The following is a 55,458-nucleotide window of genomic DNA, read 5'->3' as shown; positions in this document are numbered from 1 at the left end:
TTCACAACAGACGAATGTCTGTTATCAGGCGAGAGCAACGCAAATTGGGAGATTGCTGCATGTTGGGGTTTGGCCGACGATCAAAGCCTATGCCCTCACTCGATAGAAACTTGAAATGGTGGGTCATCGAAAGCGAGCGGTTCAATCTGGAGTCGAAGGTTTCATTCAGAGTCTTTGAAGCAGTGGTCGCACAGAGCGAAGAGGCGGCAATTGAGCACTTACGAATTTCTTACGAGAAATTGGACGAGACGCTCATGAATGCCGCTATTCGCGCAGGCAAAATCGAGGATGAATTTGAATGGGAGCCTGTCAGCACACATGTACGGCACTTATCGGTTTCATCGGTTGCGACCGAGGCGGAAGTCGCTGAACGCGACGAAATGCTTCTTGGTATGTTGAAAGAGCACCACTTCTTTTTGGACGAGCTCAAGGAAGACCCACAGATGGCTGTTGGTGGTGGAATCTACGAATTGCCTAAGGCCTAAGCAGACTTTGGTGCAAACGCAGCGAATTGGCGGTTTGTCCGCTCAGCAGACATCCGGGTTCACAGCGTTCCAACGAAAAAGTTGCGCCCCGATGTGACCCGGGGCGCCCTGTGCCTTAACCGACCACGTTGAAGCCCGGCCCATAGGGATAGCCGGTGATGTTTTCGTTGCCGTCCTCGGTGATCACCAGAATGTCGTGCTCGCGGTATCCACCGGCGCCTGGGGTACCCTCGGGGAGGGTCAGCATCGGCTCCATGCTGATCACCATTCCGGGTTCCAGAACCGTGTCGATATCCTCGCGCAGTTCCAGCCCCGCCTCGCGGCCATAGTAGTGCGACAGCACCCCGAAGGAATGGCCATAGCCAAAGGTGCGATATTTCAGCAGGTCCCGCTCGGCAAAGAATTCGTTTATCTTTTCCGTGACTTGCGCGCAGGACGTCCCGGGTTTCAGCAGGCTCATCCCGTATTCATGGGCGGCCACGTTTGCCTCCCAGATCTTCAGCGATGCCGGGTCGACCTCGCCCACGAACAGCGTGCGTTCGAGCGCGGTGTAGTAGCCCGAGATCATCGGAAAGGTGTTCAGCGACAGGATATCGCCGCGCTGCAACTGCCGCGCGGTGACGGGGTTGTGCGCGCCATCGGTGTTGATGCCCGACTGGAACCAGACCCAGGTGTCGCGGTACTCGGCATCGGGGAACCGTTTGGCGATCTCCAGCTCCATCGCATCGCGTCCCGCCATGGCGACGTCGATCTCTCGGGCGCCTTGTTTGATGGCGTCTTTTATCGCGTAACCGCCGACGTCCGCGACCTGCGCCCCTTGCCGGATCAGGGCAATTTCGGCCGGTGATTTGTGCATCCGCTGCAGCATGGTGGCCGGGGCAATGTCCAGCGTCGCGGCGGGGTGCAGGAAATCCTCCAGCAGATCGCGCTGCACCAGCGTCAGGTGATCGCCCTCATAGCCGATGACCTTGCCCTTGCCGATCACCGATTCAATGGCGCGCCAATAGTTGTTCCGCTGCCAATCCGTATAGGTGATGTTGTCGCCATGACAGCGCCGCCACGGCTGCGCCGCATCGATACCCGCGCTGATCGTGACACTTTCCTTGTCCGTGACAACAAGGCCATAGGGCCGCCCGAACGAACAATACAGAAAGCCCGAGTAATAGGCGATGTTGTGCATCGAGGTCAGCACGCAGGCCTGTACGCCTGCCGCCTCCATGCGTTCACGCAGGCCAGCAAGGCGCGCGTCATATTCGTCGGCGGCAAAGGGCAAAACCTTGTCGCCCTGGTGAAAACGGTACTGCTGGGGACGTTCCATGAAACCCTCCTGAGAAGCGCGGGCAGGGGACCCTTCCCCTACCGCGACGGCAAAGCAAGGTCCCGGCGTTCAGGACGGATCAGGGGCTTGTTTAGTGGCGACGCCATCGCCAGCCCGGCGGCACGATGCGCCTTTGATCGGGGTTTGGCAATAGGGTCAATCCAGCGGCCACCCGGCGCGGATCAGGGCCTGCGTGATGCGGGCCTGCGCGTCGGGGCGGCTGTCGTCGATGGCGTGATCGCGCAGGAACCACCATAGGTAGGCGGCAAAGTCCGGCCGCATGTCCGGGACGCTGTGCAGCGCCTGTTCCGCGCCAAGGGTGTGAACATTGGCCGCGATGTGGTGAAAGTCGATCTGCCCGAACAAAGCCGCCGGTTTTTCAAGCAGATAGCCCGCAAAGGCGACCGCCGAATTCTGCGTCACCACGTAATCGCACCCCGGCAAAACCCGGTCTGATCCCCCCATTCCGACGGTCAGGCGGGCAAAGCGGCGGGTCAGCGCCTCAAGCGCCTGCATCTCGTGCGCGGTGTAGGTTTCGCGCGGGTGCAGCGTGGCGTGGATGTGCCGGGTCTGGTCGTGCTCCAGCACCGCTTCGATCATCTGCAACGGCGTGCAGGATTGAAAGCCGCGCCTTTCCAGCAGCCGCCCCTGCAAGGCGATCAGCACATGCCCGTCCCTGCCGGGCGTCACCCCCGGAAAATGCCGGGCGCGCAGGTTGGCCAGCAGCCGCGCGGCCTTGTGTGGCTTGACGCCCCGGGGATCGAACCGCGCCTGCGCGACGGGCCAGTCCCAGCGCGCGGCGCTGCGCTCGATATGCCAAAAGGGGGCGAAATAAGTCCGGCGAAACGTCACCCCGCGCTCCGTCGGCGGGTCGGTCATCCGCACGATGGCATAGCCGGGGTGGCCTTTGGCGGCGCGCAGATCCTCGGGGGTATCGCCGTTCAGGCAGACCTCGAAACCCTGCGCCCGCAGCACCGCGCACAGCGTGGTGACAAAGCCGGGTTTTCCGGCCTGCACCCTGCGGCGCAGGTCGGGGTAAAGGTACAGCCGGGCGATCCGTGGCTCAGCCACCGGCCCGTCTCAGCCAGATCTTGTAATGCAGCCGCGCGCCGTCGGCTTGGGCCTGCGTCAGCTTGCGCAGCAGCAGGGCATAGGCGCGCTGCGGGTCGCGATGATCGGCCCAGTTTTCCCCCGCCGGATCATCACCCAGGATTTCCCAGCCGACATCGCGCGGAGGTTCGCGAAAGCGGGGCGCGACCGCCTCCATCAGCGACACGCCCTCGCCAAGTCCCAGCGCAAAGCGCGCCAGAACATCGGCCTGATCGGCCCGCAGCCACGGTGTCCCCGTGCCGGAATGCGCCGCCTCGCGCCAGGCAGACAGCTGCGCGGGCGTGGGCGGGTCATCCTCGGTCAGCAGGTCCACCGCGGCCATGGTCAGACACTCATGCAGACGTATTTCATTTCGAGGTAGTCCTCGATGCCGTGGTGCGATCCTTCGCGGCCCAGACCCGATTGCTTGACCCCGCCAAAGGGCGCGACCTCGGTCGAAATGATGCCGGTGTTGACGCCGACGATGCCGTATTCCAGCGCCTCGGCGACCTTGTACACGCGGCTCAGGTCCTTGGCGTAGAAATACGACGCCAGACCAAAGATGGTGTCATTGGCCATCTCGATCACCTCGTCCTCGTCCTTGAACTTGAACAGCGGGGCCAGCGGCCCGAATGTTTCGTCCTTGGAAAAGGCCATGTCCTGCGTCGCGCCGGTCACGATGGTCGGGGGCAGGAAATAGCCCGGCCCCTGGATCGGATCGCCGCCGCCCAGGATCACCTTGGCACCCTTGGACGTGGCGTCGGCCACATGTTCCTGCACCTTGACGATGGCGTCTGAATTGATCAGCGGGCCAAGGTCGGTTCCGGCCTCAAGCCCGTCACCCACCTTCATCTTTTCGACCCGCGCCTTCAGCTTTTCGGCAAAGGCGTCATAGACCCCGGCCTGCACATAGATGCGGTTGGCGCAGACGCAGGTCTGGCCGTTGTTGCGGAACTTGCACAGGATCGCGCCTTCGACGGCGGCATCCAGATCGGCGTCGTCGAACACGATGAACGGCGCATTGCCGCCCAGCTCCATGCTGCATTTCATCACCTGATCGGCGGCCTGTTTCAGCAGGATGCGGCCCACTTCGGTCGATCCCGTAAAGGTCAGCTTGCGCACCTTGGGGTTCTCGCAGAACTCCTTGCCCACGTCGGACGACCGGGACGAAGTGACCACGTTGAACACGCCAGCGGGGATACCGGCACGTTCCGCCAGCACACCCAGCGCAATGGCCGACAGCGGCGTTTCCGCGGCGGGACGGGCGACAAAGGCGCAGCCAGCGGCCAGCGCCGGCGCGGCCTTGCGGGTGATCATGGCGTTGGGAAAGTTCCAAGGCGTGATCGACGCGGCAACCCCGATAGGCTGTTTCAGCACCGTGATCCGCTTGTCGCGCTGATGGCCGGGGATGGTTTCGCCGTAAATCCGCTTGGCCTCTTCGCCAAAGAATTCCACGAAGGCGGCGCCATAGGCGATCTCGCCCTTGGCCTCGGCCAGCGGCTTGCCCTGTTCGGCGGTCATGATGGTGCCCAGATCGTCCTGGTTGGCCATCATCAGGTCGAACCACTTGCGCATCACGGCGGCGCGTTCCTTGCCGGTCCACTTGGCCCAGTCCTTTTGCGCGGTATAGGCGGCGTCGATGGCCCCCGCCACATCGGCGCGCGACAGGTTCGCGACCTGCGCGATCACATCGCCGCGCGCGGGGTTGGTCACGTCAAAGGTGCCGTCCCCGTCGATCCATTGGCCGTTCACATACGACCGGGTTTCCAGAAGGCTGGGATCCTTCAAGAGGCTTTTGAGATTTGTGGCCTGATCAGACATGTGATCCTCCTTGATGCGATTGTTCTCTTGGCAAGAGGCAGATCATTTGATGAAGTGATTGTATAGACCCAGACACAGGTTTTTCATGGAACTAGATGACGCCTATGCCAATGGTGCCCATATCGAGGGTGCCGAAAATTTCCCCCCAAGGTGGGAGGCAAAGGCCGATGCCTTTCGCAAACGACTGGCGGTCATGGGTAAGACCCGGCTGGGGTTGATGTACGGTCACGGAACCCGGCAGGCGCTGGATTTGTTCCTGCCGGACGGGGCGGCCAAGGGGTTGGTCGTCTTTGTGCACGGCGGCTATTGGTTGAAATTCGACCGCTCGTACTGGTCGCATCTGGCCGAAGGGGCGCTGGCGCATGGCTGGGCAGTGGCCATGCCGTCCTATGATCTGTGCCCGCGCGTGGGCGTTTCCGACATCACCCGGCAGGTGGCGCAGGCCATTTCCGTCATCGCGCACGAGCTGCCCGGGCCGATCCGGCTGGTCGGGCATTCGGCCGGGGGGCATCTGGTGGCGCGGATGGCCGAAGACGCCGTGCTGCCCGCCGATGTGCAGGCCCGTCTGGCGCATGTCATGCCGATCTCGCCCGTCGCGGACCTGCGGCCCTTGATGCAAACCTCGATGAACCGGGATCTGAAAATCGACATGGCCGAGGCGCAGGCCGAAAGCCCCGCCTTGCATCCCGCCCCAAACGTGCCTGTTACCGTCTGGGTCGGCGCCGACGAACGCCCTGCCTTTGTCGAGCAGGCCCGGGGTCTGGGTCAGGCGTGGTCCTGCGCCACCGTGGTCGAGCCGGGCAAACACCATTTCGACGTGATCGACGCGCTGGCCGATCCGGACAGCGAGATGATCGCGCGACTGCTAGGGTAGCGGCACCGGGGTCCGCGCATCGCTCCAGCCGTCGATCAGGCATTTGGCGCGGATATAGACGGTGGTCACGCCCTCGGGCAGCGTCACGCCGCCCAGCGCGCGGGTAAAGGGCTGCTCGGTCTCGTGCGGATGCGCCAGAACACGGGTGCCCAGCACCACGCCATCCTCGGTTTCGACCCGCCAGCCATCGGCGTAATGATCCCAGCCGGTATCGGGATGCAGCAGCGTTACCGCCAGCCGGGCCTGACCGCCTTGCAGGGTGACCTGCACATCGACAACCTCGGGCGGGTCGGCGCGGGCGACGCTGGCCGACAGGATGAGGATCAGGGCATATCTCATGGGAGCAGCCTATCAGGCCGCGCCTGCAGGCAAAATCACGTCTTTGTGCTGTCCGTCATTGCCAGCAAAACTTCGCGCGACTGCGAGGCGAATTCGCGCCTCAGGATCACCCCGGCGGTGAACAGCCCGGCCAAGATCAGCGCCGGGGCCCCGGCCAGCCATGCGACCGAGGCGATCCCGAAATAGACCGACCGCAGCCCACGATTATAGGCGCGCGCCGCGATGATGTTGATCTCGCCCGCCTTGGTGGCGCGGGGCAGAGCCACCGGGTCGCCCGGATCATTCGGCACCGCCGCCATCAGGACGCTGCAATAGCCGAACAGCCGATGCGACCAGACGAATTTCAAAAACGCATTCGCGGCGAAAAGCACCATCAGGAACAGCTTGATTTCCCAGACGATCAGCGGCGCATCGGTCTGGGTCAACTCTTCGGCGACGCCGCGCAGCCGTTCGGCATTGCCCAGCAGCGCCAGCGCCCCGCCAATCGCGATCATGCTGCCCGATGCGAAAAACGCCGTGCCCTGCCGCAACTGCGCGATGATCTGGCTGTCAAATATCCGTGGGTCGCGGTGCACGAACTGCACCATCCATTCCCGCCGGTACTGCGCCATCAGGCTAGAGGTCGAAGGCCGCACCTTGGGCGAATGTTCGATCAGATGCGTCGACCCCAGCCAAAGCACGGCTAAAAGCCCCACGGCGACATAGTCGAGCATGGAAAACAGGGCGAGGCGTTCGGCGATGTTCATGGCTCAGAACGGCTGCGCCACGACGACCCAAAGGATCGCGATGGTGCCAATCACGCTGACTTCGTTGAAGATGCGCAGGTACATGTCGGATTCGGTGAAAACCCCGCGCTGGGCGCGTTTGACCAGACGCCCGGTCCACAGGTAATGCGCGGCCAAAAGCACCACCAGCGTCACCTTGAGGTGCAGCCAGGTGGGCCATCCCAGCCACAGCCCGTACCATGTTCCGGTGATGATCGCGATGATCCCCAGACCAAAGGAAAACCGGTACAACCGATAGGTCAGGTCGCCCAAAGGCCCGTTTTCGCCCAGCTTTTCATGCTCGCGCTTCCAATAGATGATGGCGCGCGGCACCGCGAAAATCGAGGTCATCCACCCCATCACGCAAAGAATATGTATGATCTTGACCCATGACATGCTCGCACCTGACCCCGAAGGCAGGCAAAGTGCAAGGGACAGCGAAACCATGCGGCGATTTGGGACTCGCAAAAAGCCGCTTTTGGTTATATAAATTTACCAATTACCCGTTTTTGTGGTGGGTTGCACAAGGAGACGACCGATGCAAATGCCGGAACCCGATGCCCGCATCCTGGCGCGCAAAGCGCGCATCGTCGACCGTTTGCGCAGCGTCTTGCCCGCCGACGCGGTGATCGACGATATCGCCGAGACGCGCGCCTACGAATGTGACGCGCTGACCGCCTATCGCTGCCCGCCGCTGGTCGCCGTGCTGCCATCTTCGACGAAAGAGGTTTCCGATGTCTTGCGGATTTGCCACGAAGAGGGCGTTCCCGTCGTCCCGCGCGGCTCGGGGACATCGCTGGCGGGTGGCGCGCTGCCCACCGCTGACAGCGTGATTTTGGGCGTCGCCCGGATGAACGAGGTGCTGGAAACCGACTACGACAACCGCTTTATCCGCGTGCAGACCGGGCGCACCAACCTGTCGGTGACCGGCGCCGTGGAGGAGGAAGACTTTTTCTACGCGCCCGACCCCTCCAGCCAGTTGGCCTGCGCGATTGCGGGCAATATCGCGATGAATTCGGGCGGGGCGCATTGCCTGAAATATGGCGTGACCACCAACAACCTGCTGGGCGTGACCATGGTGCAGATGGACGGCACCGTCGTGGAAATCGGCGGCGCGCATCTGGATTCCGGCGGGCTTGACCTGCTGGGCGTGATCTGCGGCTCGGAAGGGCAATTGGGCGTGGTGACCGAGGCGACCCTGCGCATCCTGCGCAAGCCCGAAGGCGCGCGGCCCGTGCTGATCGGTTACGACAGCAACGAGGTCGCCGGGGCCTGCGTGTCCGACATCATCAAGGCGGGCGTCCTGCCCGTGGCGATCGAATTCATGGACGCGCCCTGCATCCGCGCCACCGAGGATTTCGCCAAGGCCGGCTATCCCGATTGCGAGGCCCTGCTGATCGTCGAGGTCGAAGGCAGCCCCGCCGAGATCGACGAACAACTGGCCAAGATCAAGGACATCGCCAACCGCCACAACCCGGTGGAACTGCGCGAGGCCAAGACCGCAGACGAGGCCGCGCGCATCTGGCTGGGCCGCAAATCCGCCTTTGGCGCCATGGGCAGCATCAACGATTATATGTGCCTGGACGGCACGATCCCGGTGTCGGAACTGCCCTACGTGCTGCGCCGGATCGGCGAAATGTCCAAACAGTTCGGGCTGGACGTGGCCAACGTGTTCCACGCGGGCGACGGAAACATGCACCCGCTGATCCTGTTCAATGCGAATGAGCCGGGGCAGTTGGAGCTGTGCGAGGAATTCGGGGCCGAGATCCTCAAGCTTTGCGTCGAGGTCGGCGGCTGCCTGACCGGCGAACACGGCGTCGGGATCGAAAAGCGCGACCTGATGGTCACGCAGTTCGACCCCGTCGACCTTGAGGCGCAGATGTCGGTGAAGGACGTGTTCGACCCTGCCTGGCTGTTGAACCCGGCCAAGGTGTTCCCGCTTGCGGCCTCGTCCACGCGGCGGGCGGCGCCCCTGGCGGCGGAATGATTGGGGGCCAGCCCCCAAACCCCCGGGATATTTGCAGCACAAAGAAACAAGAGGCATCCATGAGACCTGAGAGCGAAGCCGAGCTGGCCGAAATAATCGCCGGGGCCAGCGGTCCGTTGCATGTTCGGGGCGGCGGCACGCGGGCCATCGGCAGGCCGATGACGGGCGCGGTTCTGGAAACCACGGGGATGTCGGGGATCACCCTGTACGAGCCGGGGTCGCTGACCCTTGTGGCCCGGGCGGGCACGCCTTTGGCCGAGATCGAGGCGGCGCTGGAGGCCGAGGGGCAGAGGCTGGCCTTTGAGCCGATGGATCATCGCGGGCTTTTGGGCACCACGGGCACGCCGACGATTGGCGGTGTCGTGGCGGGCAATGTCAGTGGTCCGCGCCGTATCCAGGCCGGCGCTTGTCGCGATTTCCTGCTGGGCGTGCGCTTTGTCGACGGGGCCGGGCAGGTGATCAAGAATGGCGGCCGCGTGATGAAGAACGTCACCGGCTATGATCTGGTCAAGCTGATGGCCGGCAGTTGGGGAACCCTTGGCGTGCTGAGCGAGGTCAGCCTGAAGGTACTGCCCAAGCCGGAGGCGGCGGCCAGTCTGGAGATCGAGGGGCTGGGCGATGCCGAGGCGGTTGCCGTCATGGCGCGGGCGCTTGGCTCGCCCTTCGATATCAGCGGTGCGGCGCATGTTCCTGCCGGGCCGCAAGCGGCCGCCGTGACCCTGTTGCGCATCGAAGGGTTTGCCCGGTCCGTTGCCTACCGCGCCGAGCAGCTGTCGAAGATGTTCGATGGGTTGTCGCTGCGCATCGACAGTGATCCCGAACAGGTCGCCGCCGCCTGGCAAAAGGTGCGTGATGCCGCCCCGATCCAGGACGGCCCCGGCGATGTCTGGCGGATCAGTTGCAAGCCGTCCGAGGCGCCGCACCTTGCCGCGGGCCTTGGCAGCGCCGCGCTGATGTATGACTGGGGTGGTGGGCTGATCTGGGCGCGCCTGCCCGAGGGCACGGATGCGCGCGCCGGCCTTGGGGCCTTTGACGGCCATGCCACGCTGATCCGGGGCAGCAAGGACAGCCGCCGCGCCTTGCCGGTGTTCCATCCTGAACCGGCGCCGATTGCGGCCTTGTCAAAGGGGCTGCGGCAAAGGTTCGATCCTCAGGGCATCCTGAATCCGGGGCTGATGGCATGACCGAAATGCTGACCATTGGGGCCTTTGTGGCCAGTTTCATCTTTGGCCCCTTGATCTGCGCGCTGGCCCTGCGCCTGCCCGCAAGGCCGCAGTCCCTGTTGCTGCTGGGGGCGGGCGTTGTTGCAGCGGTCACCGCCGCGCTGCGCCTGCAACAGGGCAGCGCCATCCCGTCGCTGATCGCGCTGTGGCTGGCCTGGGTTCTGGCGGTCAGCATGGTTGCCCTGGCACTCAGCCGTCGTCTCTCCGCCCCGCGCGCAAGACGCTGGCTGATCGTGATCGCCCTTTTGACAACGACGCTCCCGTGGTTCGGATTGGCCACGGCCCGATTGATGGTTTGACATGCAGACGACATTCACCCCCGACCAGTTGAAAGACCCCGGTACCGCCCGCGCCAATGAAATCCTGCGGACCTGCGTGCACTGCGGGTTCTGCACCGCCACCTGTCCGACCTACCAGGTGCTGGGCGACGAATTGGACAGCCCGCGCGGCCGCATCTACCTGATCAAGGACATGCTGGAAAACGAACGCGTGCCCGACGAAAAGACCGTCAAGCACATCGACCGCTGTCTGTCCTGCCTTGCCTGCATGACAACCTGCCCGTCGGGTGTGCATTACATGCATCTTGTCGACCACGCCCGCGCCTATATCGAAAAGACCTATAAGCGGCCGCTGTCCGACCGCGCCCTGCGCTGGATTCTGGCCCGGATCATCCCGCATCCGACGCGTTTTCGCCTTGCCCTTCTGGGGGCCAGGATCGGGCGACCGCTGGCACGCTTCATGCCCGACCCGCGCCTGAAAGCGATGCTGGACATGGCTCCCAAAACCATCCCCCCGGTCAGCCGCAACGACGACCCGCAAAGCTTTGCCCCCAAGGCGCCGAAAAAGATGCGCGTCGCCCTGATGACCGGCTGTGCGCAAAAGGCGCTGAACACCGATATCAACGATGCCACCATCCGCCTGCTGACCCGCCTGGGCTGCGAGGTGGTCGTGGCCAAGGGTGCCGGGTGTTGCGGCGCGCTGACCCATCACATGGGCAAAGAGGATCAAAGCCACGCCAGCGCCGCCGCCAATATCAAGGCCTGGAAGGCCGAGATTGACAGCAGCGGCCTTGACGCCATCGTCATCAACACAAGCGGCTGCGGCACCACGGTCAAGGATTATGGGCACATGTTCCGCACCGATCCGCTGGCCGGTGATGCGGCGCAGATCGCGGGCCTTGCCATGGATGTCAGCGAACTGCTGATGAAACTGGACATCCCCGAAAGCCCGGCCAAGGGCCTGCGCGTCGCCTATCACGCCGCCTGTTCCCTGCAACACGGCCAGCAGATCAAGACCCACCCGAAAACCCTGCTCAAACGCGCGGGCTTTGAGGTGGTGGAACCCGCTGACAGCCACCTGTGCTGCGGCTCTGCCGGGACATACAACCTGCTTCAGCCCGAGATTTCCCAGCAGCTCAAGGCGCGCAAGGTCCGCACGCTTGAGGCCAAGCAGCCGCAGATCATCGCCGCTGGCAACATTGGCTGCATGATGCAGATCGGGTCGGGCACCGATGTGCCCATCGTCCACACCGTCGAACTGCTGGACTGGGCGACGGGCGGGCCGAAACCGCGTGCTCTGGGCGACGCTTTCGGGCAATAACGCGGACGCGTCAAAAACGGGCTTGCCCTATTTTCGCCGCACCCTGCATCTAGAGATCTAGGCAAAAGCGGTGGAACGGACACGTGCGCAGTATTTTGGTCATTCTTGCCCTTTTCTGGGGCGTCTCTGCCCATGCCCAGGGCCTTTTTTCCATGGAAAGTCGCCAGGACGGCCGCATGTGGGAGGCCGTCGGCAGGCTCGAAATTCCGGGCGATGCCTTTTGCACCGGCGCGCTGATCGCGCCGGACCTTGTGTTGACGGCGGCGCATTGCCTGTTCGACCCGGTCAGCGGCGCGCGGGTGGCCACCGATGACATCCAGTTTCTTGCCGGGTGGCGCAACGGCCGCGCGGCGACCTACCGCCGCATTCGGCAGGCCGTGCACCTGCCCGATTACAACTATTCCGGCGTGACCGACACCAACCGCGTGCGCAAGGATCTGGCCCTGCTGGAATTGCAGCACCCGATCCGCAACACCACGATCGAACCTTTCGAAACCGATGCCCGCCCGGACAAGGGCGACAGGGTCGGGGTCGTGTCCTACGCCCACAACCGGTCCGAGGCGCCTTCGCTACAGGATCTGTGCACCGTCATTTCGCGGCAAGAGGGGATCCTGATCCTGTCGTGCGAGGTCGATTTCGGTGCCTCGGGATCGCCGGTGTTCAGCTTTGGCGCGGATGGCAAGGCGCGGATCGTGTCGGTTGTGTCCGCCAAGGCCAAGGACCAGTCGAACGGCACGCCGATTTCGCTGGCCACCGCCTTGGAAGGCCCGTTGCAACAGTTGCGCGCCATGGTTCAGGGCGGTGCGGGGCTTAGTTCGGGCCTGGTGCGGCAATCGGCCGGGGATCGCAACGATACCGGTGCCAAGTTCATCAAGCCCTAGGGTGACACCCCCGTTAGGCGGGCCGCGCTGCGGACAAGTGGCGCGCGCGTCATGACCACCCCGGGCCTTGAAACCGAAAATTCCCTTCCCCATGTTTCAGGGACCGGGGTGCCGATGATCGGGCCCCGGCGCAACTCAGACGCCTGTCCCATGTGGGAAGGCGCCGCACTTTCGGTATCGCTCAGATGGAGGATTCCCATGCGACACTTTGATTTTGCCCCGCTGTACCGGGCAACCGTTGGTTTTGACCAGATCGCGGACATGATGGACCGCGTGCTTGCCAATGACGTCAGCCAACAGACCTATCCGCCCTACAACATCGAAAAGACCGCCGACGACGCCTATCGCATCTCGATCGCCGTGGCCGGTTTTTCCGATCAGGATCTGTCGGTCGAGGTCAAGGATCAGGCGCTTGTCGTTTCGGCCCGCAAGGCCGAAGAGGACGAGGCCAGGACCTACCTGCATCGCGGCATCGCGACCCGCGCCTTTGAACGGCGCTTTCAGCTGGCCGATCATGTCCGCGTCATGGGCGCCAGCCACGAGGACGGCATGCTGCACATCGATCTGCAACGGGAAATCCCCGAGGCGCTGAAGCCGCGCCAGATCGAAATCGCCAAACCGGCGGCCAAGATCGAAAAAGACGTGGTTGACGCTAAGGCAGTCAACTGACGCATCCCTGACCGGATGACAGGCCCCGGGGGTTTTGCCCCCGGGGTCATTTGCGTAGCGATGCACCGCCCGCGCAGCGGTGAAAGAGATTGACAAAGCCCGCCCGCAAACCATGCAATAGCGCATGGATTGGCGCTCGGTCACTTTTGATTGGAACCGCGCAAGGGCGTTCCTTGTCACCGCCGAAGAGGGCTCTCTTTCGGCGGCGGCGCGGGCTTTGGGCATGACCCAGCCGACACTGGGCCGGCAGGTCACCGCGCTCGAGGATGAACTGGGCGTCATGCTGTTTGAACGGGTCGGCCGCGGCCTTGTCCTGACCCGCGCCGGGTCACAGCTGATGGACCATGTCCGCGCCATGGGCGAAGCCGCCGCCGCCGTGTCGCTGGCCGCCTCGGGCCAGGCGCAAGAGATCGAAGGCAATGTCGCCATCACCGCTTCGGAAATCTATTCGTCGTGGTTGCTGCCGCCGATCCTGCGCCAACTGCGCGATCTGGCCCCCGGCATCACCGTGGAAATCGTCGCCTCGAACGCGATCCGCGATCTGAAACGGCGCGAAGCCGACATCGCCATTCGCAACACGCGCCCCGACCAGCCCGACCTGATCGGCAAGCTGGTGGCCGAGGATCACGGCGGTTTCTACGCCACGCCCGACCACCTGGCGCGCGCCAACCCGATCCGGACCAAGGACGACCTGGCAGGCGCGCAGATCATCGGCCTGGACGACAACGCCAATTTCATCGCGGCGCTGACCGGGCGCGGCATGCCGGTGACCAAGGCGAATTTCCCGGTGATCGCCAACACCCACCCGGTGCATTGGGAAATGGCGCGGGCCGGTCTGGGCCTTGGGGTGGGACCCTGCGGGCTGGGCGAATCCGATCCGGGCCTGCAAAGGGTGCTGCCCGAGGTCCGGTTCGATTACCCGGTCTGGCTGGTGGCGCACCGCGAATTGCGCACCAACCCCCGGGTCCGGATCGTCTGGGACCTGCTGGCCGAAACGCTGCCCGCCCTGATCACCCCCTGACGGCCCGCCCCGATCACCGGGGGCAGGCCCATGCGCCCGCGATCACAGGCGACCAATGCTCCAGAACAGCGTCTCGCCCGAGCTGTCGTCGACGCCGTCATTGTCGGTGCTGATCCATGTCGTGCCATCCTCAAAAATGGCCAACCCTTCGATCTTGTCGACCACATAGCCGCCAAAGCGCCGCAGGTCGGGGATCAGGTCGCGGACCTGCTGCTTGCTGACCACGGGCAGGGGGGCGCCAAGGGGGGCGGGCTGCATCTGGTCGCCGGGAATGCGGTACAGTGTCTTGGTCACAGCCGCGTCGCCGATCAGGTTGTCGCGTTCGATCACGTAAAAATCCCCGGCATGGGCGGTGATTTCCGACAGCCCGGTCCAGCCTGCGTCAGACTGCGCCTTGGGGTACAGCACGCCGCCCCATGTGCGGCTGGAGAGATCCAGGCTCAGCAGTTTGACGTGATCGGCCGGATCGTCGCCCCATTCGCGCTGCACCGCCATCCACAGGCGGTCCCCGACCCGCGTGATCCCTTCAAGGCCAAAGCGTGTTTCGACGGCGATCAGTGCATCGGGCAGGGGGATCTGTTCCAGAACCGCCCCGGCGGCATCGACATGATACAGCGCATGGGGAATGTCGCGGTCGCTGCGCCCTTCCGAGGCCAGCCAGAACCCACCCTGACCGTCCAGCGTGATGCCCTCAAGATCCAGCCCGGCATCGGTGCCGTGGATACGCAGCGCCTGAGTGATCCGCGCCGGGGTCTGCGTGGTGTCGATCCGAAGGATGCTGGGCTGTGCGCTGTAAACGCTGTCGGTCACCGCCCAGACGATCCCGTCCTTGTCGGCGACCATGCCCGAAATCGCACCCCAGCCGATCAACGGCTCTGCCCCCTGCGAGGTCAGCATGGGATAGGCCGCCGGGTCGTTTTGCCGTTCAAAGATCATCACATGGGCGCGCGCGCCGCCATCCTCGATCAGGTCGGTTTCATTGGCCGAAACCAAAAGGTTGCGTTCCGGAAGGGCGACAAACCCCTCGGGGCCGATCCCCGACGGCAGGATTTGCATCAGCACAGGGTTGGACAGGTCCGACACATCGTAAACCCCGATGGCCGAGCCGCGCTCGGACCCGACAAAGACCAGCGGAGTGCCGTCGAAACGGCCGGTTTCGATAGATTCCGGTTCCACCCCCTTCGCATCCGACCGCTTGTCGGGATAGTGGCCAACCTGCACCAAGGCCCGTTCGAAGCTGGCGCCGCTTTCGTGGATCACCGTGCCGTCCTTGGCAAAGATCGTCCAGCCGCGCGATCCGCCGTCCATGTCGCCTTCGTTGGCGGTGGCGAAATGGTCGTCGTCGATCCACTTGACCGCGTCCGGTTCGCGCAGCCGCCCGGGTTGGGCGTCGTCAAAGACCAGTGCGCCATCATCGCGGGCGTCGATCCCCGCCAGATCGACCGAGCCGGCGGGGAAATGACTGCGGACCTGGCCATCGGGCCCGACCACGACGATGTGGTTGTTCTCCTGCAAGGTCACGACCACCTCGCCCAGGGCGTTGATGTCGACGAACTCGGGCTCCGGGTCTTCGGGCGACACGCTGGCAAGGCCGGTCAGAGGCACCTGCATCAGCGCGCCGCAGTCCAGCGTGCCGCCCGGCAGCGGACCCATTACCAGGAAACCGGCGGGCAGTTGCCCGGTGCGGCCATCACCGTTGTCCTCGTCGCGCTCGTTCTCGATGGCGACGGCGATCTGGCTGCCGTCCGGGGCGATGGCCAGGCTGTCGGGCTGGCCGCCCAGATCGCAGCGCGCAGTGACCTGCCCCAGCGCAAGGTCGATCACAGCCAGATGCCCCGACGGCGCGGTGTAGCTGTCCGAGGTGTTCACCCCGACAAAGGCGGTCTGCCCCAGCACCGCGACCGAGGTCGGCTCACCCTCCAACGCGATATTGCCCAAGGGTTGCGGGTTGGCGGGGTCGCGGATGTCGATCCTCCCAAGGGCCTGCAGGGGGCTGTCGGTATAGACCAGCGTCATGCCGTCTGCGGTCGCGGCGATGATCTCGGCGCTGGTTTCGCGGGTCCGGTCCTGACCGGGCGCCATGTTCAGCGGCGTGGCAAAAGAGGCGATGCGGTTGAACGCCATCTCGGCGCTGGCGGAGCCTGCGGTCAGGGCAAGCGCGCTGGTCAGGCAAAGCAGTCGGTTCATGGGGATCCCCTGTCATGGTGGTTCCTTGCCGGATTGGCCACGCCGGGTGACAAGGGCATGACGGTTCCATGACAGCTGGATGAAACCGCCCTGTGTCAGGCGATTGATGGCGTTGGTCCCGTGGTTCGGGCGCCACTGACGGACACTACATCTTTCGGAGAAAAATACAGTCTCCCTCAGCTGCGGCCTTCGCGCAGCCAGGCCCCGACGATCAGCAGCGACGCCAGCAGCAGCACCAGCCAGGCCGGCAGCAGCGGCGATTGCCGCACATCCAGCGTTTCATAGGCCTCGCGCGGGGTGATCCCGATCCAGCCGCGCCCCGCGGCCGGGCGACCGGCCCGCACGGTTCGGATCTGTGGCACGCCGTCTTCCAGCCGGGGCGTTCCGCCGCGCAGCGTGTCGATCAGCGGCTCCAGCGCCTCGCTGCCCGCGATCGTCTGTTCGAATTCGCGCGGGGCGGCGGGGCCAAGTCCGATCACCGCGCTTTGGTCGCCCTTTTCCAGCCGGTACAACCCGATGTTCGGGCCTTCGTAAAGGGTCTCGAAGCGGCCCGGAGTGACCTCTTGCAGCGTCACCTCGTCGGTGGTGCCATCGGGGCGGGTGATGGTCACCGTGCCCACGTCGCTGCCCAGCGACCGGCGGATGATGCGCATGGTCTGACCGGTCGCCTCGGCCCACAGCGTTTCTTCCTCCAGTTCGGGTTCCTTCATCATCCAGTGCGCCAGCCGCCGCAGCAGTTCCAGCTGCGGCCCGCCGCCTTCGAACCCGCGCGACCACAGCCACGCCTGGTCCGAGGCCAGCAGCGCCACGCGCCCTTCGCCGACACGGTCCAGCACCAGCAGCGGCCGGTCGTCAGCGCCAGACATCACCACATCGCCTCGATCGGGTTCCACCTCGATCTGGCGCAGCCAGCGGCCCCAGGTTTCGGCCCCCAGCAGCCCGGCCGTCACGGGATGCTTTTCGCCAAGGTCGGTAACCTTGGGGCGAAACCCCTTCTGGAACACATGGGCGGTCGGCTCGGCCGGCAGCACCTCGGCCAGGGGCGAACGATAGATCGAGTCCGCACTGGCGAAATCCGGCCCCGCCGCCACCAGCACAGCCCCGCCATTCTGAACATAATTGCGGATGTTGTCGAAATAGACCGAGGGCAGGATGCCGCGCCGCTTGTAGCGGTCAAAGATGATCAGGTCGAAATCGTCGATCTTTTCCAGGAACAATTCGCGCGTCGGAAAGGCGATCAGCGACAGTTCGTTGACCGGCACACCGTCCTGCTTTTCCGGAGGCCGCAGGATGGTGAAATGCACCAGGTCCACGCTGGAATCCGACTTCAACAGGTTGCGCCAGGTGCGCCCGCCCGCATGGGGTTCGCCGCTGACCAGCAAGACGCGCAACCGGTCGCGTACACCGTTGATCTGCACCAGCGCCGTGTTGTTGCGGTCGGTCAATTCGCCCTGCGCCGTAGGCACGGTGAACTGGATCACGTTCAGCCCGCCATGCGGCAGAGTGATCGGCAACGACAGGTCTTCGCCAATCGGCACGCTGAAGCGTTGCGGTTCGGCCCCGTCGACCGAGATGAGCAGATCCGTCGCCCTATCCCCCGGTGCCGCGCCATCGTCATCGACCCGCAGGGTCAGCTGCACCTCTTCGCCCAGGATCGCAAAGGCCGGGGCATTGCGCACGATGAGCCGCCGGTCCCAGTCGGTTTCGCGCCCGGTCAGCAGCAGATGCATCGGTGCCGGCAGGTCGGGCGCGCGCTCCAGATCGTGCAGCCGCCCGTCGGACAGCAGGAACACCCCGGCGATCCGCCCGCGCGGTTCCTCGGCCAGCGCCGCCGACAGCGCGGTCATCAACTGCGTGCCCGCGTCGCCATCGCCATCGCCCACCGCAATGCGCCGCACTTCGGTATTGGCGCGGGCGTTCAACTGCGCCTCCAGCACATCGGCCGCGTCGCTTGTCACCCCGGCCCGTTCAGCCAGTTGTTGCGAGGCGCTTTGATCCACCAACATCAACACGATATCCGACAAGGGCGCGCGGTTCTCGATCTGGTAGGACGGTTGCGCCAGCGCCGCGACCACCACGGCCCCCGCCAACAGCCGCAAGGCCCAGCCCGACAACCCGCGCCACAGCGCCAACAAGGCCCCGCCCAGCGCCAGGGCAGCCAAAGCGGCGACTATCCACCACGGCAACAGCGGGTCGAATACAATTTGCCCGGTCATCGGTTACACCCGTTCATTGCCCCAACCTGTCCAGCAAGGCAGGCACATGCACCTGATCGCTTTTGTAGTTTCCGGTCAGCACATGCATGACCAGGTTCACACCGAACCGGTTGGCGATCTCGCGCTGCCGCTCACCGCCATAGCCCCGGCCCAGCGACAACAGCGGCGCGCCGCGTTCGTCGACGGCCCAGGCCGCGGCCCAGTCGTTGCCGCCGATCACCACCGGCGTCACGTTGTCGTTGAGGTTGCGGAACGGCATCCCGTCGATCAACTCGGCATCCGGCGGCGCCGCTTCGACCCAGACATCGCGGCCGACGTAACGCCCCGGGAAATCCTTCAGCAGGTAAAAAGTGCGCGTCAGAACGTGATCCTCGGGGATTGGCTCCAACGGTGGAATGTCCAGACCGCGCGCCAGTTCCTGCAGCTTGCGCCCGTTCGGCGTGTTGGCGCCAAAGCCCGCCACATCCGCATCACGCGTGTCAAACAGGATCATCCCGCCCGAGCGCAGATAGTCGTTCAGCCGGGTATAGGCAGCATCCGACGGTGTCGGCTGATCGGGGGTGATCGGCCAGTAAAGCAGCGGATAAAAGGCCAGTTCGTCGGTTTCCAGATCGACGCCCATCGGCGGGGCAGGTTCGATCGAGGTGCGGAAAAACAGCGTGTCGGACAGGCCCTGCAACCCGGCCTGCGCCAGGTCGTCCAGCCGCGCGTCGCCGGTCATCACATGGGCCAGCACCACATCGGCGGTCGCCGCCAGGGCGCGTTCGTCGTTTTGCGCGGTGTCTTGCGCGCTGGCATCCTGCGGGATCAGGAACAGCGCCGCCACCAGTATCGCCGCCCGGCTGGCGCGGGGTCCGCGCAGCCGCCCCGACAGACCCAGAGAGGCGATCACATCCGCCACCAACAGCGCAATGGCAAGCGCCAGAAGCCAGCCGGTCAAGGGCGTCTCGCGCGGGGTGCTCAGCCCCTGAATGGCGATGCGGTCCGGCCATGTGGCCGGTGTCAGGCTGGTTTCGGGCATGACCACGTTGCGGGCAAGGGCGCGGTCCTCGCCTTCATAGACGCCGGGGCGCAGGTCAGGGCCCAGTGGCGATGCGATCAGGTCCGTGCCCGCGACCCCGGGCAGGGTGCCCGCATCGCGCGGCACGCCAAAGGCATCCAGCACGCGGATCGGTTGCCAGACCGTTCCCTCCATCTCGGCCTTGTCCGGTGTGGCGGTGGTCGAGGATACCGCCAGCCGTTCCAGCATCTGCACGAACAGGCCCGACAGCGGCAGGCTGGACCATTCCGCATTGGCGGTGACATGGAACAGCACGATCTGTCCTTGCCCCACCGTCTTGCGCGTGACCAGCGGCGTTCCGTCGGTCAATTGGGCAATCACCCGTCCTGCCAGCGTCGGGTCAGGTTGCGCCATGACCTGACTGTTCACCGTCACATCATCTGGAATGGCCAGGCCGAAAAACGGGCTGTCCTCGCTGAACGGGGCCAGCGCCTTTGGCTCACCCCAGCTCATGGCGCCGCCGACGGTGCGGCCCCCGGCGCGCAGGCGCACCGGCATCAACGGGTCTTCGGCGTCGCGGCTGATGTCGCTGGCCGCCAGTCGCGGCCCGGCAAAGCGCAGCAGCATGCCGCCCTTTTCCAGCCATTCGATCACCGCGTCCTCTTCGGCGTTCGACAGCGTCGCCACGTCGGCCAGCACGATCACATCGGGATTGGCGGGCAGAACGTCACTCAGCGCCCCGTCCAGCAGGTCGGCGGTGGGGATCAGCGCCTTGTGCAGGTAATGCAGCGGCGACAGCAGTTCGAGCCCTTCGCGGTCTTCGCGGCCCGCGATCAGGGCTACCTCGCGGCGGCGCAGGCTGTCGTCGGGCTGGGTCACGGCGCCGGCGCTGCGCGCGCCCTCGATTTCAAAGCGCGTGATGCGGGCGCGCAGTTCAGCCGGGACCGACAGTTCTGTTTCGGCGCGCACCGCGTCGGCATCGAATGTCACGGGCGTGCGGATCAGAACCGCCGGGTTGCCCGCCGGGTCCAGCCCGTGGCCCGCCAGTGTCACCTGCACCTCGGGTCCGGGGCGCAACCGGTGCAGCACCATTTGCAGGTTGCCCTCGGCCAGTTGCGCGGGTTCCAGCGCGTACAGACTGCGCGGACTTTCAAAGACCGTCACCCGGCCGCGGGCCTCCAGCGCATCCAGCAGCGCCGCGCGCCCGTCGCGGGCCAGTCCGTCGCTCATCCACCAACTGTCAAACCCGTCTTCGGGCAGCATCTCAATGGCTTTGGCAATGCTCTCGTCGCTCGGCTCCCACGGTTCGGGCAGGATGCCGGTCAGCCGGGTACGCAGCACGTCCGCCGACAGGAACTGCACCGGCTGCGGATCGGTCAGCCGCATCAGCGCCACGGTGCGGTCGTCCCGCCCCGCCTTGGACAACAGCGTTTCCAGCGCGTCCATCCGCGCCCGCCAGTCCCCCGCCGAGGCCCAGCTTGCATCCATCACCACCAGCAACGGCCCGCTGCCCGCCGCCTCGCCCTCGTCCTCGGGGTTCAGCACCGGACCGGCCAGCCCGACGATCACCGCCGCCACCGCCAGCATCCGCAGCAGCAACAGCCACCAAGGCGTGCGATCGGTGACCTGTTCATCGTCCTTCAACCCCAGCAGCAGCACGACCCCGGGAAACATCCGCCGGATCGGCGCTGGCGGCACCGCGCGCAGGATCACCCAAAGGATCGGCAGCGCCAACAGCCCCAGCAACAACCACGGGGCGGTAAACCCAAGAACACCAAACAACGTCATCCGTGGCCCCCGTCCATGGCGCGATACAGCCACAGCAGCGCCGCCTGGGCGCTTTCATTCGTGTGATGGCACATGTATTGCCAGCCGGTCAGCCGCGCCAGTTGGGTCAGCCGCGCCTTGCGCTGCGCCAGCCGCTCCAGATAGCGCGCCCGCAACTCTCCGGCCTTCAAGGTCTCATAAGCGACCGAGCCGCCCATGCTCTCGAAAATCGTCCGTCCCTCAAAGGGGAAGGATTCTTCGCTGGGGTCCAGAACCTGCAACAGCACGCCGCGCACACCGCGATCCGCCGCCTTGGTCAGGGCCGCCTCGACCGCGTCGAGATCGCCGAGGAAATCCGAAACAAAGATCGCCCGCGAATGCGGAATGATGCCGCGCGCCTCGGGCTGCGCGTAATCCTCGGCGCCCTCTTCGCTGAACATCTGCGCCAGCCGCAAAACCTGCACATCGCCGCGCCGTGGCGGCAAGGCCCAGCCGGTCAGACCAACCCGTTCGCCGCCCCGGATCAACAGGATCGACGCCGCAAGCGTCACCAGCCGCGCGCGATCCGCCTTGGTCGGCATCTCCTTGCCGCTGGAAAACCGCATCGAGGCACCGGGATCGACCCAGACCTGCACGCTTTGCGCGATCTGCCATTCGCGTTCGCGCACATATTGGTCGTCACCCCGCCCCGACCGCCGCCAATCGATCTGGCGATACGAATCGCCGGGTCGCAACGGCCGGTACTGCCAGAAATCGTCGCCCATCCCGGCGCGCCTGCGCCCGTGTTCGCCCAGCAAAACCGTGCCGGCCAATTGCTCGGCACGCGCCAAGAGCGCCGGAAAGCGGCTGGCCTCTTCCTGTGCGCGCTGGCGCAGGGTGGTGACACCGGCTGTCACGCGGCGGCCTCGCTCCGCATCATGCCGCCGGCGATCTCGTCGATCAGCCTGCCAAGGTCCTCACCCCGTGCCCGCGCCGAAAAGGTCAGCGCCATGCGGTGCACCAGAACCGGGCGCGCCATGTCCAGCACATCCTCGGGCGAGGGCGCCAGCCGCCCCTGCAACAACGCCCGCGCCCGCACCGTCATCATCAACGCCTGCGCCGCACGCGGACCGGGGCCCCAGGCCACCATGTCACGCACCGCCTCGGGGGCGCTGGGATCGTCGGGGCGGAAGGTGCGCACCAGATCAAGGATCATCTCGACCACCGCGTCGCCCACCGGCATTCGCCGCAGCAACTGCTGCGCCGCGATCAGCGATGCACCGTCAAACACCTCGTGCGCTTCGGCCTCTTCGATCCCGGTCGTCGCCATCAGGATGTCGCGTTCCGTCGCGCGGTCGGGATAGGGCACGTCGATCTGCACCAAAAACCGGTCCAACTGCGCCTCGGGCAGCGGATAGGTGCCCTCTTGCTCGATCGGGTTCTGCGTCGCCAAGACGTGGAACGGCGCCTCCAGCTTGCGGGTCTCGCCCGCCACGGTGACAACCTTTTCCTGCATCGCCTGCAACAGCGCCGACTGCGTGCGCGGACTGGCGCGGTTGATTTCATCGGCCATCAACAACTGGCAGAAAATCGGCCCTTCGATGAATTTGAAGGCACGCGCCCCGTCTGCCCCGGTTTCCAGCACTTCGGACCCAAGAATATCGGCGGGCATCAGGTCGGGCGTGAACTGGATGCGGTTGCCGTACAGCCCCATGACGGTGCTCAGCGTTTCCACCAACCGCGTCTTGCCCAGCCCGGGAAGACCGATCAAAAGCGCATGACCGCCGCACAAAAGCGCCGACAGGGTCAGGTCAACCACCCGTTCCTGCCCGATAAATCGGCTGGTGATCGATCGCTTGGCCTCGGCCAGCTTGGCTTCGAGCGCCTCGATATCGGCGACCAGATCTTCGGCCTCTGCCATGTCATTTCTCCCGGTTGAGCTATATACTTGGGTACAAGTGTATCTCTTGGGAAGGAAATGGCAAAAGTTATGAGCGGACAAAATGTCGTGACCCCTTCGGCCGAGGGGCTTGCCGCCTCGGCCCGCGCCGCTGGCGGCAAGGGCCTGCCCCCTGTGCACAAGTGGAACCCGCCGTTCTGCGGTGACCTCGACATGCGCATCGCCCGCGATGGCACGTGGTTTTACCTTGGCACGCCGATTGGCCGGTTCGAACTGGTCCGCCTGTTTTCCTCCATTCTGCGCAAGGATGGCGACGATTTTTTCCTTGTCACCCCGGTCGAGAAGGTCGGCATCACCGTCGACGACGCGCCCTTTGTCGCCGTCGATTTCGAGGTTGCGGGCCAAGGCGCCGGGCAAAGCCTGACCTTTGAAACCCATGTCGGGGATTTTGCCACCGCAGGCCCCGATCATCCCATTCGCGTGGTGCGCGACCCCGAAACCGGCGAACCGTCGCCCTATGTCCTGATCCGCGCCAATCTGGAGGCGCTGATAGACCGCAAAAGCTTTTACCGGCTGGTCGAGCTTGGGTCGCATCACGACGGCTGGTTCGGATTGTGGTCGGGCGGCCAGTTTTTCCCGGTCATCCCGTCGGACGAACTGCCCTAGGGTGTGCTTTTCGCCTGGGGGCGGGGCTTTGGTCAGGGGCTCAGCGCCTGAAATTAACCGTTCCTGACAAACCCTTGCCAAAATCGCGGTCAGGACGGGCGCAGGGTTTGGAATATGGACCAAACGCCGCCCGAATCGTACCAAACCCCGGTTCGGCGCGGATTTCGCCGGATTTTGCCGGGCTGCAAGCTGTACCAAACACGCTTGGTTTTGTACCGTACCGCGCGCATTTTGGGCGGCGTGGGGCACCGAACGCCGCGTCGCCTCGCGTTCGCCTCTGTAAAGATCCGCGCCGTTTTGCGGTCAGTCGCCCAGCTTGGCGTGCACTTCGTCCAGGTCGATCTCGCCCACCGGCATCTTGTTCGACGGGTCGTCAAAGTCGTATTTGAACAGCGCGAAATCCCGGTGATAGATTTCCTTCATCAGGTGCATCGACAGGTCGTCAAAATAGTCCTCGACCGGGTGCAGCCGCTTGGGGCCGTGGCCCTCGGATTCGTTGAAGCGCGGGATGGTTTTCAGGTCGACCTTGTGCGGAGTCTCGACGCTGTCCAGCACCTGCTGCATGCCGTCATTGAACGACTCGGTCCAGAAGATTTTGTTGTATCTTCCGCCATTTACGATGAACGTGCTGACATGCCCCGACATCGCGGACCAGTGAATATCCGGCTCCATCGGGCGCCGCCAACGGATGGTGTCGCGGGTGAACAGCAGGAACCGGCGGAACGATTTGATCTGGTCGAATTCGTCCGTGCCATCCGGCCCGCCAACCTCGACCCCGTATTTCTGGATCAGCAGCGGCACAAGGTTGCCGCGATAGCGTTTGCCGTTGCGCTGGATGCCGCAGATCTTGTCAAAGAACGACGACAGGATGCGCGTGTAGGGATTCCGAACACAGGTAAACGTGTACGAAGTCCTTGTTTTTACATTGGCTTTTATCGCCGGCTGGCTTTCTTCCAGGGCCCATTTGTGCAGGCCCTCGGTGGCGTCATGGATGTCGCCGTCAAAGAATTCGCCATGGTCTGAAAAATACATGATCTGACCAATCGTCGAGCACGCGCATTTGGGCACGACGCGGTACACAACACTTTGGCTTTCAGTCATCCAAGTGCCCGGAAAACCCATACACAATCCTCTCAAACGCCTGCTTGCCGTCTATCTGGGGGCAAATTCCCTTCAAAAAAGCAAAGAAAGCAGGTTTATTCAACGCTGGTTCACCCTTATCACATAAACAATCCGGCAAAAGTAGGGCTGCTCGTTTCCTGTATGGCAAAAATTGCCTTCATCCTTCTGTGTCACAAGGACCCTGACGCCATCATTAAGCAGGCGCAGAGTTTGACAGCCGTGGGCGACTATATGTCGATCCACTTTGACGCGCGCGCGCCCGGCGCCGACTATCGCAAGATCCGCGCGGCGCTGGCCGACAACCCCAACGTGACCTTTGCGCGAAAGCGGATCAAATGCGGCTGGGGGGAATGGAGCCTGGTGCAGGCCACGCTGCACGCGGTCGAGGCGGCGGTGGAACGGTTCCCGCGCGCGACGCATTTCTACATGCTGTCTGGCGACTGCATGGCGATCAAATCCGCCGAATACGCGCATGAATTCCTGGACCGGCGCGACTGCGACTATGTTGAAAGTTTTGACTATTTCCAATCGGACTGGATCAAGACCGGCTGGAAGGAAGAGCGGCTGATCTATCGTCACTGGTTCAACGAACGCACCCAGAAACGCCGGTTCTATGCGATGTTCGAGGCCCAGCGCCGGTTGGGCCTGACCCGCAAGATCCCCGAGGACATCGAGGTGATGATCGGCAGCCAGTGGTGGTGCCTGCGCCGTCGCACCATCGAATGGATCCTCGACTTTGCCCGCCGACGGCGTGACGTGATGACCTTTTTCCGCAGCACATGGATCCCGGACGAGACGTTCTTTCAGACGCTGGTCCGCCATCTTGTCCCGGCGCATGAAATCGACAGCCGTACGCTGACCTTTCTGATGTTTTCGGACTACGGGATGCCGGTGACGCTGTACAACGATCACTATGACATGCTGCTGAGCCAGGATTTCCTGTTCGCCCGCAAGATCAGCCCCGGCGCGACCGAGCTGCGGCGGCGGTTGGGGGTGCTTTATGCCTCGGAGGGGGTGCGGTTCCAGATCTCGAACGAGGGGCGGTCGCTGTACAAGTTCCTGACCGAAAAGGGCCGGATCGGCAGGCGGTTTGCTCCGCGGTTCTGGGAAAAGGAAAGCAGCCTGGGACGCGAACGCGAGTTGCTGATCGTGGTCTGCAAGAAATGGCACGTGGCCAAGCGCCTGCTGGACCGCGTGCGGCAGATGACGAACATCCCCTGCATCGAATACCTGTTCAACGAAGAGGGCTGCCCGCTGCCAGACCTGGGCGGCATCCAGTCGACCATGGGCAAACGCCACCGCCATCGCCGCGCGCTGATGCGGATGCTGTACGACTACTATGACACCGACCGGTTGATCGTCTGCATGGATCCGGCGAACCTGGACCTGCTGGAGGATTTCGGTCGGGATCGGGCGCTGACGCGGATGCTGGAAATCGAGTGCCAGTTCAGCGACGACTACCTGATCGGTCACGCCAAGCGGGTCGGGCTGGCGGGGGAACGCACGCCGCGCGAAACGCTGGAGCGGCTGTTGCCGACGGTGCGCAACGACATGCTGTTCGAAAGCGATCAGATACGGGATGCCGAGTTCAGCAATTTCCTGCGCATCCGCGAGGCCGACACGCCCGAGGCAAACGCCCGCGCCCTGTCCGAGTTCTTGACCATTTCGGAAGACAAGGCGATGGAGATCGCCAAGACCGAATACCTTTACGCCGATTGAGGACTGCCATGGGCCATGTTTACGACGACCAGAACATCTTTGCGAAAATCCTGCGCGGGGAAATCCCCAATGCGACGGTGCTGGAGACCGAGCATGCCCTGGCATTTCGCGATATCCATCCGCAGGCCCCGACCCATGTGCTGGTGATCCCCAAGGGGCCCTATGTGTGTTTCGATCACTTTGCCCAGGAAGCGTCGGACGCCGAGATCGTGGATTATGTCCGCGCCGTGGGCGAGGTCTGCCGGATGGAAGGCGTGGCCGAGGATGGCTGGCGTCTGATCGCCAACGCCGGGATGAACGGCGTGCAAGAGGTGCCGCATCTTCACGTGCATGTGCTTGCCGGGCGCAACCTGGGCCGGATGCTGAGCAAGGGTTGATCCAAAGGGGCGCCTTGCGACGCGCTTGCCTGTCTCGTCGGCGGCCTTTGGCCTTCTCCTCGGGGATTGGGGGCGCTGCCCCCGTCGCTGGCGCGACTCCCCCGGGATATTTTTGCACAAAGAAGCGCCGGGTCAGCGGTTTTTGGTCAGGGCAAGGAAGACGTCCTGAAGGTCGGCCTGTTCGGTGCGCACGTCGCGGATGCGGATGTCGGCGGCGTGGACGGCGGCCAGGACCTCTTCGGCGCTGGTCTTTGCGGCGTGATAGCTGAGCGCGATGGTGCCATCGCTGCGTTGTTCGACCGTGATGCCGGGGCCGCTGGGCAAGTTGATCGGGGTCTTGTCGGGCTGGATCACCATGGTCTTGGCGTCGAGCTGGCCCAGCAGGTTGGCGGTGCTGTCGCGTGCGACGACGCTGCCGTGGTTGATGATGGCGATCTCGTCGCACATTTCCTCGGCCTCTTCGAGGTAGTGGGTGGTCAGGATGATCGTCATGCCGCGTTCGCGGTTGAGTTTGCGCACATTGTTCCACAGCATCTGGCGCAGTTCGATGTCGACCCCGGCGGTGGGTTCGTCGAGCACCAGGACCTGGGGGCTGTGAACGAGGGCCTTGGCCAGCAACAGGCGGCGGCGCATGCCGCCTGACAGGGTGCGGGCGTAGGCCTCGGCCTTGTCTGTCAGGCCGACCATTTCGAGGATTTCAGCGGTTTTGCGCTGCGCCTTGGGTACGCCGTAAAGCCCGGCCTGCACTTCGAGCGCGCCACGCGGAGTAAAGAACGGGTCGAGGTTGAGCTCCTGCGGCATGACGCCGATGGCGGCGCGGCTTTGGCGGGGGTTCTGGTCCTGATCCCAGCCCCAGATGTCGACCTGGCCAGCGGTTTTGGTCACCAGCCCGGCAAGGATGTTGATCATCGTGGATTTGCCCGCGCCATTGGGCCCGAGCAGCCCAAAGACCGAGCCGGCGGGCACGTCAAGGTCGATGCCTTTGAGCGCCTCTTTGCCGCCTTCATAGGTCTTTTTCAGGCCGGAAACCCGGATTGCGTCCTGTGTCATGCGTGCTCTTGCCCCTGCTTGGCTCTTGGCGCATAACGCTGGTAGTGCAAAGCCAGCCAAAAGGGAATGCGTTCCATGACCATCGAGGCGCCTGAAACCAGGATCGTTGACAGCCACCGGATCGCCTGTGACGGCGGCGAGGGCGCTTTGGGCCACCCGCGTGTCTGGTTGCAGATCCCCGAGACCACCGGTTTTGTCGAATGCCCCTATTGTGACGCGAAATTCGTGCACAAGGATTTCGAAGGCAACGTCTGAGCCTGCCTTTGGCGCCTGCTGATCCGGGCGCGGTTTCCGTGCGAAACGTGATTGCCCGTTACGGGATGCTGAAATCCGTGTCTGGCAACGGCTGGCGGATCATGGCAAACCATCCCCCGAACAGCACTTGGGGAGAGCGAGCATGGCGGGCAAATTTGGCAAGGGATGCCATCTGCATCTGATCGACGGATCGGCCTATATTTTCCGGGCTTTCCACGCGCTGCCGCCGCTGACCCGGAAATCTGACGGGTTGCCGATTGGTGCGGTCAGCGGCTTTTGCAACATGTTGCAGCGCTATATCGACGGCAACAACGGGTCGGACGCGCCCACCCATGTGGCGGTGATTTTCGACAAGGGCAGCCATACATTTCGCAATGACATGTACGATCAGTACAAGGCCAACCGCGAGGCTATGCCCGAGGACCTGCGCCCGCAGATCCCGCTGACTCGCGAGGCGACCAAGGCGTTTAACATCGCCTGCGAGGAACTCGAAGGGTTCGAGGCGGACGACATCATGGCGACGCTGGCACGCCAGGCACGCGAGGCAGGGGGGCGGGTGACGATCCTGTCGTCGGACAAGGACCTGATGCAGCTGGTCGGCGGCGGTGTCGAAATGCTGGACCCGATGAAGAACAAGCTGATCGACCGCGATGGCGTGCATGAAAAGTTTGGCGTTGGTCCGGAACGGGTGGTCGATGTGCAGGCGCTGGCCGGGGATTCCGTCGACAACGTGCCGGGCGCGCCGGGCATCGGTATCAAGACGGCGGCGCTGCTGATCAACGAATTCGGCTCGCTCGAGGAACTGCTGGACCGGGCCGAAGAGATCAAGCAGCCCAAGCGCCGGCAGACCCTGATCGAGCACCGCGCGCAGATCGAGCTTTCGAAAAGGCTGGTGCAGCTGGACGAACACATGGAGCTGCCGTTCACGCTGGACGATCTGGAAGTGCGCGAGCCGGTGCCAGAGGAGCTGCTGGATTTTCTGTCGCGGATGGAATTCCGCACCCTGACCAAACGCATCGCCGACAAGCTGGACGTCGAGGCCCCCGCCATTCCCGACACCACGCCCGAGGGCGCGAACCCGCCGGAACAGGCGCCTGACTGGCCGGCCATCGACCCGTCGAAATACGAATGCGTGTCGGACTCGGCGGCGTTGCAACGTTGGATCGACAAGGCGAACGATCGTGGCTGGATTGCCGTCGATACAGAGACGACGGGCCTGAACGACATGGCCTGCGATCTGGTCGGCATCTCGCTGTGCGTCGAGCCGGGCGAGGCCTGCTATATTCCTCTGATCCATCGGGCGACCGCCACCGACGATCTGTTCGGCAATGACGATCTGGCCGAGGGACAGATGCCGCTGAACGCGGTTCTGGATGCCTTGAAACCGATGCTTGAGGACCCGGCGGTTCTGAAGATCGGGCAGAACATGAAATTCGACGCCAAGATATTCTCGCGCTACGGGGTCGAAGTTGCGCCGATCGACGATACGATGCTGATGTCCTACGCGATGAACGCGGGTCTGCATGGGCATGGCATGGACACGCTGGCCGAACGCTATCTGTCGCACACGCCAATCCCGATCAAGGACCTGCTGGGGTCGGGCAAAAAGCAGATCACCTTTGACCGCGTGCCCATCGAGGACGCGGTCAAATACGCCGCCGAGGATGCGGATGTGACGCTGCGCCTGTGGAAGACCTTCAAACCGCAGCTGCACCGCGCCCGTGTGACCCGTGTCTACGAAGGGTTGGAACGGCCGCTGGTTCCGGTTCTCAAGCAGATGGAAATGGCCGGGGTCAAGGTGGACCGCGATGTGCTGTCGCGCATGTCCAACGCCTTTGCGCAAAAGATGGCGGGGCTCGAGGCGGAAATTCACGAGTTGGCGGGCGAAACCTTTAACGTCGGCAGCCCCAAACAGTTGGGCGAGATTCTGTTCGACAAGATGGGGCTTGAGGGCGGCAAAAAGGGCAAGACCGGGGCCTATGCCACCGGCGCCGATATCCTTGAGGATCTTGCCACCGAACACGATCTGCCCGCGCGTATTCTGGATTGGCGGCAGCTGTCGAAACTGAAATCGACCTACACTGACGCGCTGCAGGAACACATCAACAAGGACACCGGGCGGGTGCATACCTCGTACTCGATTGCAGGGGCGAACACCGGGCGTCTGGCGTCGAACGATCCGAACCTGCAGAACATTCCCGTCCGCTCAGAGGAAGGCCGCCGCATCCGCGAGGCCTTTATCGCGGATGAGGGCAAGGTGCTGGTGTCGCTGGACTATTCGCAGATCGAATTGCGCATCCTTGCGCATATGGCCGACATTCCCGCGCTGAAAGAGGCGTTCCGCGACGGCCACGACATTCACGCCATGACCGCATCCGAGATGTTCAACGTGCCGATGGAAGACATGACACCGGACATCCGGCGTCAGGCCAAGGCGATCAACTTTGGCGTGATCTACGGCATTTCGGGCTTTGGCCTTGCGCGCAACCTGCGCATCCCGCGGGTCGAGGCACAGGGCTTTATCGACCGGTATTTCGAACGCTTCCCGGGGATCAAGACCTATATGGATGACACGATCGCCTTTGCGACCGAGCACAAGCGGGTGGAAACCCTGTTTGGCCGGGTGATCCACACGCCCGAAATCGCCGCCAAGGGGCCGCGCGCGGGCTTTGCCAAACGCGCGGCGATCAATGCGCCGATCCAGGGCACGGCGGCGGACATCATCCGGCGCGCCATGGTGCGGATGCCCGATGCCATCGCCGGTCTGCCTGCGAAGATGCTGTTGCAGGTGCATGACGAATTGATCTTCGAGGTCGAAAAGGATGCGGCTGAGGATCTGATCAAGGCCGCGCGTACCGTCATGGAAGGGGCGGCGGAACCGGTGGTCAAACTGGACGTGCCGCTGATCGTGGACGCAGGCCAGGGCGCCAACTGGGCCGAAGCGCACTAATCCAGCGGGCCGCGCGGCGCCTGAACCAGACCATGGCCGCGATCCACCGGCGTCAGATGCGGTGCAAGCCCGTCGCGCGTGGCGCTGCGGATCAGGGCGTTGGACAACGATTGCGCGTTCACCGGCTGGCCGTCTGCCCGAAGGTGTTGGGTCAGCAGGGCGGCCACCCCCAGCGCATGGGCCAGGGCCATGGAGCTGCCATTCATGCTGCGCACCCCGTCGCTGGCATTGGCCGAGACAATGCCAACGCCGGGCGCAACCAGGGTGGGACCGGCGTTGCTGAAGGCGGCGGGAACCAATCCCTTGTCCCCCGGACCCACTGCGCCAATCGACACCACACCGCGCGCGGCGGCGGGGGCCGAGGGGCCGGTTTCAAATTCGGGCGATATGGTGCGCAGGCAGTCATTCCCGACGGCCCCCACCATCAGCGGGCGGGTCGCCGGGTCCAGCATCCGCAAAACCGATTCGAATATCCGCAGGTTGCCGCGATTGGCATGTACCGCCGCCAGCGTCGCCAGCGTCATGGGATAGCCTTCGGCTGTCAGTTGTTCGATATGCGCCGCGGTGTCAAAGCTGAGGGCAAAGCCGATGACATCCGCACCCTGGCTTTGGGCCCAAAGCACAGCCGCCAGAAACCTGTCCGATGTGCCGTGGCCCGTATCGGCCAGTGTTTTACCCACAAGCAGGGTGTCGGTGCCGCGCGCCACCCCGATGCGGATACCGCCCATGTCACGGCCCAAAATGGTGCCGGCAACATGGGTGCCGTGGCCATTGGCATCGTCGATCCCGAGGTCGGTGAAATCCTTGGCAATCAGGGACACCCCTTCCAGGCAGGGGTGTTGCGTAGCGACGCCCGTGTCCAGAATGGCGACCCGCGCGCCCTTGCCCGTCATGTGTGTCCGGTCGGCGCCAATCGCCCTTTGTCCCCATCCCGGCACCAGTTCATCGGCGCGCAGATCATCCAGCGGTTCCGGGGCCAGCAGACGGGTTGGCACAACCGGCGCCATGGCCAGCAAGGAAGGATCGTTCGACGCCTCGCGCAGTTGCCTTGGGTCGAGGTCCAGCATCGTGATGTCGGGCTGTCCGGCCTCGCCCGGCCGTGTGGGTTCGATCGCCGCGATGGTCGGCACCGAAGGTCTTTGCCAATTCCCTGATTTGTCACGCAGGACAATGAAACGGGTCATAAAAAGGCTCCAAGGAAATACCCTTGAAGCCCAAGGTAGCCCCGACTGCCGTCTTGCGGAAAGGGGGCTTGCGTGAATAGCGCGTGAAAAAGACCGCTAGATCAAACCCTTCTGGCGATAAAGCGCCTGCATGTTCGCCTCGGGGCGGGGGCCGATGTGGCTGATCACCTCGGCGGCGGACACGCAGCCCATGCGCCCCGCCGTTGCCATGTCCGCACCGGTTGCCAACCCGTACAGAAAGCCCGCGGCGAATTGATCGCCTGCGCCGGTGGCATCGACCGGAACCACCTTGTGAACCGGAATTTCCGTGCGAACGCCCTTGTGGATGATGGTCACGCCATCGCCCGACCGGGTGCAGACCACCAGAGGGCAGATCGCGGCAACGGCGGCAAGATCGGCCTCAAGATCGTCGTTCTGAAAGAGCGAGCGGATCTCGGCCTCGTTCCCGATGACATAGTCCATCTCGTGTTCGATCAGCGTCAGGAAATCGTCGCGGTGACGTTCGACACAGAAGGGATCGGAAATGGCGATCCCGGCCAGTCCGCCAGCGGCGCGGCAGGTGCGGGCGGCGCGCAGGAACGCCTCTTTGCCCTTGTCCTTGTCGAACAGATAGCCTTCGAGAAAGACAATCTCGCTTTGCGCGGTCACGTCTTCGGACACGTCCTCGGGGCCCAGTTCGGCGGAAATGCCAAGGTAGGTGTTCATCGACCGTTCGCCATCGGGCGAGACAAAGATCATGCTGCGCGAGGTCGGAAGCTCGCCACCCTTGACCGGCGGATTGACGAAATCAATGCCTTCCCTGGTCAAGGCGTCCGCATAGAAATGCCCCAGCGCATCGTCATGCACCCGCCCGATAAAGGCGCTGTCCAGCCCCAGTGCGCCGATCCCGGCGATGGTGTTCGCCACCGAACCGCCCGGCGTCTGAACCCGGCCTTCCATCGCGCCATACAGGGTTTCCCCGCGTTCCCGTTCGACCAGCTGCATGATGCCCTTTTCGATCCCCATGAGATCCAGAAAGGTATCTTCGGCGCGCGAAATCACATCGACAACGGCGTTGCCGATGCCCACGACCTTGTATTTCTTCATTCTGTCTTTTCCTCGAATTGGCACAGGTCGCTTATCAGGCAAGCCTTGCATTTCGGTTTGCGTGCGACGCAGGTGTAACGCCCGTGCAGGATCATCCAGTGATGCGCGTGCTGCTGGAAATCCACGGGGATGTTGTCTTCGATGGCGCGTTCGACGGCGACCACGTCCTTGCCGGGGCAGATGCCGCTGCGGTTGCCAAGGCGAAAGATATGGGTGTCGACCGCCTGCGCCGGATAGTGCCACCACATGTTCAGCACCACGTTGGCGGTCTTGCGGCCGACACCCGGCAGGCTTTCCAGCGCGGCGCGCGAACAGGGCACATCGCCGCCGTATTGCTCGACCAGGATGCGCGCAGTCTTGATCACGTTCTTCGCCTTCTGGCGGAACAGGCCGATGGTCTTGATATGCTCGATCAGCCCTTCTTCTCCAAGCGCCAGCATCTTTTCCGGCGTGTAGGCGATCTGGAACAGCTTTTCGGTTGCCTTGTTCACCCCCGCATCGGTCGCCTGCGCGGAAAGCGCCACGGCCACGACCAGCGTATAGGCGTTGACGTGGTTCAGCTCGCCCTTGGGTTCGGGTTCGGCCTGCTGAAAGCGGGTAAAGATCGCGCGGATCGTATGATAATCAAGCTGCTTTGCCATGATCGGCTTATGCCGTGCAGGGCGAGGATGCGCAATATTCGGGTCGTGCGACAGGGCGCAGCGCGGTAATCCTGTGACAAAGGAGAAGACGATGCCCGAAGACCAGTCCTATCACTACCACGTCATGCGCCGCGCGATCGAGGCGGTGGACCAGCTAGGCCCGCAGGCGACGCTGGATGATCTGGCGGGCGAAATCGGGATGAGCCCGGCACATTTTCAGCGGCTGTTCAGCAAGTGGGCCGGCGTGTCGCCCAAGCGCTATCAACAGTACCTGACGCTAAGCCATGCCAAAACCTTGCTGCAACAGCGGTTCACCACGCTGGAAACGGCGCATGAAACCGGGCTGTCGGGTGGTGGGCGTCTGCATGATCTGTTCCTGCGGTGGGAGGCGATGAGCCCCGGCGACTATGCCCGCGCGGGTGACGGTCTGGTGATCCATTGGGGCTGGTTCGACAGTCCCTTTGGCCCCGCTCTGGTCATGGGAACCGACAAGGGTATCTGCGGCATCGGCTTTTCCGCCGAAACCACGGCCGAGGCGGCAATGGAGGATCTGGTCAGCCGCTGGCCCAAGGCGCAGTATGTCGAAGCGCCCGACCGCCTCGCGCCCTGGGTGCAGGTGGCCTTTGGTATCAAGCAGGATGGCCCCCTGCCGCTGTACCTGATTGGCGCGCCCTTTCAGATCAAGGTCTGGGAGGCGCTGATGCAGATCCCGTCGGGGCATGTCACAACCTATTCCGAGATCGCGCAGGCGATCGAGCACCCCAAGGCCGTGCGCGCCGTGGGCACCGCGGTGGGGCGCAACCCGATCAGCTATCTGATCCCCTGCCACCGCGCCCTGCGCAAGTCCGGCGGATTGGGCGGCTATCACTGGGGGCTGCCGGTCAAACGCGCCATTCTGGCCTGGGAGGCCGCCCGCGAGGATGCTTGACCCGGCAATGGGCGGAGCCTTGCCGATTTCCCCGTGACAAGGGTGCCGGACAGGGCCATGTTATTGTATATCAGCAGCGACAGACCCCATGAATACGGGGCAATTAACCTGAAGAGGCACATACATATGATCCGGGCAAAATCCGCGATTCTTCTCGCCACCGTGGCAACCCTGGGCCTGAGCGCCTGTACCACTGGCCCCATGTTCGATGAAAACGATCCCAACCGTCAGGCCAAGCAGGGCGCGCTGATTGGCGCGGGTCTGGGTGCCATCACTGGCCGCCTGGCCGGGGGTGACGATGTTGGCGAACGCAACCGCGCCACCGTGGCCGGTGCTCTGGTTGGTGCCGCCGCCGGTGCCGCCATCGGCAACCAGCTGGACAAGCAAGAGGCCGAACTGCGCCAGCAGCTTGGGCCGGATACGACGATCCGCAACACCGGCGACCGCCTGATCGTGACGATGCCGCAGGATATCCTGTTCGCCACGGCCAGCGCCGAGCTGCGCCCGACGCTTGTCGCCGATCTGCGCGACGTCGGCGCCAGCCTTCTGGCCTATCCGAACACCACGGCTCAGGTCATCGGTCATACGGACAGCGACGGCGATGCCGCCTATAACCAGAACCTGTCGCAGCGCCGCGCGCAATCGGTGGCCAATGTCCTGATTTCCTCGGGCGTGCCGGGGGGCCGGATTTCGGTCATCGGTCGCGGCGAGGATCAGCCCATCGCGTCCAACCTGACGCCCGAAGGCAAGGCGCAGAACCGCCGGGTCGAGATCGTGATCCTGCCGAACTGACCTGCGCATTTGCGCACAAGACGTTACACAGCGCCGCGGCTTGCCGTGGCGCTGTTGCGTTGTAGGTATGGGTTACAACGCAAGAATGGAGCGCACAGATGAGCGGCATGACACTGCTGGGGATCAGCGGATCGCTGAGAAAAGCCTCGACCAATCGGTTGTTGCTGCAAGAGGCGGCGCGCCGCTTTGGCGAGGCGAAGTTTATCGAGGCGGACATCCGGTTTCCGCTGTTCGACGAAGACCTGCAAGACGCCGAAGGCATTCCCGAGCCGGTGCAGCGTCTGGCCGATCAGATCGCAAAGGCCGACGCGGTGATCGTGGCCAGCCCGGAATACAACAAAGGGATTTCCGGGGCTTTGAAAAACGCGCTGGACTGGGTCAGCCGGACCGAGGGCAATCCTTGGCGCGACAAGCCGGTTGCTGTTGTTTCGGCTGCGGCGGGCCGCGCGGGTGGCGAGCGGTCGCAAAACATGGCGCGCCTTGCGCTGACGCCGTTTCGTCCGCGTCTGTTGACCGGGCCCGAGGTGATGATTGCCCAGACCTCTCAGCAATGGGACGATCAGGGGCGTCTGACCAATGAATTCGGAATCAAGCTGCTGGATGAGTTGATGGCAGAGCTGCGCGCTGAGGCCGTGCGGATGCGCGGGTGATCAAGGGGCAGAGTGGGGGCCAGCCCCCACACCCCCGGAGTATTTTCGCCAAGAAGAAGCAAGGGTCAGGCGAGATTTGAGATCTCGATCAGGTTTCCGTCCGGGTCCCGGATGTATAGCGACAGGATCGGCCCGGTTGCGCCGGTGCGGAGGAGGGGGCCTTCCTCGATTGTGATGTCGTGATCGTTCAGGTGAGTTCGCCAGTCGGCGATTGGGGTGTCGGACAAAAAGCATAGATCGGCCGAACCGGGGCGCGGGGTGCGGGCCTTTGGGGTGAATTCGGCCCCGGCCTTGTGCAGGTTGATCTTTTGGGTGCCGAATTTCAGGGCCCAGCGGGTGCTGCCATCGGCGGGGGTGAAGGCCTGTGGTGTCATGCCCAGAACATCGCGGTAAAAGGCGCAGGTCACATCGACGTCGGTAACTGTCAGGACCAGATGGTCAAGGGACTGGACGGAGATCGGCATGCTTGGGATAACCCTGTCATCAGGAGATTGCCCATGCAGGATGCGCCCTTGGCCGAACATCGTCAAACCGATCTGATGGACCCGGCGCGCGCCCGCGCCTTTCAGGTGGCGCTGGGCAGTCAGCCGGATATTGAAGCGGGGGTGCCGCTGCCGCCGTTTTTTCACCAGCTCTATTTCTGGGATCCGCAACCGCCCGAGGGCCTGGGGCGCGATGGGCATCCCCGGGTTGGTCAGGGCCTGATCCCCGATATGGGTTTACCAAGGCGCATGTGGGCCGGTGGGGCGCTGACCTTTCATGCGCCGCTACGGGCGGGGGATCTGGCCGAAAAGGTCAGCGTTGTTGAGCGTGTCGAAAAGAAGGAAGGGCGAAGCGGGCCTTTGGGGTTTGTCACCCTGCGCCACCAGATTTTTCAGGCCGGGCATTTGTGCGTGACCGAGTTGCACGACCTGGTGTACCGCGAAGATCCCGATCCGGCCGCGCCGCGTCAGGTCCCGCCGCAGGCGCCGGTCGATGAGGTGTTTGCCGAGGAGGTCCGGTTCGATTCCACCCTGCTGTTCCGCTATTCGGCGCTGACCTTCAACGGTCACCGCATCCACTATGATCTGGATTATGCCCGGGATGTCGAAGGCTACGACGGGCTGGTGGTGCATGGCCCCCTGTTGGCGCAGCATTTGATGCTGATGGCGTCGCGCAAGGCGCCGCTGAAGGCGTTCCGGTTCCGGGCCACCGCGCCGCTGATGCATTTCGAAACCGCGACCCTGTGCCAAAAGGGGGCTGATTTATGGGTGCGCGGACCGGATGGGCGCCAATGCATGCAGGCCAGTATCGAGACATGAAAAAGGCCTCGCCGATCTGGCGAGGCCTCTGTTCCACGGATGAGAGAGACGCGGGGCTCAGCAGCCGGTGCCGTTGACCACCACCTTGACGGTGCGCAGCATCACGGCGAGGTCGGTCTTGAACGACAGCTTGCGCAGGTAGTCGGTGTCAAAGCCGGCGCGCTCGGCAAAGCTGGATTCGTTACGGACCGAGGTTTGCCAAAAGCCGGTGATGCCGGGGCGCAGCGCGTAATAGGCGGTGCCGGGGTACAGGTTTTGCTGGTTGACCATCATCGGACGCGGGCCGACAAGCGCCATGTCACCGCGCAGCACGTTCACAAGCTGCGGCAGCTCGTCCATCGAGGTTTTGCGGATGATGCGGCCGATGCGGGTGATCCGCGGGTCGTTCTTCAGTTTCTGATCGCGGTTCCATTCGGCGCGGGCCTCGGGGTTGGCGTTCAGATGTGCCTCGAGAAGGGCATCGGCGTTCGGCACCATCGAGCGCAGCTTCCACATGTAGAAGATGCGACCGTTCCGGCCGACGCGTTTCTGGAAATACAGCGGCGATGCGCCGTCGGTGGCGATCAGGGCCGCGATCGGCGCCAGGATCAGCAGGACGGGCAGGATGACAAGCAGAACCAGAACGACGTCCAGCGCGCGCTTGAAATGGTCACGATAGACAGTTGCACGCGGCTTCGCGAGAAGCGCTTCGTCAATCAGGGACTCGAACTTTGCCGTCGGCAGCGGCTGGCGAAGATGCAGTGTCAAGATGACCTCCTAAGTCATTCGTGACGGAGTGTGGCGACCACTGATCCTGACGTGAGGCAAGGAGATACCGTTCACCGGAACAGCGGTGTCAGACCTTTTTTGCCGTCATCAGGCTTTGTTCGATTACCCGAAAGCAGATCGGATAAAATTCAGCAGACTTACCGTTACTCCCAAGTGGAAGCACCAACCCCCAAGTGCCGTGTTTGCGCGAATTCAGACCAAATTGTGTTCTTATCGCTCGACCTCCACTTTATGCATGTGTCAGACCCCTACCGTCAACCAAGCGTTTCGCGCGCACGTTATAGTTGAAAAGCGTTGCGGCGCGGGGCTTTGGCGGGGGCGTTTTCGGCGCCCGCATCACCGGTGACGCGGCACAGTATTTTTTCCCCAAAAGCCGTGGCCAGGGCTGCCGAAAGTGGGTCGATTGCCGTTTTTCCTGGCCCAGACTTGTTTTTGAAGGTGCAACAATGCCCCGGCGGCCAATGAATTATTGTTTCGATTGGCAAGACAATTGCCCGCGATACTCCGGAAAGCCTGCGTTCTTGTCGTTGAATTTCTGGGTTTTGGGCGGGGGTGTTCCGCATCGTGGAAACAATCCCGCGACATGACGGGGTCCGAAAGGGGTCTTGTGGTCCGGTCCGATCGTCGACCGCTGGCCGCTGGCATGCAATGGGAAGTCGCTAAAATCAGACTCGAATGACAACAATTAACGGGCGAGTTAACGCCCTCACGAAATGTTACATGCCCGTCTATCGCGTGACAGAATGCGGCCGAATCAAGGCAAGCAGTTGCCACAATTTGGGCAAACTTCGCCCGAATCGCGCCTCATTTGGGGCAGGGCTCTCGGAAATGTGGCAGCGGGCTGCGGGGTGCAGAGTTGTAAGCGGCCTTGCCTGCGGATATGTCCAAGCAGTCTGATCCAAGCAGCAGGAAGGGCATGGCATGGCCAACCATCTTTATCAGGGCGATTTGCCCGACGATTTGCAGCTTGGGCCCGTCGTGGCGATCGATTGCGAGACCATGGGCCTTAACCCGCACCGCGACAGGCTGTGCCTGGTCCAGTTGTCGGGGGGCGACGGCAACGCTCATCTTGTCCAGATCGCCCGCGGGCAAGCCGAGGCGCCGAACCTGGCCCGCCTGTTGCGTGATCCCGACGTGCTGAAGCTGTTCCATTTCGGCCGCTTTGATATTGCCGCCATGTACCATGCCTTTGGTGCGCTGGCGCAGCCGGTCTATTGCACCAAGATCGCCAGCCGGTTGGTCCGCACCTTTACTGACCGTCACGGGTTGAAGGCGCTGACGCAGGAACTGATCGGTGTCGACATTTCCAAGCAGCAGCAAACCAGCGACTGGGGCGCGGCCGAGCTGACCAAGGCGCAGATGGACTATGCCGCGTCGGATGTGCTGCACCTGCACCGCCTGCGCGATGCCCTGGACGCCATGCTGGAGCGCGAAGGCCGCGCGGCGCTGGCCCAATCCTGTTTCGATTTCCTGCCGACGCGCGCCTTGCTTGACCTTGAAGGATGGCCCGACACGGACATCTTTGCCCATGCTTGACGCAAGGGGGGCATAAGACATGGTGCGCCGCATCGGCCTGTATTCCCGGGTGATCGCCTGGTTGAAGATCCTGCTGCCCTTGGCGGCGCTTGTGCTTTTGTCCACGTTGTTCCTGTTGTCTCGCAGCACGGAACAGGTGCTGGACATGCCTTTTGCCGAGGCCCTGCGCGGCGAGGGGATCGCGCGCGAACACGTCGGTGCGCCCTATTACGCCGGCACGACCGAAAGCGGCGACATGCTGACGATGACCGCGACATCCGCCGCCCCCGAAGGCGAAGGCCAGATCCGCGCCGAAGACCTGGCCGCCCGGTTGCGCAAGCCCGACGGCAGCGAAATTCTGTTGAACGCGGCCCATGCCACGGTGCGCGACAGTGACCAGACCGCCCTGATGGAAGGCGGCGTGCGCATCGAAAGTTCTTCGGGGTATGTGCTGAACACCCAGACCCTGAATTCCGCCATCAACCGGATCGAGGCGGAAAGCGGCGGCCCGGTACAGGGCGACGGGCCGCTGGGCACCATCGAGGCCGGAAAGATGCGGATCGAAACCTCGGATGAAGACGGCGGTGTGCAACTGCTTTTCACCGAGGGGGTAAAGCTGGTATATACGCCGAAAGATTGAAAGAGTGCTGCCTCATGATCCGTAGATTTCTAATCGCCCTTGCCGTCGCGGGCCTGCCCGCCCTGGCCGCGGCACAGGGCACCGACGTCAAGTTCGGCAGCCTCAAGCAGGACACCAGCGCCCCGGTCGAAGTCACCGCTGACGCGCTGGCCGTCAACCAGAACGCGGGAACGGCGCTGTATACCGGTAACGTGGTGATCATCCAGGGCGACATGCGCCTGGCGGCCCCGCGTGTGTTGGTCGTCTATTCCGAGGCGCAGGGCCGAATCGAACGGATGGAGGCCACTGGCGGCGTCACCCTGGTCAGCGGAGAAGAGGCCGCCGAGGCCGAGCGCGCCGATTACGATATCGAAGGCGGCACCGTCGTCATGTCCGGCAATGTGCTGCTGACCCAGGGCCAGAATGCGCTGACCTCGGAAAAGATGGTGGTCAACCTTGAAAGCGGCGCGGCGCAGATGTCGGGCCGTGTGAAAACCATTCTGCAGCCGGAGAAGGGGCAGTAATGTCCCGGCCTGAATTGACGGTAACCGAAGGGGCAAGCGGGCTTCAGGTAAACCACCTTCGCAAAAGCTATCGCAAGAAGGTGGTCATTCGTGACGTGACCATGCGGCTGGACCGCGGCGAGGTCGTCGCGCTTCTGGGGCCGAACGGGTCGGGCAAGACGACCTCGTTCTATGCCATCGCCGGATTGGTGAACCCTGATGCGGGACAGGTGCTGATCGACGGGCGCGATGCCACATACCTGCCGATGTACCGACGTGCGCGCCTGGGCATCGGCTATCTGCCGCAGGAAATGTCGATTTTTCGCGGTCTCAGCGTCGAAGACAACATCACGGCCGTTCTGGATATTGCAGAAGCCGACCGCCACCGGCGCCGCGAACGGCTGGAGGAACTGCTGGGCGAATTCTCGATCGAACATCTGCGCCGCGCGCCGGCGCTGGCGCTGTCGGGGGGCGAACGCCGCCGCGTGGAAATCGCCCGCTGCCTTGCCGCCGATCCGAAATACCTGCTGCTGGACGAACCCTTTGCCGGGGTCGATCCGATCAGCGTGGGGGACATCCGGCATCTTGTGGCCGACCTGAAAAAGCGCGGCATCGGGGTGCTCATCACCGATCACAACGTGCGTGAAACGCTGGAAATCGTGGACCGTGCCTATATCCTGCATGACGGTCAGGTCCTGATGTCCGGCACCCCCGAAGAAGTCGTGCGAAACGAAAACGTCAGGCGTGTTTACCTGGGCGACAGCTTTCGCATGGGGTGACGCCCCTTCGCAGCAAGTTGTTTGGGAATTGCGCGGGCTTTCTTCCCGGTTTCGATTGACAGCCGGGGGCATTCTCCTCTCAAATGAAGGTATGACACGCTGCGCCGAAGCATGGCTGACCGACGTAACCTTCACTTTTGGGGGGCGGCGTCAGCAAACCAAGGCAACAGCGTGTTTTCCCTGACCAGCAAGCCAGACCATGGGGCATCCGTGTCCTGTTCTGCTGCGCCTGCCGGTAAATAACTATAAAAGGACTGAACATGCGCTATCAGATTACGGGAAAGCATATCGACGTGGGCGAGGCCCTGCAGACCCACGTCAAGACTGAACTGGGCGTCGCTTTGGACAAGTATTCGCAGCGACCGACCGACGCAAACGTCATCTTTTCCAAAAGCGCTCATGAGTTCGTCTGCGAGGTCGTCGTTCACCTGTCGACAGGGTTGAACGCGTCGGCCAAGGCGCACGCGACGGAAATCTACGCCGCTTTTGACGACTGCGTTGAAAAGATGGACAAACAGCTGCGCCGCTACAAGCGCCGCCTGAAAGACCATCACAGGGATCGCACGGAACCCGTTGAACTTCTCGGGGCATCCTCTTATATCCTCGCATCCGATGTTGAATCGGACGCCGAAGAGCCGGAAACGCTGCAGCCGATCATCGTGGCCGAAATGGAAACCTCCATTCCGTCCCTGTCTGTCGGCGAGGCGGTGATGCAAATGGAACTGGCAGGGGCCCCCGTCCTTGTGTTCCGGAACGAAAAGAAGGATGGCCTGAACGTCGTGTATCGGCGCGAGGACGGAAACATCGGGTGGATTGATCCATAAGCCCGAAACCGACCGCGTTAATGGAACAGTAACGATGGTCAAGCATACGGGCAGAGCATGAAATTTTTGGACCTACTCAAACCCGAAGCCGTCAAGGTTGTCAGTGCCGTTTCCAGCAAGAAACGCCTGATCCATGACGTTGCTGATCTGGCTGCCGCCGCCCACGGGTTGGCGGCTGGCCCGACCGTCGAAGCCTTGATGGAGCGCGAGTCGCTTGGACCAACCGGCGTGGGGCATGGCGTGGCCTTGCCCCATGCACGCATTGCCGGGCTTGAATCGGTGGTCGGCACCTTCATCCTGCTGGAAAAGCCGATCGACTTCGAAGCGGTGGACCGCCAGCCGGTTGACCTGGTCTTTTCGCTGTTCGCCCCCGAAGAGGCGGGCGTTGAACACCTAAAGGCGCTGGCGCTGGTGTCCCGTTCGCTGCGCGACGGAAACCTGTGCGCGAAACTGCGGGCCAACCCCGACGCGGGCACGCTGTTCACGATCCTTACGGAATCCGAAGTGGTCAAAGCCGCCTGAATCAGGCTGGGCGGCGAAACACTGATTTGAAAAAGGCCCCGCCTGATCTGGCAGGGCCTTTTTCCGTTCAGGCCCAGTTGTCGAAACCGAACATGACGTAGTCGCGTTGATAGGCGTCGCGGGCCAGCGCCTCGATGGTGTCATCGTGGATTTCGGCCAGCGAAAAGGGCGCGGCGGTGGGCACGGACAGCGGATCGGCCGGGGCGCCGTGCCCGACCTGCATGGCCAGCGCGGGCAGATAGCCTGCCATTTCATCCTCGCGCACGATCATGTCGGGCAGGGTGAATTCTGCCATGCCCTGGATGCACTGCGCCTGCGTGGCCCAATGGCCATCGACCCGAACGGCGGTCTGCCCTTGCAGGTTCGCCTTGACCCATTCCAGCCAGGCGGTAAAGGCCACCCGATGGGCGTTGGCGTTATAACTGGCGTCCGGCTCGCCCTCTGGGATGGGCAGGTTGTGGGCGCGGCGCAGCGTCTTGCGGATACCGGCAAAGCTGCCCTTTTTCGTGGTCAGGATCTTGCTGCAAAAGGCCTCGTGCGCGCGGGCCAGGGGGTGACGCACCACGGTGAAGCTGCGGTGGCCAGGGCGCTCGCGCTTCCAGGCGCGCAGGCTGCCCTGGTTGAACTTGGTCACCAGCGCGTCTTCGTCCACACCATCAAGCGCGCAGAGCCATTGCGTCACCGCCGCTTCGGGGCCAGAGCGGATAGGCATGTACAAAAGCGGCGTCCGGGCCGCGGCAATATACGACGGCACCACGGGCCCGCGGCGCGGTTCGAAATTGGGCGTCCGGGCCAGGTTGAACCGGTCCAGCCGGGCCAGCGCCGTCGCCATCTGGTCAAAATTCTCGACCTTCTCGGAAAGCGGTTCGGGGTTCTGGCGCTTCAGCGCGGTGTTCAGGCTGTCCAGCTGGGACCGCGCGCCCAACCAGCGGGCAAGGCCGTTCATCACGTCAACGTCCTGCAGGTCTTCGTAAGCGACGTAAAAGGCAGTCTGCGCGGTGGTCTGCAGGGCCTTCATCAGCGTGACCTGAAAATCCTGCAGTGCCGCCAGGTGGGTTTCGAATTCCTGGGCGTCGAACTGAACGCGCGCGTCCTTGCGCCGCTTGACGTTGGTCAGTTTCCACTGGCCGGTGGCCTGCGCGATCTTCCAGCTGATATAGCTGTCGGCGGGATTGCGCGTCAGCACGATCTTGGCCACGCGCGGGTCGTCCAGCAGCGTCTGCAACACGCGCGGATCGTGGTCGTGAAAATAGCGGAACCCGCCGATGCCGCCCGGCGTGCGATGGCGGATTTCGTCCAGCAGGCGAAACGGCGCAGCATCGCGTTCGCTTTGGGTGACGCCAAGGATGTCGCCGGAATTGGGATAGCCGATGAAATGCGGGTTGAACGCCTCGCCATGGCAGGTGATGCCGTCAAAGGCGTTCAGGTTCGCCTCGAGGAAATTGGATCCGGTGCGCATTTCGGCAAACACGACGAAGCAGTCGAAACGGTCGGACATGAGGGCCTATTTCTTGATCAGGTAAGGTTTGCGAGACTGGTCGCGGATATGGCGGGGGATGGGATCGACCGGAAAATCGCCCATCAGGTAAGGATGCATGCCTTGGTTCTTGAGGTTCTGCAAGAACTGCCCAAAACCGGTCAGATCCTCCAGGCGCGGGGCCTCGGACAGGCGCCGCATGGATTTCTGGCCGATCTCGTCGATGATGACCTGAAGCGGCTCCATCGGGGCCTCGATGAACTCGGCCATGGTCCAGACGCGAACGCGGGCCTTGACGTCAGGGCTGCGCAGTTCGTCCAGCATCTTGCTTTCGATCTTTTGCAGCGTGGCGGCGCGCGCCCGAAGATCGGCGAAATTGGCGTTTGACTTGAACAGGGGAACGGCCCAGGCCCCCGAGATCACGCTGATCTGCGCATTGGGATCACGGGCCATGTGCCAGTTGATCTTGGGGTTGTCGGCGGGGCCGTATTGAAAACACTGCCGTTCCCCGCGCGTGTTCCACAGCAGGTTGCTGAGAAAGGCATGCGGGTTGGCATCGCGCAGCTTGGCGTTGTCGGACAGCGCGCCGTTGATCACGGTCTGGCCGCCTGCGAATTCCGCCCGGCCCGGGGCGAACAGATGGCCATGAACCTGCGCGCCGGTTGCCCGGCCAAGCCAGGGGGCGAAGTCCTGAAACAGTTCGGCAAAGCCTTGAAAGACCGAGTATTTGCCGGCCGTCTTGCCATTTTCCCAGCCGTAGTTGGGAAAGCGGCTTTGCATGTACAACCCAGGGCGGCCACGGGTGCGCCTTTCGACCGCCTTGGCAAAGATGCGGTCGATCTTGCCGGGGTTGGGTTCCTGCCGCGACAGGGCGCGGTCGGGATCGGTCAGAAAGGCCTGGTACAGCCGCTCTGCATGCGGCCAGATCTTGCGCGCGACAAAACAATCGGACCGCCGCAGCAGTTGCAGATGATCGTCGTAAAAGATGTGCGGTTTGCCCTGAAAGTCGAATTTCGACAGGGTCAGTGACCGGCTTTCGATGCTGGTGGAATACAGCCGCGCCAGCGTCTGAAAATAGCTTTCGTCAGGAATCCAGACGCGCCGGAAATAGGCGTCGTACTGCGCGCGCGCCGGGTCCTGCAGGATGGCGGACAGGGTCTGGCGCGTCAGGCACCACCACTGCGATCCCATGTGCGGAACGATATCGTCGGGGATGGCGCGTTTATAGCCCACCATCCGCTGCACTTCGACGAACTTGTCGAACAGATAGCGGTGCTTGCGCCAGGAAAACGGAAACCGCAGGGTGAACCGTTCTTCGTCTAGCCCGCCAACGGTCCAGGGAACATCGGCGGTTGTGGCGCTTTCGATGAAATCGGTGCGTGGGCGATCCGCCAGGTATTGCTGCAACTCGTGCACCGGGCGCAGCGGCAGGCAAGAGCCGGACGAAAGATAGACGTGCCGGACGTCGTCAAATTTCTCCAGCATCAGTTCGGACGCATCCTGCGATGCGGCGACCAGCCCCCAAGTGCCCCATTCGCAGCGGTGGCGTTTGGACAATAGGATCTGTGGTTCGCCCCGCAGCCTTTGGGCAAAGCGGTCATAGGTTGCTTTGGGCACCATCTTGTCGACGTGGATCACCACCGGACAGCCGCCGCGCGCCCAGTGCCGCGCCGTCTGTTCGGCCCGGTCAAGCGCCGTGTGGACCAGCATGACGATCCCGACGGTCATGCCCAGTTCCCCTTGGACATCAGGCCCAGGATCTCAAGCTGTCGCCAGTTGATGTATTTTTCGGACCACTTGCACCACAGTTCGGGATTGTCCTTGATGCCCTCGGCATAGGCCAGGTATTCGCGCGACGCGCCATAGTGCTGGCCACGGGTCAATTCCTCGGCGGCCTTTTCGGTGAAGGTGTCCAGGAACTTGGTGTGCAGCAACATGCCGCTGGCCTTTTCGCCGCCCCATTCGTCGTAGACCAGGTTCAGCCCGCGCGGCAAAAGATTGTGGGTCGAGCTGACATAGACATAGCCCCGGTCCCATTTCACCAAAGGGATCTTGTTCAGTGCCGGGGCCAGTTCCGGCGTGTCGGCGAAAAAGACCCGGGCGCGGGGGCCGCCCTGAATCCACAGGTTGCCGAACTGGGGGTTCTTTTTCAGCGTGTAATTTCCGGCATCGAACCAGGATGCGATTTCCAGTGGGTTCTGCCCGGGCATATAGGGTTGCTGGTCGATCCGGCCCTTTGGATACATGTCCAGCAACATGGCCGAGAAGGATTTGATCGACGAGGCATCCAGCCAGTCGGTCAGCGCGCGCAGCGGGCGGGTGTCGCAGAACGGATAAAGGAACAGCTCGTCCGGGTCGACGGTCAGGCACCAGTGGCCCTGACCGTATTTCATCAACAGCCAGTTGATCCAGTCGACCCCGAACCGCGACCGTTTGTATCCCGCCTGCGTGGTCCAGACCGACACATCGTCCTGTTGCGACAGATACCCAAGCGATCCATCGTCGCTGTCGTTGTCGACAAAGAAGAAATGGTTCACGCCCATGTCGCGGTAGTAGTTCAGGAAATAGGGCAGCCGCACGCCTTCGTTGCGCTGGGTGCAGAACAGCAGGATGTCTGACGATTTGATCCTGGCTGTGTTGTTGGTGACGGGATTCAGTTCGCGCCGCTTGCGAAAGGCGCGAATACGCCAGCGCTTGCGCTGAAGCCTAAGCCGATATGACCGCCATGCGCCCAACTGATTGCCCCTAAACTGGCCGTTGCAACGGCTCTGTACCACTCACCGGCTATCAGATCATCGTTAATACGGTCTTGAAATGCGCATCCCAGCTGGGCGGGCTCCATCCCTGCCCATCGCATTTTTCTGCCCCGTGCCCTGTTTGATCCGACCCAGCCAAACCCCTTATCTCTTGCGCCCAAAGATAACGATCCGAGGCGGGTGCGTAAACGGGAATATTTCCAAGCACTTCGCGATAGATCGGCAGGTCGTTGCACAGGGCGGGCACGCCAAGGGCGGCGGCTTCGATCGGGGGCAGGCCATAGCCCTCGGCGAGGCTGGGAAACAGCAGGCCCCTGGATCCCTGCAGCAGGCCAAAGACCTGCCCATCGTCCAGGCCGGGCAGTTCGTGCACGCGGGGTGGTTTCGCGTCCAGACGGGCCAGAACGGCGTCATTTTCCCAGCCACGATTACCGCAGATCAACAGGTGAGCGTCAGGGATGTCCTGCCACAGGTCCAGCAGCAGGGCATGGTTCTTGCGCGGCTCGATGGTGCCAAGGCAGACGAAATAGGGATGCCCGTCCCAAGCGCCGCTGGGCGGTGTCCCCGGCCTAGGCATGGGCACGCCAAGATGGGCCACAACCGTCTTTGGCATCAGGGGGGCGGCATGGCGCAACACGTCGGATTGTGTCTGCGCAGAATTGCAAAGGATCAGATCGGCGTGCCGCGTGGCGGTCTGTAGAAAAACCTTGAAGGATCGCGCGGTTTCCGGGCGTTGATACTCTGGGTGATCCAGGGGGATCGTGTCGTGGATCAGCACCGCGGTCCTGCTGTCGCGGATCAACCGCAGGGCGGACAGCACCCGTTCTGTCAAGTTTGAATGGCCGACATTCAGGTAATGCACCCCGGGCGGCAAATGCCGGCGCAGCATCCGCGACAGGCGGATCGGCAGGCACCGGTCAAGACAGATGCGCCGCAGATCGGATTCCGCCCGTGCGCGCATCGGATCCAGCCCGCGCTTGACCGAGGACAGGCGGTCCGCCGGGCCGAAATCGCCCGTCTCCAGTGTCTTGTGAAAAACCGCACAGCCGGCGCGATCCAGCAGGACATAGCCAAAGGCGCTTTTGACCAGCCCGAACAGGGGGGTGTCCAGCGTCAGCAGCTGGTCAAGATAGGCCTTTTCGACCCGGTCCACGCCAGTAAACGGGCGTCCGGCGCGGCGGGTCAGACGGGTCAGGTCCAACAGCCGCGCAGAGGGCGCGCTATTTGTCGTAATGTCCATTGCGGTGCCAGTTCCAGGCATCCCCGATCATCTGCGGCAGGGTCGAACGTTGCGGGCTCCAGCCCAGCTCGGCCTCGGCGCGGGTCGATCCGGACACCAGCTTGGTCGCGTCCCCGGCGCGGCGGGGGCCTTCGGTAAACGGCACTTCAAGGTTCGTGACGCTGCGCGATGCGTCGATGACCTGGCGCACGGAAAACCCCTTGCCGGTGCCCAGGTTGAAAACCCGGCTGCCATTGCCCTCCTGAAGCCATTTCAGCCCCAGGACATGCGCATCGACCAGATCGCAGACATGCACATAATCGCGGATGCAGGTGCCGTCGGGCGTGTCGTAATCCGTGCCGTGAATGGTCAGGCCGGGGCGCTTTCCGTCGATCGCTTCGAGCATGACGGGGATCAGGTGGGTTTCGGGGCGGTGGTGTTCACCGACCTCGCCATCCGGATCGCCGCCCGCCACGTTGAAATAGCGAAAGATCACATGCCGCAGGCCATGTGCCGCCTCAAAGTCGCGCAGGATGTTTTCGACCGCGCGCTTGGACGCGCCATAGGCGTTCAGCGGTTCCTGCGGAGTGGTTTCGTCCAGCACGACATTGTCGTGTTCGCCATAAGTGGCGCAGGTCGAGGAAAAGACAAAGTCCAGAACCCCGGCGGCAACGGCGGCCTCGATCAGGGTCAGCGACCCCTGGACGTTGTTGCGCCAGTACAGGCCGGGCTTGGCCATCGCTTCGCCGACCTGTGACAGGGCTGCGAAATGCATGACGGCAACCGGGCGGTAGGTGGCAAAGACATCGTCCAGGCGGGCGCGGTCGGTCAGATCGCCCCGCTCGAACGGGCCGAATTTGACGGCGTCTTCCCAGCCGGTGACCAGGTTGTCGTAGGTGACGGGGGTGAACCCGGCCTTGGCCAATGCCTTGCAGGCATGGCTGCCGATATAGCCCGCGCCGCCGGTGACCAGAACATGCGCCACGGGGGTTATTCCGCGGCTTTCCTGCTGGCCATGATTTCCTGAAGATAGGCCTCCAGGTCATCGCGCAGATCATCGCGGGCCAGGCCAAAGGCCACGGTGGCTTGCAAGAAGCCTGCCTTGGACCCGCAGTCAAAGCGCTGGCCACGGAAGCGGTAGCCATAGACACCGTCGCCCTCGGGCAGCAGTTCCTGCGCGATCGCGTCGGTCAGCTGGATTTCACCACCCGCGCCCGATTTCATCTTGTTCAGGTGCTTGAAGATGTTCGGCGACAGGATATAGCGCCCGATCACCGCAAGGTTCGACGGCGCCGTTCCGGCGGCGGGCTTTTCCACCATGTTCTTGACCGAAACCATGGTGCCCATGTCCTCTTTGACATCGAGGATGCCGTAGGACGATGTCTTTTCCTGCGGGACTTCCATCGCGGCAACCATGCTGCCACCGGTTTCCTCGTAGGCTTCGACCATCTGCTGCAAGCAGGGCTTTTCGGCGGCGATCACGTCGTCGGGCAGCATCACGGCAAAGGGTTCGTTGTGCACAAGGCGGCGCGCGCACCAGACCGCGTGGCCCAGGCCAAGCGCCCGGTGCTGGCGGATATAGGCAATCTCGCCCGAGTCCATGTTGGTGGTCTTGAGGATTTCCAGCAGGTCGTCCTTGCCCTTTTTACGCAGCTCCTGTTCCAGCTGCGGGGCATGGTCGAAATAGTCTTCGAGAGCGCCCTTGCCGCGCGAGGTCACAAAGATGAATTCCTTGATGCCGGCGGCGCGGGCTTCGTCGATGGCGTACTGGACAAGGGGGCGATCGACCAGGGTCATGATCTCTTTCGGGACCGACTTGGTGGCCGGAAGAAAACGGGTTCCCATGCCTGCAACCGGGAAAATCGCTTTCGTCACCTTCTTACGCATCACCTTGCTCCATAACGAATTGTATCAACTGCTGCGTTTATCGCATGAATGCTGCGCCAGCACTATAGCGCGTATCGGGAATTCAGGGGGGAAAAACGTGAGTTTTGCGCAATGGCGGCGCGCATGCATCACTTTGCGCCGTGGCCCTATCCGAATTCGCCGCGCACCGGCGCGACGCGCGCCGTTTCGGCGCGAACCCTTTTTGAAAACCGCCAATAGCGCATCAGGGGCATGTCGCGCCGGCTGCGGCCAAAGCGCCCGCCCAGCTGTTCCCAGACCCCGTCCGGTGAAAACCGGACACGGTGAAAGCGCGCTGTGGGTGAAAACAGCAACAGGCTGACGATCTGCCCGTCGCGCACCGCCCGGGCGGCGGCCTCGCGCAGGGTTCGCGCCTGCCAGATGCGCCCGGACAGCACCAGGCGCGGGGCGCCGGGGCGACCGGGGTAGGCAAGAAACGCCTGGTCCGTCGGGGCAATCGGCGCCAGGGTGGACACCGGACGCCCGGCGCCATCGCGGGCGCCGCGATCAAGGCTGCGCAGCAGCCGCCAGACATCGTCGGCGCCCAGCGGGCCACGCTGCATCATGCGCAAAAGCCGCAGGCGTTGTGCCCGGCGAAAGGCCTTCCACGCGGGTTTGAGTTGTTTGGCGGGCGCATGTTTGCGCAGGAACAGCATCTGGGATGCGCCGATCTGGGCCAGATCCCTTGGCGTACGGTCGGCGGCGCGCCGGTCGCTGGCCTCGAACCCGTGGTGAACCTGCGCCAGCGGAACGATCGCGGTGCGCAACCCGGCCTGCGCCAGCCGCATGTTCAGGTCGGTTTCATCCAGATAGAACCGAAAACCGGGGTCGAACCCGCCCATCTGGGCCAAAAGGTCGCGCCGGACCGCCATGTTCGTGCCTTCGGTCTTGATCGCCTTTCCGGCCTCGGGGGCAAAGACGACCGGATCCTGACCGGTCATGTCCAGGTCAAAGGCCTGGCCGGTGTCATCGACACCGCGGGCCTGCCACTGAAAGGAAATGCCGTTGCGCCCGATCACATAGCCCCCGGCGGCGGCCACGTCCGGTGCGGCGAAGGGCGCGGTCAAATGCTGCAGCCAAAGCGGTTCGGGCACCGCATCATCGTCGACAAAGGCAACGATGTCCCCCGCCGCCGCGGCAATCCCGGCGTTGCGTGCCGCCGAGATATTGGCCTGGTCAAAGCCGATGCGCCTGATCAGGGCCGCATCCTGCCTTGCGTCGGTTGCGGCAATCCCCTGCGGGCAGGCCACGACGACGATCTCGTAATTCGGATAGTCCAGTTGCCCCAGCCCGTTCAGGCAGCGCATCAGCGCCTGTGGCCGCCCACGGCTGACCACGATGACGCTGACGGCGGGGCTGTTCATGTCAGGCCTCTTTCAGATCCACCCCGGGGGCGTAGGCAATGAAGAACGGGTTGGCAAAACCACCCTTGCCGTAAACCAGCGGCGTGTGGTCGTCGAACCGGACAACCTGTCCACCTGCGCCGCTCAGAACGGCATGGCCGGCGGCGGTGTCCCATTCCATCGTGCGCCCGACGCGCGGGTAGATATCCGCCTCGCCCGTGGCCACCAGACAGAACTTGAGCGACGATCCCGCGCTTTTCATGTCCTTGACGGCATACTTGTTGATGTAATCGTCGGTCGCCTGATCGCGGTGCGATTTGCTGGCAACCACCATCAGCGCGTCGTTGTTCGGCTGCGACACCTTGATCGCCTTGGTTTCGCCGGGCTGGTCGGGATGGAAAGGGCCCATTTCCTCGACCGAGGCACCGGTGGTGTCGGTATAGAACATGCGGCCACGTGCCGGGGCATAGACCACGCCGCGCGTCGGCACGCCGTCTTCGACAAGTGCGATGTTCACGGTGAAATCGCCGCGCCGGTTGATGAATTCCTTGGTGCCGTCCAGCGGATCGACGATCAGGAAGGTCATGGCCGACACGTCATGGCTGTCGGCCTGTTCTTCGGTGACCAGCGCCACATCCGGGAAAGCGGCGCGCAAACCGGCCGAGATCAGGGCATCGGCGGCTTCGTCCGCTTCGGTCACGGGGCTGGCGTCGGACTTTACCTTTACCTCGAACTCGTCGGAATTGTAGATTTCCATGATCTTGTCGCCTGCCTCCAGGGCCAGACGACGCATGACCTTAACCAGTTCGGAATAGTTCAAGGCAACTCTCCTTTTTGCGCAAGCGATGCGGATTTATTGATTTGAAAACCTACCCGCCTTATGGTGCGATTTGAAAAGAACGGCAAGAAGCCGCAACCCCGCCCTCGCATCGGAGCAGTGAGCGCATGTTTCAAGTTACCAAACCGCGGTCGCGGCTGGGTTCTGCCGTCTACATCGCGGAGCTGATTTACCACAATTCGGTGCGGGCGGTGCGCAAGACCCATGGCAATGCCATCCTTGCCATCCTGATGAACATGCTGCAGACGGTCATTTTCGTGCTGGCCTTCTTTTTCATGTTCCAGATCCTGGGGTTGCGCGGTGCGGCGCTACGCGGCGACTTCATGATCTACATCATGACCGGCGTCTTCCTTTACATGACGCATTCGAAAACGCTGGGCGCGGTGGCGTCGTCGGAAGGGCCGGCAAGCCCGATGATGCAACACGCGCCGATGAACACCGCGATTGCGATCGCCTCGGCGATGCTGAGCACGCTTTACATCCAGTTGCTGTCGCTGATTGCCATCCTCTTTGTCTATGACGTGGCCTTCAATCCCTTTGTCATGCAGGAAATCCATGACCCGATCGGCTGTCTGGCCATGATCCTTCTGTCGTGGTTTTCCGGGGCGGCCATCGGGATGGTCTTTCTTGCGGCCAAGCCCTGGGCGCCGACACCGGTCAGCATCATTTCCACCGTCTATCAGCGGGCGAACATGATCGCCTCGGGCAAGATGTTCGTGGCCAATGCCATGCCCAGCTACATGCTGGTGATGTTCGACTGGAACCCGTTGTTCCACACCATCGACCAGGCCCGCGGCTATGCCTTTGTCGACTACAACCCGCGCAATTCGGATTGGGAATATGCGCTGTACCTGTCGCTGGTCCTGATCATGATCGGCCTGATGGGCGAATTCTATACCCGCAAACATGCCTCGGCATCCTGGAGCGCGCGGCGCTGAGGGTCAGGGATTCATCACTAGGGGCAGGGCGGCATCAAGGGTATCGTCAGGGAAACCTCGATGCCAAAGGAATGTCCCATGCGCCGACTGATCCACCTTCTTGCCGTCCTTGTCACGCTGGGGCTGGGGGCGCCGGCCCTAGCGCAGGAGTATCCCGCGCTGCATGACGTGACGGGCGTCGCATCGGATGATGTGCTGAACGTGCGCAGCGGGCCGGGCGCCGGGCACGAGATCGTCGGCACGCTTGGCCCCTACGACACCGGGGTCGAGGTGATCCGCCTGAACGAAACCGGCACTTGGGGATTCGTGAACACGGGCGAGCAATCGGGCTGGACCTCGATGCGCTTTCTTGCGGCGCGTCCCGGCGGCACCCTGCCGGACTGGCCTGCGCTGTCCTGCTTTGGCACCGAACCGTTCTGGAGCCTGACCATCAATCAGGGTCAAAGCGCCGTCATGAACAACATGGGGCAGCAACAGGGGTATTCGGTGGGCAACCTGGTCAAGGCAAGCGGAAGGCCCTGGCCCTATGCGCTGTTCGGGCAGGCCGGGCTCGAGAGCCTGAGCGCGGTGATCACGCCGGGCTATTGCGACGACGGCATGTCGGATCGGGAATTCGGGCTGACCATCGCGTTGATCCTGCAGGGCAACCAGCAGGCGTATTACAGCGGCTGCTGTGCGCTGGATGGTCGCTGATCCACCCTAGGTCACGACCCGCAGCGTCAGGTTGATCCGCCCGCCATCCCTGAGCAGCGAGGACGAGCCAAAGCGGATGCGATCCACCCCGTGATAGGCCAGCCGCGCCGCGCCGCCCATCACCACCACGTCGCCTGATTTCAGCCAGTGCGACGCGGTCGGGCCGCCGCGTTCGGGGTTGCCCATGCGGAACAACCCGTCGTCGCCCAGTGACACCGACAGGACCGGGTAGGTGAAATCGGCTTCGTCCTTGTCCTGGTGCAGGCCCATGCGCGCGCCTTCTTTGTACCAGTTCACCAGGCAGCATTCCGGCGGGCGCGGGCAAGCGGCCAGATCCTCCCAGATCGCCAGGACCGAGGCAGGGATCGGGGGCCATGCCAAGCCGTCGGGGTGCCGGGGCTCATAGCGATACCCGCGCCGGTCCGTGACCCAGCCAAACTGCCCCGCCGCTGACATCCGCACCGACATCGGCTGCCCGCGCGGCGTGACCGGCTGGACAAGCGGCGCGGCGCGCAGAACCTGCCGCAAATCGTCCACCATCGCCTCTTGGGCGGGGCGGTCCAGATAGCCGGGATGGATGTGAAACCCCTTTTGAACCAAAGTCTGCGGCAAAGGATTCCCCCTTGGTATGTGCAAAGTTGCGATTTTCCGTCCAATTGCGCGCTGTGCGGTGCTTGCAGGGCGCGGAACCCCTCCTTATATACCCTCCGAAGCCGCCCGAGGGGCAATCCCCAAGGGCCTCAGAAATGCGGGGCAGGATGCCGTAACGGGTCCGAACCTCGTGACATCGCCTTGACTTAGAAAAGGGATCGAAAATGGCCAAAGTAATCGGTATCGACCTCGGCACCACCAACTCTTGCGTTGCCATCATGGACGGCAGCGCCGCACGCGTCATCGAAAACTCCGAAGGCGCACGTAC

The 55,458-nt window shown here is 63.3% G+C and carries 55 protein-coding genes (1 of these 55 running past the window's edge); 27 read left to right on the top strand and 28 right to left on the bottom strand.

Annotated features, from left to right (window positions below; all coding sequences use genetic code 11):
• Positions 1-110: 110 nt before the first annotated feature.
• On the top strand, positions 111-485 hold the full coding sequence (locus tag QF118_RS02480; RefSeq protein WP_282301065.1) for a hypothetical protein: 375 nt from the start codon (positions 111-113) through the stop codon (positions 483-485).
• Between the two features lie 115 nt (positions 486-600).
• Here the strand turns inward: QF118_RS02480 and QF118_RS02475 are convergent, their stop codons facing one another.
• The 4 genes from QF118_RS02475 to QF118_RS02460 all read right to left on the bottom strand — a co-directional run bounded on the left by QF118_RS02475 (position 601) and on the right by QF118_RS02460 (position 4,713).
• Entirely contained in the window at positions 601-1,803 is a 1,203-nt protein-coding gene (locus QF118_RS02475; protein ID WP_282301064.1) for a M24 family metallopeptidase, read from the bottom strand.
• 156 nt (positions 1,804-1,959) lie between these two features.
• Positions 1,960-2,874 carry a hypothetical protein gene (locus tag QF118_RS02470; RefSeq protein ID WP_282301063.1) on the bottom strand — a complete coding sequence of 305 codons (915 nt, stop codon included), beginning with the start codon at positions 2,872-2,874 and terminating at the stop codon, positions 1,960-1,962.
• The gene (locus QF118_RS02465) at positions 2,867-3,235 is read right to left on the bottom strand and encodes a hypothetical protein (RefSeq protein WP_282301062.1); all 369 of its coding nucleotides are present in this window, start codon (positions 3,233-3,235) and stop codon (positions 2,867-2,869) included. The genes QF118_RS02470 and QF118_RS02465 overlap by 8 nt, the downstream gene beginning before the upstream one ends.
• A gap of 2 nt (positions 3,236-3,237) precedes the next feature.
• The gene (locus QF118_RS02460) at positions 3,238-4,713 is read right to left on the bottom strand and encodes an NAD-dependent succinate-semialdehyde dehydrogenase (RefSeq protein WP_282301061.1); all 1,476 of its coding nucleotides are present in this window, start codon (positions 4,711-4,713) and stop codon (positions 3,238-3,240) included.
• Between the two features lie 85 nt (positions 4,714-4,798).
• Here QF118_RS02460 and QF118_RS02455 point away from each other — a divergent pair, with 85 nt between their 5' ends.
• The gene (locus QF118_RS02455) at positions 4,799-5,587 is read left to right on the top strand and encodes a hormone-sensitive lipase (RefSeq protein ID WP_282301060.1); all 789 of its coding nucleotides are present in this window, start codon (positions 4,799-4,801) and stop codon (positions 5,585-5,587) included.
• Here QF118_RS02455 and QF118_RS02450 read toward each other — a convergent pair.
• Genes QF118_RS02450 through QF118_RS02440 form a run of 3 tightly spaced genes read right to left on the bottom strand, consistent with a single transcriptional unit; the run spans position 5,579 to position 7,086 of the window.
• On the bottom strand, positions 5,579-5,926 hold the full coding sequence (locus tag QF118_RS02450) for a hypothetical protein (RefSeq protein ID WP_282301059.1): 348 nt from the start codon (positions 5,924-5,926) through the stop codon (positions 5,579-5,581). The two genes, QF118_RS02455 and QF118_RS02450, sit on opposite strands and share 9 nt — an antisense overlap.
• Positions 5,927-5,961: 35 nt before the next feature.
• A complete protein-coding gene (locus QF118_RS02445; protein WP_282301057.1) occupies positions 5,962-6,672 on the bottom strand; it encodes a DUF599 domain-containing protein in 711 nt (236 codons plus the stop codon).
• Positions 6,673-6,675: 3 nt separating this feature from the next.
• On the bottom strand, positions 6,676-7,086 hold the full coding sequence (locus QF118_RS02440) for a CopD family protein (protein ID WP_282301056.1): 411 nt from the start codon (positions 7,084-7,086) through the stop codon (positions 6,676-6,678).
• 142 nt (positions 7,087-7,228) lie between these two features.
• Between QF118_RS02440 and QF118_RS02435 the strand changes: the two genes are divergently transcribed.
• From QF118_RS02435 to QF118_RS02405, 7 genes are all read left to right on the top strand, one after another.
• The gene (locus QF118_RS02435) at positions 7,229-8,677 is read left to right on the top strand and encodes an FAD-linked oxidase C-terminal domain-containing protein (protein WP_282301055.1); all 1,449 of its coding nucleotides are present in this window, start codon (positions 7,229-7,231) and stop codon (positions 8,675-8,677) included.
• Positions 8,678-8,736: 59 nt separating this feature from the next.
• Positions 8,737-9,861: an FAD-binding protein gene (locus QF118_RS02430; protein WP_282301054.1), complete on the top strand. Its 1,125-nt coding sequence runs from the start codon at positions 8,737-8,739 to the stop codon at positions 9,859-9,861.
• Positions 9,858-10,199: a hypothetical protein gene (locus tag QF118_RS02425; protein ID WP_282301053.1), complete on the top strand. Its 342-nt coding sequence runs from the start codon at positions 9,858-9,860 to the stop codon at positions 10,197-10,199. The genes QF118_RS02430 and QF118_RS02425 overlap by 4 nt, the downstream gene beginning before the upstream one ends.
• A 1-nt stretch (position 10,200) precedes the next feature.
• A complete protein-coding gene (gene glcF, locus QF118_RS02420) occupies positions 10,201-11,499 on the top strand; it encodes a glycolate oxidase subunit GlcF (protein WP_282301052.1) in 1,299 nt (432 codons plus the stop codon).
• 152 nt (positions 11,500-11,651) lie between these two features.
• Positions 11,652-12,380 (top strand): trypsin-like serine peptidase, encoded by a 729-nt coding sequence (locus QF118_RS02415; RefSeq protein ID WP_282301051.1) that lies wholly within the window; start codon positions 11,652-11,654, stop codon positions 12,378-12,380.
• Positions 12,381-12,578: 198 nt separating this feature from the next.
• Positions 12,579-13,049, top strand: coding sequence for an Hsp20 family protein (locus QF118_RS02410; RefSeq protein ID WP_282301050.1), 471 nt, complete (start codon positions 12,579-12,581; stop codon positions 13,047-13,049).
• Positions 13,050-13,173: 124 nt separating this feature from the next.
• Entirely contained in the window at positions 13,174-14,070 is an 897-nt protein-coding gene (locus QF118_RS02405) for a LysR family transcriptional regulator (protein ID WP_282301049.1), read from the top strand.
• A gap of 42 nt (positions 14,071-14,112) precedes the next feature.
• Here the strand turns inward: QF118_RS02405 and QF118_RS02400 are convergent, their stop codons facing one another.
• The 5 genes from QF118_RS02400 to QF118_RS02380 all read right to left on the bottom strand — a co-directional run bounded on the left by QF118_RS02400 (position 14,113) and on the right by QF118_RS02380 (position 23,140).
• Positions 14,113-16,257 (bottom strand): esterase-like activity of phytase family protein, encoded by a 2,145-nt coding sequence (locus QF118_RS02400; RefSeq protein WP_282301048.1) that lies wholly within the window; start codon positions 16,255-16,257, stop codon positions 14,113-14,115.
• Between the two features lie 176 nt (positions 16,258-16,433).
• The gene (locus QF118_RS02395) at positions 16,434-18,473 is read right to left on the bottom strand and encodes a glutamine amidotransferase (RefSeq protein WP_282301047.1); all 2,040 of its coding nucleotides are present in this window, start codon (positions 18,471-18,473) and stop codon (positions 16,434-16,436) included.
• Between the two features lie 13 nt (positions 18,474-18,486).
• Positions 18,487-21,261, bottom strand: coding sequence for a DUF4159 domain-containing protein (locus tag QF118_RS02390; protein ID WP_282301046.1), 2,775 nt, complete (start codon positions 21,259-21,261; stop codon positions 18,487-18,489).
• Complete coding sequence (locus tag QF118_RS02385; protein ID WP_282301045.1) at positions 21,258-22,136, bottom strand: DUF58 domain-containing protein; 879 nt, start codon at positions 22,134-22,136, stop codon at positions 21,258-21,260. The genes QF118_RS02390 and QF118_RS02385 overlap by 4 nt, the downstream gene beginning before the upstream one ends.
• The gene (locus tag QF118_RS02380; protein WP_282301044.1) at positions 22,133-23,140 is read right to left on the bottom strand and encodes an AAA family ATPase; all 1,008 of its coding nucleotides are present in this window, start codon (positions 23,138-23,140) and stop codon (positions 22,133-22,135) included. The genes QF118_RS02385 and QF118_RS02380 overlap by 4 nt, the downstream gene beginning before the upstream one ends.
• A 69-nt stretch (positions 23,141-23,209) precedes the next feature.
• Between QF118_RS02380 and QF118_RS02375 the strand changes: the two genes are divergently transcribed.
• Positions 23,210-23,785: a DUF1285 domain-containing protein gene (locus tag QF118_RS02375; RefSeq protein ID WP_282301043.1), complete on the top strand. Its 576-nt coding sequence runs from the start codon at positions 23,210-23,212 to the stop codon at positions 23,783-23,785.
• Positions 23,786-24,088: 303 nt separating this feature from the next.
• Here the strand turns inward: QF118_RS02375 and QF118_RS02370 are convergent, their stop codons facing one another.
• Positions 24,089-24,907, bottom strand: a complete 819-nt coding sequence (locus QF118_RS02370) for a sulfotransferase family protein (RefSeq protein ID WP_282301042.1) — start codon at positions 24,905-24,907, stop codon at positions 24,089-24,091.
• A gap of 141 nt (positions 24,908-25,048) precedes the next feature.
• Here QF118_RS02370 and QF118_RS02365 point away from each other — a divergent pair, with 141 nt between their 5' ends.
• Both QF118_RS02365 and QF118_RS02360 read left to right on the top strand, forming a co-directional pair.
• Complete coding sequence (locus tag QF118_RS02365; RefSeq protein ID WP_282301041.1) at positions 25,049-26,626, top strand: DUF5928 domain-containing protein; 1,578 nt, start codon at positions 25,049-25,051, stop codon at positions 26,624-26,626.
• Between the two features lie 8 nt (positions 26,627-26,634).
• Positions 26,635-27,003, top strand: coding sequence for a histidine triad nucleotide-binding protein (locus tag QF118_RS02360; RefSeq protein ID WP_282301040.1), 369 nt, complete (start codon positions 26,635-26,637; stop codon positions 27,001-27,003).
• Positions 27,004-27,135: 132 nt separating this feature from the next.
• Here the strand turns inward: QF118_RS02360 and QF118_RS02355 are convergent, their stop codons facing one another.
• The gene (locus QF118_RS02355) at positions 27,136-28,053 is read right to left on the bottom strand and encodes an ABC transporter ATP-binding protein (RefSeq protein WP_282301039.1); all 918 of its coding nucleotides are present in this window, start codon (positions 28,051-28,053) and stop codon (positions 27,136-27,138) included.
• A gap of 75 nt (positions 28,054-28,128) precedes the next feature.
• Here QF118_RS02355 and QF118_RS02350 point away from each other — a divergent pair, with 75 nt between their 5' ends.
• Both QF118_RS02350 and polA read left to right on the top strand, forming a co-directional pair.
• Positions 28,129-28,308 (top strand): zinc-finger domain-containing protein, encoded by a 180-nt coding sequence (locus tag QF118_RS02350; RefSeq protein ID WP_282301038.1) that lies wholly within the window; start codon positions 28,129-28,131, stop codon positions 28,306-28,308.
• A gap of 142 nt (positions 28,309-28,450) precedes the next feature.
• Positions 28,451-31,258 carry a DNA polymerase I gene (gene polA, locus QF118_RS02345; protein ID WP_282301037.1) on the top strand — a complete coding sequence of 936 codons (2,808 nt, stop codon included), beginning with the start codon at positions 28,451-28,453 and terminating at the stop codon, positions 31,256-31,258.
• Here polA and QF118_RS02340 read toward each other — a convergent pair.
• From QF118_RS02340 to nth, 3 genes are all read right to left on the bottom strand, one after another.
• Complete coding sequence (locus QF118_RS02340) at positions 31,255-32,442, bottom strand: S8 family serine peptidase (protein ID WP_282301036.1); 1,188 nt, start codon at positions 32,440-32,442, stop codon at positions 31,255-31,257. The two genes, polA and QF118_RS02340, sit on opposite strands and share 4 nt — an antisense overlap.
• Positions 32,443-32,538: 96 nt before the next feature.
• A complete protein-coding gene (locus tag QF118_RS02335) occupies positions 32,539-33,528 on the bottom strand; it encodes an adenosine kinase (RefSeq protein WP_282301035.1) in 990 nt (329 codons plus the stop codon).
• Positions 33,525-34,169 (bottom strand): endonuclease III, encoded by a 645-nt coding sequence (gene nth, locus QF118_RS02330; RefSeq protein ID WP_282301034.1) that lies wholly within the window; start codon positions 34,167-34,169, stop codon positions 33,525-33,527. Before nth ends, QF118_RS02335 begins: the two co-directional genes overlap by 4 nt.
• A 91-nt stretch (positions 34,170-34,260) precedes the next feature.
• On the opposite strand from nth, the gene QF118_RS02325 reads away from it, so the two are divergent.
• The 3 genes from QF118_RS02325 (at position 34,261) to QF118_RS02315 (ending at position 36,539) form a co-directional block, all read left to right on the top strand.
• Positions 34,261-35,097: a methylated-DNA--[protein]-cysteine S-methyltransferase gene (locus QF118_RS02325; RefSeq protein WP_282301033.1), complete on the top strand. Its 837-nt coding sequence runs from the start codon at positions 34,261-34,263 to the stop codon at positions 35,095-35,097.
• Between the two features lie 126 nt (positions 35,098-35,223).
• Positions 35,224-35,889 carry a YiaD family glycine zipper/OmpA-like lipoprotein gene (locus tag QF118_RS02320; protein WP_282301032.1) on the top strand — a complete coding sequence of 222 codons (666 nt, stop codon included), beginning with the start codon at positions 35,224-35,226 and terminating at the stop codon, positions 35,887-35,889.
• Between the two features lie 98 nt (positions 35,890-35,987).
• Positions 35,988-36,539: an NADPH-dependent FMN reductase gene (locus QF118_RS02315; RefSeq protein WP_282301031.1), complete on the top strand. Its 552-nt coding sequence runs from the start codon at positions 35,988-35,990 to the stop codon at positions 36,537-36,539.
• 65 nt (positions 36,540-36,604) lie between these two features.
• On the opposite strand, the gene QF118_RS02310 is transcribed toward QF118_RS02315, so the two are convergent.
• A complete protein-coding gene (locus QF118_RS02310; RefSeq protein WP_282301030.1) occupies positions 36,605-37,003 on the bottom strand; it encodes a VOC family protein in 399 nt (132 codons plus the stop codon).
• Between the two features lie 33 nt (positions 37,004-37,036).
• Between QF118_RS02310 and QF118_RS02305 the strand changes: the two genes are divergently transcribed.
• Positions 37,037-37,840, top strand: a complete 804-nt coding sequence (locus QF118_RS02305) for an HTD2 family dehydratase (protein ID WP_282301029.1) — start codon at positions 37,037-37,039, stop codon at positions 37,838-37,840.
• Between the two features lie 57 nt (positions 37,841-37,897).
• Here QF118_RS02305 and QF118_RS02300 read toward each other — a convergent pair whose 3' ends face one another.
• Complete coding sequence (locus QF118_RS02300) at positions 37,898-38,587, bottom strand: sugar transferase (RefSeq protein ID WP_282301028.1); 690 nt, start codon at positions 38,585-38,587, stop codon at positions 37,898-37,900.
• A 942-nt stretch (positions 38,588-39,529) separates the two neighbouring features.
• Between QF118_RS02300 and QF118_RS02295 the strand changes: the two genes are divergently transcribed.
• From QF118_RS02295 to QF118_RS02270, 6 genes are all read left to right on the top strand, one after another.
• Positions 39,530-40,144 carry a ribonuclease D gene (locus QF118_RS02295; protein WP_282301027.1) on the top strand — a complete coding sequence of 205 codons (615 nt, stop codon included), beginning with the start codon at positions 39,530-39,532 and terminating at the stop codon, positions 40,142-40,144.
• A 19-nt stretch (positions 40,145-40,163) separates the two neighbouring features.
• On the top strand, positions 40,164-40,763 hold the full coding sequence (gene lptC, locus QF118_RS02290; RefSeq protein WP_282301026.1) for an LPS export ABC transporter periplasmic protein LptC: 600 nt from the start codon (positions 40,164-40,166) through the stop codon (positions 40,761-40,763).
• Between the two features lie 14 nt (positions 40,764-40,777).
• Positions 40,778-41,266: a lipopolysaccharide transport periplasmic protein LptA gene (gene lptA / locus QF118_RS02285; RefSeq protein WP_282301025.1), complete on the top strand. Its 489-nt coding sequence runs from the start codon at positions 40,778-40,780 to the stop codon at positions 41,264-41,266.
• The gene (gene lptB, locus QF118_RS02280; protein WP_282301024.1) at positions 41,266-42,024 is read left to right on the top strand and encodes an LPS export ABC transporter ATP-binding protein; all 759 of its coding nucleotides are present in this window, start codon (positions 41,266-41,268) and stop codon (positions 42,022-42,024) included. The genes lptA and lptB overlap by 1 nt, the downstream gene beginning before the upstream one ends.
• A gap of 260 nt (positions 42,025-42,284) precedes the next feature.
• Complete coding sequence (hpf, locus tag QF118_RS02275) at positions 42,285-42,848, top strand: ribosome hibernation-promoting factor, HPF/YfiA family (protein WP_282301023.1); 564 nt, start codon at positions 42,285-42,287, stop codon at positions 42,846-42,848.
• 57 nt (positions 42,849-42,905) lie between these two features.
• Complete coding sequence (locus QF118_RS02270; RefSeq protein WP_282301022.1) at positions 42,906-43,370, top strand: PTS sugar transporter subunit IIA; 465 nt, start codon at positions 42,906-42,908, stop codon at positions 43,368-43,370.
• Positions 43,371-43,437: 67 nt separating this feature from the next.
• Here QF118_RS02270 and QF118_RS02265 read toward each other — a convergent pair whose 3' ends face one another.
• From QF118_RS02265 to cysQ, 8 genes are all read right to left on the bottom strand, one after another.
• Positions 43,438-44,868 (bottom strand): sulfotransferase family 2 domain-containing protein, encoded by a 1,431-nt coding sequence (locus QF118_RS02265; RefSeq protein WP_282301021.1) that lies wholly within the window; start codon positions 44,866-44,868, stop codon positions 43,438-43,440.
• Positions 44,869-44,874: 6 nt separating this feature from the next.
• Positions 44,875-46,575 carry a DUF5927 domain-containing protein gene (locus tag QF118_RS02260; protein WP_282301020.1) on the bottom strand — a complete coding sequence of 567 codons (1,701 nt, stop codon included), beginning with the start codon at positions 46,573-46,575 and terminating at the stop codon, positions 44,875-44,877.
• Positions 46,572-47,582: a glycosyltransferase family 2 protein gene (locus QF118_RS02255; protein ID WP_282301019.1), complete on the bottom strand. Its 1,011-nt coding sequence runs from the start codon at positions 47,580-47,582 to the stop codon at positions 46,572-46,574. Before QF118_RS02255 ends, QF118_RS02260 begins: the two co-directional genes overlap by 4 nt.
• Positions 47,583-47,634: 52 nt before the next feature.
• The gene (locus QF118_RS02250) at positions 47,635-48,843 is read right to left on the bottom strand and encodes a glycosyltransferase family 4 protein (RefSeq protein ID WP_282301018.1); all 1,209 of its coding nucleotides are present in this window, start codon (positions 48,841-48,843) and stop codon (positions 47,635-47,637) included.
• Positions 48,824-49,807: a UDP-glucose 4-epimerase GalE gene (gene galE / locus QF118_RS02245; RefSeq protein WP_282301017.1), complete on the bottom strand. Its 984-nt coding sequence runs from the start codon at positions 49,805-49,807 to the stop codon at positions 48,824-48,826. The genes QF118_RS02250 and galE overlap by 20 nt, the downstream gene beginning before the upstream one ends.
• 5 nt (positions 49,808-49,812) lie before the next feature.
• A complete protein-coding gene (gene galU, locus QF118_RS02240) occupies positions 49,813-50,709 on the bottom strand; it encodes a UTP--glucose-1-phosphate uridylyltransferase GalU (protein WP_282301015.1) in 897 nt (298 codons plus the stop codon).
• Between the two features lie 146 nt (positions 50,710-50,855).
• The gene (locus tag QF118_RS02235) at positions 50,856-52,091 is read right to left on the bottom strand and encodes a glycosyltransferase family 2 protein (protein WP_282301014.1); all 1,236 of its coding nucleotides are present in this window, start codon (positions 52,089-52,091) and stop codon (positions 50,856-50,858) included.
• A 1-nt stretch (position 52,092) separates the two neighbouring features.
• A complete protein-coding gene (cysQ, locus tag QF118_RS02230) occupies positions 52,093-52,890 on the bottom strand; it encodes a 3'(2'),5'-bisphosphate nucleotidase CysQ (protein ID WP_282301013.1) in 798 nt (265 codons plus the stop codon).
• Positions 52,891-53,015: 125 nt separating this feature from the next.
• Between cysQ and QF118_RS02225 the strand changes: the two genes are divergently transcribed.
• Both QF118_RS02225 and QF118_RS02220 read left to right on the top strand, forming a co-directional pair.
• A complete protein-coding gene (locus QF118_RS02225; RefSeq protein WP_282301012.1) occupies positions 53,016-53,846 on the top strand; it encodes an ABC transporter permease in 831 nt (276 codons plus the stop codon).
• Between the two features lie 78 nt (positions 53,847-53,924).
• The gene (locus QF118_RS02220) at positions 53,925-54,539 is read left to right on the top strand and encodes a COG3650 family protein (protein ID WP_282301011.1); all 615 of its coding nucleotides are present in this window, start codon (positions 53,925-53,927) and stop codon (positions 54,537-54,539) included.
• A gap of 6 nt (positions 54,540-54,545) precedes the next feature.
• Here the strand turns inward: QF118_RS02220 and QF118_RS02215 are convergent, their stop codons facing one another.
• On the bottom strand, positions 54,546-55,151 hold the full coding sequence (locus QF118_RS02215) for an alpha-ketoglutarate-dependent dioxygenase AlkB family protein (protein ID WP_282301010.1): 606 nt from the start codon (positions 55,149-55,151) through the stop codon (positions 54,546-54,548).
• Between the two features lie 203 nt (positions 55,152-55,354).
• Between QF118_RS02215 and dnaK the strand changes: the two genes are divergently transcribed.
• Positions 55,355-55,458 carry the beginning of a molecular chaperone DnaK gene (gene dnaK, locus QF118_RS02210; RefSeq protein ID WP_282301009.1) on the top strand. The gene runs 1,816 nt beyond the window's last position, so 104 of the gene's 1,920 nt are visible here — the first part of the coding sequence; its start codon is at positions 55,355-55,357; its stop codon lies beyond the right edge, outside the window.

Origin of the sequence: Tropicibacter oceani (assembly GCF_029958925.1) — a bacterium.
Taxonomy (GTDB): Bacteria; Pseudomonadota; Alphaproteobacteria; order Rhodobacterales; family Rhodobacteraceae; genus Pacificoceanicola; species Pacificoceanicola oceani.
The sequence above is the reverse complement of the archived record's forward strand: the minus strand, read 5'-3'. Positions and strand labels throughout refer to the sequence as shown.

What these genes read in the sequence shown, in the direction of transcription:
- nth (WP_282301034.1), bottom strand. Translation starts at nt 34,169, where the DNA reads ATGGCAAAGCAGCTTGATTATCATACGATCCGCGCGATCTTTACCCGC.
- QF118_RS02465 (WP_282301062.1), bottom strand. Translation starts at nt 3,235, where the DNA reads ATGGCCGCGGTGGACCTGCTGACCGAGGATGACCCGCCCACGCCCGCG.
- QF118_RS02225 (WP_282301012.1), top strand. Translation starts at nt 53,016, where the DNA reads ATGTTTCAAGTTACCAAACCGCGGTCGCGGCTGGGTTCTGCCGTCTAC.
- QF118_RS02455 (WP_282301060.1), top strand. Translation starts at nt 4,799, where the DNA reads ATGGAACTAGATGACGCCTATGCCAATGGTGCCCATATCGAGGGTGCC.
- QF118_RS02370 (WP_282301042.1), bottom strand. Translation starts at nt 24,907, where the DNA reads ATGGGTTTTCCGGGCACTTGGATGACTGAAAGCCAAAGTGTTGTGTAC.
- QF118_RS02425 (WP_282301053.1), top strand. Translation starts at nt 9,858, where the DNA reads ATGACCGAAATGCTGACCATTGGGGCCTTTGTGGCCAGTTTCATCTTT.
- QF118_RS02445 (WP_282301057.1), bottom strand. Translation starts at nt 6,672, where the DNA reads ATGAACATCGCCGAACGCCTCGCCCTGTTTTCCATGCTCGACTATGTC.
- QF118_RS02350 (WP_282301038.1), top strand. Translation starts at nt 28,129, where the DNA reads ATGACCATCGAGGCGCCTGAAACCAGGATCGTTGACAGCCACCGGATC.
- lptA (WP_282301025.1), top strand. Translation starts at nt 40,778, where the DNA reads ATGATCCGTAGATTTCTAATCGCCCTTGCCGTCGCGGGCCTGCCCGCC.
- QF118_RS02460 (WP_282301061.1), bottom strand. Translation starts at nt 4,713, where the DNA reads ATGTCTGATCAGGCCACAAATCTCAAAAGCCTCTTGAAGGATCCCAGC.
- QF118_RS02440 (WP_282301056.1), bottom strand. Translation starts at nt 7,086, where the DNA reads ATGTCATGGGTCAAGATCATACATATTCTTTGCGTGATGGGGTGGATG.
- polA (WP_282301037.1), top strand. Translation starts at nt 28,451, where the DNA reads ATGGCGGGCAAATTTGGCAAGGGATGCCATCTGCATCTGATCGACGGA.
- QF118_RS02405 (WP_282301049.1), top strand. Translation starts at nt 13,174, where the DNA reads ATGGATTGGCGCTCGGTCACTTTTGATTGGAACCGCGCAAGGGCGTTC.
- QF118_RS02325 (WP_282301033.1), top strand. Translation starts at nt 34,261, where the DNA reads ATGCCCGAAGACCAGTCCTATCACTACCACGTCATGCGCCGCGCGATC.
- QF118_RS02305 (WP_282301029.1), top strand. Translation starts at nt 37,037, where the DNA reads ATGCAGGATGCGCCCTTGGCCGAACATCGTCAAACCGATCTGATGGAC.
- QF118_RS02270 (WP_282301022.1), top strand. Translation starts at nt 42,906, where the DNA reads ATGAAATTTTTGGACCTACTCAAACCCGAAGCCGTCAAGGTTGTCAGT.
- glcF (WP_282301052.1), top strand. Translation starts at nt 10,201, where the DNA reads ATGCAGACGACATTCACCCCCGACCAGTTGAAAGACCCCGGTACCGCC.
- QF118_RS02235 (WP_282301014.1), bottom strand. Translation starts at nt 52,091, where the DNA reads ATGAACAGCCCCGCCGTCAGCGTCATCGTGGTCAGCCGTGGGCGGCCA.
- QF118_RS02340 (WP_282301036.1), bottom strand. Translation starts at nt 32,442, where the DNA reads ATGACCCGTTTCATTGTCCTGCGTGACAAATCAGGGAATTGGCAAAGA.
- QF118_RS02265 (WP_282301021.1), bottom strand. Translation starts at nt 44,868, where the DNA reads ATGTCCGACCGTTTCGACTGCTTCGTCGTGTTTGCCGAAATGCGCACC.
- QF118_RS02380 (WP_282301044.1), bottom strand. Translation starts at nt 23,140, where the DNA reads ATGGCAGAGGCCGAAGATCTGGTCGCCGATATCGAGGCGCTCGAAGCC.
- QF118_RS02415 (WP_282301051.1), top strand. Translation starts at nt 11,652, where the DNA reads ATGGAAAGTCGCCAGGACGGCCGCATGTGGGAGGCCGTCGGCAGGCTC.
- galU (WP_282301015.1), bottom strand. Translation starts at nt 50,709, where the DNA reads ATGCGTAAGAAGGTGACGAAAGCGATTTTCCCGGTTGCAGGCATGGGA.
- QF118_RS02360 (WP_282301040.1), top strand. Translation starts at nt 26,635, where the DNA reads ATGGGCCATGTTTACGACGACCAGAACATCTTTGCGAAAATCCTGCGC.
- QF118_RS02295 (WP_282301027.1), top strand. Translation starts at nt 39,530, where the DNA reads ATGGCCAACCATCTTTATCAGGGCGATTTGCCCGACGATTTGCAGCTT.
- QF118_RS02250 (WP_282301018.1), bottom strand. Translation starts at nt 48,843, where the DNA reads ATGGACATTACGACAAATAGCGCGCCCTCTGCGCGGCTGTTGGACCTG.
- QF118_RS02260 (WP_282301020.1), bottom strand. Translation starts at nt 46,575, where the DNA reads ATGACCGTCGGGATCGTCATGCTGGTCCACACGGCGCTTGACCGGGCC.
- lptB (WP_282301024.1), top strand. Translation starts at nt 41,266, where the DNA reads ATGTCCCGGCCTGAATTGACGGTAACCGAAGGGGCAAGCGGGCTTCAG.
- QF118_RS02315 (WP_282301031.1), top strand. Translation starts at nt 35,988, where the DNA reads ATGAGCGGCATGACACTGCTGGGGATCAGCGGATCGCTGAGAAAAGCC.
- QF118_RS02365 (WP_282301041.1), top strand. Translation starts at nt 25,049, where the DNA reads ATGGCAAAAATTGCCTTCATCCTTCTGTGTCACAAGGACCCTGACGCC.
- QF118_RS02320 (WP_282301032.1), top strand. Translation starts at nt 35,224, where the DNA reads ATGATCCGGGCAAAATCCGCGATTCTTCTCGCCACCGTGGCAACCCTG.
- QF118_RS02355 (WP_282301039.1), bottom strand. Translation starts at nt 28,053, where the DNA reads ATGACACAGGACGCAATCCGGGTTTCCGGCCTGAAAAAGACCTATGAA.
- QF118_RS02220 (WP_282301011.1), top strand. Translation starts at nt 53,925, where the DNA reads ATGCGCCGACTGATCCACCTTCTTGCCGTCCTTGTCACGCTGGGGCTG.
- QF118_RS02410 (WP_282301050.1), top strand. Translation starts at nt 12,579, where the DNA reads ATGCGACACTTTGATTTTGCCCCGCTGTACCGGGCAACCGTTGGTTTT.
- lptC (WP_282301026.1), top strand. Translation starts at nt 40,164, where the DNA reads ATGGTGCGCCGCATCGGCCTGTATTCCCGGGTGATCGCCTGGTTGAAG.
- QF118_RS02430 (WP_282301054.1), top strand. Translation starts at nt 8,737, where the DNA reads ATGAGACCTGAGAGCGAAGCCGAGCTGGCCGAAATAATCGCCGGGGCC.
- QF118_RS02310 (WP_282301030.1), bottom strand. Translation starts at nt 37,003, where the DNA reads ATGCCGATCTCCGTCCAGTCCCTTGACCATCTGGTCCTGACAGTTACC.
- QF118_RS02450 (WP_282301059.1), bottom strand. Translation starts at nt 5,926, where the DNA reads ATGAGATATGCCCTGATCCTCATCCTGTCGGCCAGCGTCGCCCGCGCC.
- QF118_RS02400 (WP_282301048.1), bottom strand. Translation starts at nt 16,257, where the DNA reads ATGAACCGACTGCTTTGCCTGACCAGCGCGCTTGCCCTGACCGCAGGC.
- QF118_RS02395 (WP_282301047.1), bottom strand. Translation starts at nt 18,473, where the DNA reads ATGACCGGGCAAATTGTATTCGACCCGCTGTTGCCGTGGTGGATAGTC.
- QF118_RS02375 (WP_282301043.1), top strand. Translation starts at nt 23,210, where the DNA reads ATGAGCGGACAAAATGTCGTGACCCCTTCGGCCGAGGGGCTTGCCGCC.
- QF118_RS02435 (WP_282301055.1), top strand. Translation starts at nt 7,229, where the DNA reads ATGCAAATGCCGGAACCCGATGCCCGCATCCTGGCGCGCAAAGCGCGC.
- hpf (WP_282301023.1), top strand. Translation starts at nt 42,285, where the DNA reads ATGCGCTATCAGATTACGGGAAAGCATATCGACGTGGGCGAGGCCCTG.
- QF118_RS02475 (WP_282301064.1), bottom strand. Translation starts at nt 1,803, where the DNA reads ATGGAACGTCCCCAGCAGTACCGTTTTCACCAGGGCGACAAGGTTTTG.
- QF118_RS02390 (WP_282301046.1), bottom strand. Translation starts at nt 21,261, where the DNA reads ATGACGTTGTTTGGTGTTCTTGGGTTTACCGCCCCGTGGTTGTTGCTG.
- QF118_RS02335 (WP_282301035.1), bottom strand. Translation starts at nt 33,528, where the DNA reads ATGAAGAAATACAAGGTCGTGGGCATCGGCAACGCCGTTGTCGATGTG.